Source organism: Elizabethkingia miricola, from assembly GCF_001675285.1.
Classification (GTDB): domain Bacteria; phylum Bacteroidota; class Bacteroidia; order Flavobacteriales; family Weeksellaceae; genus Elizabethkingia; species Elizabethkingia miricola.
Genome location: NZ_LSGQ01000007.1, coordinates 1 through 57,671 on the forward strand (window position 1 = coordinate 1; position 57,671 = coordinate 57,671).

55 protein-coding genes and 1 other RNA gene (1 of these 56 running past the window's edge) are annotated in these 57,671 nt (G+C 36.0%); 34 read left to right on the plus strand and 22 right to left on the minus strand.

The features are described 5' to 3' along the window. Positions 1-598 precede the first annotated feature (598 nt). The 3 genes from ATE49_RS08235 (at position 599) to ATE49_RS08245 (ending at position 6,121) form a co-directional block, all read left to right on the plus strand. Positions 599-3,514 (plus strand): SusC/RagA family TonB-linked outer membrane protein, encoded by a 2,916-nt coding sequence (locus ATE49_RS08235; RefSeq protein ID WP_065081789.1) that lies wholly within the window; start codon positions 599-601, stop codon positions 3,512-3,514. Between the two features lie 12 nt (positions 3,515-3,526). Further along, positions 3,527-5,434, plus strand: a complete 1,908-nt coding sequence (locus tag ATE49_RS08240; RefSeq protein WP_065081790.1) for a SusD/RagB family nutrient-binding outer membrane lipoprotein — start codon at positions 3,527-3,529, stop codon at positions 5,432-5,434. A gap of 120 nt (positions 5,435-5,554) precedes the next feature. Further along, on the plus strand, positions 5,555-6,121 hold the full coding sequence (locus ATE49_RS08245; RefSeq protein ID WP_059156639.1) for a hypothetical protein: 567 nt from the start codon (positions 5,555-5,557) through the stop codon (positions 6,119-6,121). Positions 6,122-6,186: 65 nt separating this feature from the next. On the opposite strand, the gene dcp is transcribed toward ATE49_RS08245, so the two are convergent. Next, the gene (gene dcp / locus ATE49_RS08250; protein WP_065081791.1) at positions 6,187-8,346 is read right to left on the minus strand and encodes a peptidyl-dipeptidase Dcp; all 2,160 of its coding nucleotides are present in this window, start codon (positions 8,344-8,346) and stop codon (positions 6,187-6,189) included. Positions 8,347-8,415: 69 nt separating this feature from the next. Between dcp and ATE49_RS08255 the strand changes: the two genes are divergently transcribed. Then, entirely contained in the window at positions 8,416-9,216 is an 801-nt protein-coding gene (locus tag ATE49_RS08255) for a head GIN domain-containing protein (protein WP_065081792.1), read from the plus strand. Here the strand turns inward: ATE49_RS08255 and ATE49_RS08260 are convergent. The 5 genes from ATE49_RS08260 to ATE49_RS08280 form a co-directional block, all read right to left on the minus strand. Next, positions 9,213-11,048 (minus strand): monovalent cation:proton antiporter-2 (CPA2) family protein, encoded by a 1,836-nt coding sequence (locus ATE49_RS08260; protein ID WP_065081793.1) that lies wholly within the window; start codon positions 11,046-11,048, stop codon positions 9,213-9,215. The two genes, ATE49_RS08255 and ATE49_RS08260, sit on opposite strands and share 4 nt — an antisense overlap. Further along, on the minus strand, positions 11,045-11,569 hold the full coding sequence (locus tag ATE49_RS08265) for an NAD(P)H-dependent oxidoreductase (RefSeq protein WP_065081794.1): 525 nt from the start codon (positions 11,567-11,569) through the stop codon (positions 11,045-11,047). The genes ATE49_RS08260 and ATE49_RS08265 overlap by 4 nt, the downstream gene beginning before the upstream one ends. A gap of 76 nt (positions 11,570-11,645) precedes the next feature. Further along, complete coding sequence (locus tag ATE49_RS08270; RefSeq protein ID WP_034866643.1) at positions 11,646-12,449, minus strand: TPM domain-containing protein; 804 nt, start codon at positions 12,447-12,449, stop codon at positions 11,646-11,648. Further along, the gene (locus ATE49_RS08275; RefSeq protein ID WP_034866641.1) at positions 12,430-12,861 is read right to left on the minus strand and encodes a TPM domain-containing protein; all 432 of its coding nucleotides are present in this window, start codon (positions 12,859-12,861) and stop codon (positions 12,430-12,432) included. Before ATE49_RS08275 ends, ATE49_RS08270 begins: the two co-directional genes overlap by 20 nt. A 5-nt stretch (positions 12,862-12,866) precedes the next feature. Next, positions 12,867-13,478, minus strand: coding sequence for a LemA family protein (locus ATE49_RS08280; protein WP_059156632.1), 612 nt, complete (start codon positions 13,476-13,478; stop codon positions 12,867-12,869). Between the two features lie 80 nt (positions 13,479-13,558). Here ATE49_RS08280 and ATE49_RS08285 point away from each other — a divergent pair, with 80 nt between their 5' ends. Together ATE49_RS08285 and ATE49_RS08290 are read left to right on the plus strand one after the other, a co-directional pair. Beyond that, on the plus strand, positions 13,559-14,083 hold the full coding sequence (locus tag ATE49_RS08285; protein ID WP_065081795.1) for a dihydrofolate reductase: 525 nt from the start codon (positions 13,559-13,561) through the stop codon (positions 14,081-14,083). 44 nt (positions 14,084-14,127) lie between these two features. Beyond that, a complete protein-coding gene (locus ATE49_RS08290; protein ID WP_034866636.1) occupies positions 14,128-14,694 on the plus strand; it encodes a hypothetical protein in 567 nt (188 codons plus the stop codon). Between the two features lie 44 nt (positions 14,695-14,738). On the opposite strand, the gene ATE49_RS08295 is transcribed toward ATE49_RS08290, so the two are convergent. The 3 genes from ATE49_RS08295 to ATE49_RS08305 are packed head-to-tail and all read right to left on the minus strand — an operon-like array spanning position 14,739 to position 16,845. After that, entirely contained in the window at positions 14,739-15,371 is a 633-nt protein-coding gene (locus ATE49_RS08295; RefSeq protein ID WP_024568725.1) for a trimeric intracellular cation channel family protein, read from the minus strand. Positions 15,372-15,398: 27 nt separating this feature from the next. Next, positions 15,399-15,857 carry a pantetheine-phosphate adenylyltransferase gene (gene coaD / locus ATE49_RS08300; protein WP_009086358.1) on the minus strand — a complete coding sequence of 153 codons (459 nt, stop codon included), beginning with the start codon at positions 15,855-15,857 and terminating at the stop codon, positions 15,399-15,401. A 4-nt stretch (positions 15,858-15,861) separates the two neighbouring features. Continuing rightward, the gene (locus ATE49_RS08305) at positions 15,862-16,845 is read right to left on the minus strand and encodes a D-alanine--D-alanine ligase (protein ID WP_065081796.1); all 984 of its coding nucleotides are present in this window, start codon (positions 16,843-16,845) and stop codon (positions 15,862-15,864) included. A gap of 110 nt (positions 16,846-16,955) precedes the next feature. Between ATE49_RS08305 and ATE49_RS08310 the strand changes: the two genes are divergently transcribed. The 7 genes from ATE49_RS08310 (at position 16,956) to ATE49_RS08340 (ending at position 24,215) form a co-directional block, all read left to right on the plus strand. Further along, a complete protein-coding gene (locus tag ATE49_RS08310; protein ID WP_065081797.1) occupies positions 16,956-18,002 on the plus strand; it encodes a PASTA domain-containing protein in 1,047 nt (348 codons plus the stop codon). Continuing rightward, positions 18,002-19,063, plus strand: a complete 1,062-nt coding sequence (locus ATE49_RS08315) for an RluA family pseudouridine synthase (protein ID WP_034866629.1) — start codon at positions 18,002-18,004, stop codon at positions 19,061-19,063. The genes ATE49_RS08310 and ATE49_RS08315 overlap by 1 nt, the downstream gene beginning before the upstream one ends. A 15-nt stretch (positions 19,064-19,078) precedes the next feature. Then, positions 19,079-20,197, plus strand: a complete 1,119-nt coding sequence (gene hemW / locus ATE49_RS08320; protein WP_081278441.1) for a radical SAM family heme chaperone HemW — start codon at positions 19,079-19,081, stop codon at positions 20,195-20,197. Between the two features lie 100 nt (positions 20,198-20,297). After that, positions 20,298-22,175: an alpha-L-fucosidase gene (locus tag ATE49_RS08325; RefSeq protein WP_065081798.1), complete on the plus strand. Its 1,878-nt coding sequence runs from the start codon at positions 20,298-20,300 to the stop codon at positions 22,173-22,175. A gap of 58 nt (positions 22,176-22,233) precedes the next feature. Then, positions 22,234-23,067 carry a glutamate racemase gene (gene murI / locus ATE49_RS08330; protein WP_065081799.1) on the plus strand — a complete coding sequence of 278 codons (834 nt, stop codon included), beginning with the start codon at positions 22,234-22,236 and terminating at the stop codon, positions 23,065-23,067. Between the two features lie 193 nt (positions 23,068-23,260). Continuing rightward, positions 23,261-23,881 (plus strand): NAD(P)H-dependent oxidoreductase, encoded by a 621-nt coding sequence (locus ATE49_RS08335; RefSeq protein WP_065081800.1) that lies wholly within the window; start codon positions 23,261-23,263, stop codon positions 23,879-23,881. A gap of 43 nt (positions 23,882-23,924) precedes the next feature. Then, on the plus strand, positions 23,925-24,215 hold the full coding sequence (locus tag ATE49_RS08340; RefSeq protein ID WP_065082004.1) for a putative quinol monooxygenase: 291 nt from the start codon (positions 23,925-23,927) through the stop codon (positions 24,213-24,215). 75 nt (positions 24,216-24,290) lie between these two features. Here the strand turns inward: ATE49_RS08340 and ATE49_RS08345 are convergent, their stop codons facing one another. From ATE49_RS08345 to ATE49_RS20565, 4 genes are all read right to left on the minus strand, one after another. Next, positions 24,291-26,654: a patatin-like phospholipase family protein gene (locus ATE49_RS08345; protein WP_065081801.1), complete on the minus strand. Its 2,364-nt coding sequence runs from the start codon at positions 26,652-26,654 to the stop codon at positions 24,291-24,293. Positions 26,655-26,732: 78 nt separating this feature from the next. After that, the gene (locus ATE49_RS08350) at positions 26,733-27,293 is read right to left on the minus strand and encodes an RsmD family RNA methyltransferase (RefSeq protein ID WP_065081802.1); all 561 of its coding nucleotides are present in this window, start codon (positions 27,291-27,293) and stop codon (positions 26,733-26,735) included. A 1-nt stretch (position 27,294) separates the two neighbouring features. Then, on the minus strand, positions 27,295-28,014 hold the full coding sequence (locus ATE49_RS08355) for a DUF3822 family protein (protein ID WP_065081803.1): 720 nt from the start codon (positions 28,012-28,014) through the stop codon (positions 27,295-27,297). Between the two features lie 134 nt (positions 28,015-28,148). Next, on the minus strand, positions 28,149-28,268 hold the full coding sequence (locus tag ATE49_RS20565) for a hypothetical protein (RefSeq protein WP_307835676.1): 120 nt from the start codon (positions 28,266-28,268) through the stop codon (positions 28,149-28,151). Positions 28,269-28,321: 53 nt separating this feature from the next. On the opposite strand from ATE49_RS20565, the gene ATE49_RS20570 reads away from it, so the two are divergent. Continuing rightward, positions 28,322-28,450 carry a hypothetical protein gene (locus tag ATE49_RS20570; RefSeq protein WP_260256018.1) on the plus strand — a complete coding sequence of 43 codons (129 nt, stop codon included), beginning with the start codon at positions 28,322-28,324 and terminating at the stop codon, positions 28,448-28,450. A 45-nt stretch (positions 28,451-28,495) separates the two neighbouring features. On the opposite strand, the gene ATE49_RS08360 is transcribed toward ATE49_RS20570, so the two are convergent. Next, positions 28,496-28,990, minus strand: coding sequence for a Smr/MutS family protein (locus ATE49_RS08360; protein ID WP_065081804.1), 495 nt, complete (start codon positions 28,988-28,990; stop codon positions 28,496-28,498). A 6-nt stretch (positions 28,991-28,996) separates the two neighbouring features. Next, complete coding sequence (locus tag ATE49_RS08365) at positions 28,997-29,491, minus strand: metallophosphoesterase family protein (RefSeq protein WP_065081805.1); 495 nt, start codon at positions 29,489-29,491, stop codon at positions 28,997-28,999. A gap of 35 nt (positions 29,492-29,526) precedes the next feature. On the opposite strand from ATE49_RS08365, the gene truA reads away from it, so the two are divergent. The 4 genes from truA to ATE49_RS08385 are packed head-to-tail and all read left to right on the plus strand — an operon-like array spanning position 29,527 to position 32,957. Further along, complete coding sequence (truA, locus tag ATE49_RS08370; RefSeq protein WP_065081806.1) at positions 29,527-30,300, plus strand: tRNA pseudouridine(38-40) synthase TruA; 774 nt, start codon at positions 29,527-29,529, stop codon at positions 30,298-30,300. Between the two features lie 12 nt (positions 30,301-30,312). Then, the gene (locus ATE49_RS08375; protein WP_059156616.1) at positions 30,313-30,660 is read left to right on the plus strand and encodes a hypothetical protein; all 348 of its coding nucleotides are present in this window, start codon (positions 30,313-30,315) and stop codon (positions 30,658-30,660) included. 25 nt (positions 30,661-30,685) lie between these two features. After that, a complete protein-coding gene (locus tag ATE49_RS08380) occupies positions 30,686-32,458 on the plus strand; it encodes an ABC transporter ATP-binding protein (protein ID WP_065081807.1) in 1,773 nt (590 codons plus the stop codon). Between the two features lie 49 nt (positions 32,459-32,507). Then, positions 32,508-32,957, plus strand: coding sequence for a GreA/GreB family elongation factor (locus tag ATE49_RS08385; protein ID WP_065081808.1), 450 nt, complete (start codon positions 32,508-32,510; stop codon positions 32,955-32,957). Between the two features lie 63 nt (positions 32,958-33,020). Here ATE49_RS08385 and ATE49_RS08390 read toward each other — a convergent pair whose 3' ends face one another. Further along, complete coding sequence (locus ATE49_RS08390; RefSeq protein ID WP_081278442.1) at positions 33,021-34,445, minus strand: S41 family peptidase; 1,425 nt, start codon at positions 34,443-34,445, stop codon at positions 33,021-33,023. Positions 34,446-34,841: 396 nt separating this feature from the next. On the opposite strand from ATE49_RS08390, the gene ATE49_RS08395 reads away from it, so the two are divergent. Together ATE49_RS08395 and rimM are read left to right on the plus strand one after the other, a co-directional pair. Continuing rightward, complete coding sequence (locus ATE49_RS08395; RefSeq protein WP_059156613.1) at positions 34,842-35,414, plus strand: 30S ribosomal protein S16; 573 nt, start codon at positions 34,842-34,844, stop codon at positions 35,412-35,414. Between the two features lie 15 nt (positions 35,415-35,429). After that, entirely contained in the window at positions 35,430-35,972 is a 543-nt protein-coding gene (gene rimM / locus ATE49_RS08400) for a ribosome maturation factor RimM (RefSeq protein WP_059156612.1), read from the plus strand. A gap of 196 nt (positions 35,973-36,168) precedes the next feature. Here the strand turns inward: rimM and ATE49_RS08405 are convergent, their stop codons facing one another. Beyond that, the gene (locus tag ATE49_RS08405) at positions 36,169-37,104 is read right to left on the minus strand and encodes a helix-turn-helix domain-containing protein (RefSeq protein WP_065081810.1); all 936 of its coding nucleotides are present in this window, start codon (positions 37,102-37,104) and stop codon (positions 36,169-36,171) included. Positions 37,105-37,208: 104 nt separating this feature from the next. Here ATE49_RS08405 and ATE49_RS08410 point away from each other — a divergent pair, with 104 nt between their 5' ends. From ATE49_RS08410 to rpoN, 4 genes are all read left to right on the plus strand, one after another. Continuing rightward, a complete protein-coding gene (locus ATE49_RS08410) occupies positions 37,209-37,907 on the plus strand; it encodes an LA_2272 family surface repeat-containing protein (RefSeq protein WP_065081811.1) in 699 nt (232 codons plus the stop codon). Then, complete coding sequence (locus tag ATE49_RS08415; protein WP_065081812.1) at positions 37,904-38,506, plus strand: CDP-alcohol phosphatidyltransferase family protein; 603 nt, start codon at positions 37,904-37,906, stop codon at positions 38,504-38,506. The genes ATE49_RS08410 and ATE49_RS08415 overlap by 4 nt, the downstream gene beginning before the upstream one ends. Before the next feature lie 53 nt (positions 38,507-38,559). After that, positions 38,560-40,008, plus strand: coding sequence for an asparagine--tRNA ligase (gene asnS / locus ATE49_RS08420; RefSeq protein WP_059325225.1), 1,449 nt, complete (start codon positions 38,560-38,562; stop codon positions 40,006-40,008). A 153-nt stretch (positions 40,009-40,161) separates the two neighbouring features. Further along, the gene (gene rpoN / locus ATE49_RS08425) at positions 40,162-41,625 is read left to right on the plus strand and encodes an RNA polymerase factor sigma-54 (protein WP_065081813.1); all 1,464 of its coding nucleotides are present in this window, start codon (positions 40,162-40,164) and stop codon (positions 41,623-41,625) included. A gap of 30 nt (positions 41,626-41,655) precedes the next feature. Here rpoN and ATE49_RS08430 read toward each other — a convergent pair whose 3' ends face one another. Continuing rightward, positions 41,656-42,330 (minus strand): hypothetical protein, encoded by a 675-nt coding sequence (locus ATE49_RS08430; protein ID WP_065081814.1) that lies wholly within the window; start codon positions 42,328-42,330, stop codon positions 41,656-41,658. Further along, on the minus strand, positions 42,320-42,814 hold the full coding sequence (locus ATE49_RS08435) for an RNA polymerase sigma factor (RefSeq protein ID WP_034866588.1): 495 nt from the start codon (positions 42,812-42,814) through the stop codon (positions 42,320-42,322). The genes ATE49_RS08430 and ATE49_RS08435 overlap by 11 nt, the downstream gene beginning before the upstream one ends. 188 nt (positions 42,815-43,002) lie before the next feature. Here ATE49_RS08435 and rnpB point away from each other — a divergent pair. Next, positions 43,003-43,310: RNase P RNA component class A (gene rnpB, locus ATE49_RS08440), an RNA gene on the plus strand. Here the strand turns inward: rnpB and ATE49_RS08445 are convergent. From ATE49_RS08445 to ATE49_RS08455, 3 genes are all read right to left on the minus strand, one after another. Next, entirely contained in the window at positions 43,309-44,178 is an 870-nt protein-coding gene (locus tag ATE49_RS08445) for a polyphosphate kinase 2 family protein (RefSeq protein ID WP_065081815.1), read from the minus strand. The genes rnpB and ATE49_RS08445 overlap by 2 nt on opposite strands. Positions 44,179-44,327: 149 nt before the next feature. After that, entirely contained in the window at positions 44,328-45,530 is a 1,203-nt protein-coding gene (locus tag ATE49_RS08450; RefSeq protein WP_065081816.1) for a winged helix-turn-helix domain-containing protein, read from the minus strand. 152 nt (positions 45,531-45,682) lie between these two features. Then, positions 45,683-46,054 carry a DUF1573 domain-containing protein gene (locus tag ATE49_RS08455; RefSeq protein WP_034866583.1) on the minus strand — a complete coding sequence of 124 codons (372 nt, stop codon included), beginning with the start codon at positions 46,052-46,054 and terminating at the stop codon, positions 45,683-45,685. A gap of 129 nt (positions 46,055-46,183) precedes the next feature. Between ATE49_RS08455 and ATE49_RS08460 the strand changes: the two genes are divergently transcribed. The 9 genes from ATE49_RS08460 to ATE49_RS08500 all read left to right on the plus strand — a co-directional run. Then, positions 46,184-48,799, plus strand: a complete 2,616-nt coding sequence (locus ATE49_RS08460) for a valine--tRNA ligase (RefSeq protein WP_065081817.1) — start codon at positions 46,184-46,186, stop codon at positions 48,797-48,799. 127 nt (positions 48,800-48,926) lie between these two features. After that, complete coding sequence (locus ATE49_RS08465) at positions 48,927-49,310, plus strand: GIY-YIG nuclease family protein (RefSeq protein ID WP_065081818.1); 384 nt, start codon at positions 48,927-48,929, stop codon at positions 49,308-49,310. A 53-nt stretch (positions 49,311-49,363) separates the two neighbouring features. Continuing rightward, positions 49,364-50,005, plus strand: a complete 642-nt coding sequence (locus ATE49_RS08470) for a DUF4241 domain-containing protein (protein WP_035590851.1) — start codon at positions 49,364-49,366, stop codon at positions 50,003-50,005. Positions 50,006-50,033: 28 nt separating this feature from the next. Then, complete coding sequence (locus ATE49_RS08475) at positions 50,034-50,924, plus strand: ribokinase (RefSeq protein ID WP_065081819.1); 891 nt, start codon at positions 50,034-50,036, stop codon at positions 50,922-50,924. A 91-nt stretch (positions 50,925-51,015) separates the two neighbouring features. Continuing rightward, on the plus strand, positions 51,016-51,855 hold the full coding sequence (locus tag ATE49_RS08480) for an alpha/beta hydrolase family protein (protein WP_065081820.1): 840 nt from the start codon (positions 51,016-51,018) through the stop codon (positions 51,853-51,855). A gap of 181 nt (positions 51,856-52,036) precedes the next feature. Continuing rightward, entirely contained in the window at positions 52,037-52,684 is a 648-nt protein-coding gene (locus tag ATE49_RS08485; protein ID WP_065081821.1) for an HD domain-containing protein, read from the plus strand. Between the two features lie 37 nt (positions 52,685-52,721). Then, positions 52,722-53,330 (plus strand): hypothetical protein, encoded by a 609-nt coding sequence (locus tag ATE49_RS08490; protein WP_233174353.1) that lies wholly within the window; start codon positions 52,722-52,724, stop codon positions 53,328-53,330. Between the two features lie 165 nt (positions 53,331-53,495). Next, positions 53,496-56,318: a SusC/RagA family TonB-linked outer membrane protein gene (locus ATE49_RS08495; RefSeq protein ID WP_065081822.1), complete on the plus strand. Its 2,823-nt coding sequence runs from the start codon at positions 53,496-53,498 to the stop codon at positions 56,316-56,318. 9 nt (positions 56,319-56,327) lie between these two features. After that, positions 56,328-57,671 carry the 5' portion of a RagB/SusD family nutrient uptake outer membrane protein gene (locus ATE49_RS08500; RefSeq protein ID WP_065081823.1) on the plus strand. 78 nt of this gene lie beyond the right edge of the window, so the window shows 1,344 of its 1,422 coding nt (coding positions 1-1,344); it begins with the start codon at positions 56,328-56,330; the stop codon falls past the right edge of the window.

Sequence of the window (57,671 nt, forward strand, 5' to 3'; positions counted from 1 at the left end):
TATACCTAACTACTAACCAATGAGAAAGGTTATAATGGTTATGTAAGTTATGCAGGTTATAAGAGTTACGGATGTGATAAAGTTATAATGGCTACAGAGGTTATAAGGCTTAGAGAGGAAAGTCCGTAAAGCTCTTAAGTCTATAACCTTGTGAACTTAATTATTCATTATTTTACCGAAGACACAATGACTACTTAAGCTATTTACCGAAAAGCTATAAAATTTATAAGAGCTTATAAATTAAATCCATCCTTTAAAGGATGGATTTTTTGTTTTATCACTATGTGTGTAATATTTTGGTAATTAAGCATTTATGGATTGTTTTATAAGAATTAAAAGCCTTGTAAATAACTGATAACTGGTGAATAATTTTTATAGGACTTACTTTGTTCATCTTAATAAATATTACTTTTATTTTATTTATTGTTATAGATAAAAAATCTGATAAAGCTATAAATACTTGTATATATAGTTAGTCTAAGTTCATTTTACTATTATAATACCATAACTTTTCCTTTTTTTAACTAAAAATTAATAAATGTTAATATTTTATTAATTTTTTTTTATATGTTTGCCTGAATTAAAATGACTATATGATATGAAAAAGGTTGTAATTAAACTTGGGCTATTACAAATGCCTTTGCTTCTGGCATCGGTAATGAGTTATGCACAAAAGAAAGATTCTCTTAAAACTTCAAGTATTGACGAAGTTGTAGTTACTGCTTATGGTATTAAAAAAGAGAAAAAGGCTTTAGGGTATGTTTACCAGGACATCAAAGGTAGCGATATTGTTGAAGCCAGAGAAGTAAATGTTACAGATGCGATGGTAGGTAAAGTAAGTGGTCTTCAGTTAGTGAAGTCTTCTACAGGACCTTCTGGTTCATCTAAAATCATTTTGAGAGGGTTTAACTCTCTTACAAATGATAACCAACCACTTATTGTAGTGGATGGTGTGCCAATGTCCAATTTTGCAGGTTCAAAGAACAATGACTTTTGGAATGCAGAACCAGATATGGGAAATGGATTGAGTGACCTAAACTCTGAGGATATTGAGAATATTACGGTACTAAAAGGTGGTGCAGCTTCAGCATTGTATGGTTCTCGTGCAGGTAATGGGGTCATTATGATTACAACCAAAAAAGGTAAGAGAAATAAAGGTGCGGGAATAACTTATTCTAATACATTAAGTATTGAAACGATGTTTGTCTATCCTAAAGTTCAACGTGATTTTTCGCAAGGAAATGATGGTAAATATGTAGCTGATTCAGGATTGAGTTGGGGTGAGAAGATTACAGGACAAACGATTGTAAATTGGGAAGGTAAACAAGAAACGTTGAAGTCCTATGATAATCTGAATGCATTCTTCAAACCCGGGATGACCGAAACTAACTCTATAACCTTTCAACAAGCGGTTGGAGATAATACAAGTATTTATTCTTCTCTTAGCTATCTTAATAGCTCGGCGATGATACCAAATTCCAAATACAATCGTTTGAATTTTATGTCAAGGGTCTCTACAAAATTTGGAGAAAATAAAAAATGGTCAAGTGATATCAAAATTCAGTATATGAATACTGTAGGAGAGAACAGACCAACTGGAGGACATGATAGTGGATATTATGGTGGCGTTTTAAGTCTTCCAACAACAATTGACCTTGGCAGTTTTAAAGAAGGTATGGATGTATTGGGCGCTAAAGCGAGATGGTATGTACCTAATACAGGTGCTAATCCGTATTGGTCGGTTTATAACCAACTAAATAAAGATGCCAGAAATAGATTCATGATTAATGCCAGTTTGAAATATGAATTTACAGACTGGATGAATGCAGAGGTAAAAGTAGGTTCTGATTTCTATAATACCAAGACTGAAGGAAAGACATATAGTGGTGGTCCAAGAGATAACTTCTATTCAACCGGACAGGATAAGTTTATGGAAAATAACTATATCGCCAGTCTTAATTTTAAAAAAGATAATCTATTTGGAAAATGGAGTGGTGCATTCTCAGTCTTCGGACAGATTATGACCAGCAGTTTCAATAGTAACCGTATGTCTGGAAAATTAGATGTTCCTGACTATTTTTCTGTAAAAAACTTCCTTGCCTATAATGCAGATCGTGTTAATGAAGATATTTCAAAAAAACAGATTAATTCAGTATTTGCAACAATGGATATAGATTATGATGGTTTCTGGTTTATCAATGCAACGGCTAGAAATGACTGGTCTTCTACGATGATTAGAGCCAATAGATCTTATTTTTATCCTTCTGTAAGTACCTCTTTGGTCATTACCGATATGTTTAAAAAACTTTGGGATAATTCAACACCTTTTGGTAAAGTAATTACTTTTGCCAAGATTAGAGGATCTTATGCAATCACAGGTAATTCATTGGATTCTAGACAGCTGTATAATGCTTATCGAATTGGCCATGATCCGTTAGGAAATCTAAATGCATCTCCTATTAGTAAAACATTATATAATCCATATGTAGTAAGTGAATTGCTAAAAACTTATGAATTTGGTGCTAACTTTAGATTCTTTAACCGCGTAGATTTGGATATTAACTATTACAATACTCATGCTACCAGACAGTTAATTGATCTGCCATTGAATGCATTATCTGGATATAAAGATAGAAAGATTAATGCGGGAGATATCCAGAATAAAGGAATAGAAGTAACGCTAGGTGCTGATATTCTTAGAAAACAGGATTTCAAGTGGAATATGAATGTCAATTTCTCTAAAAACAACAATAAAATTATTGATATAGCTGAAGGTGTTACGGCTTATCCTCTGATCGGTTTTGATAATTTAGCAGTTACAGCTAATCCGGGACAAAGATATGGAGTTTTGTATGGAACAAGATACAAAAGAGTACAAGATGTAAATAGTCCATTCTATGGAAAGAAGATCTTAGATGCAAATGGACTTCCTTTAGCGGATGACGGTCAATATGTTTTGGGAGATCAGACGCCGAGAGCACTTTTAGGATTTACCAACAGATTTAGTTATAAAAACCTGAGCTTATCATTCCAAATAGACGGAAGATTTGGAGGTCAGTTCTATTCAGGAACGATGAATACTTTAAAGGCAAATGGACTTGCTCAGGAAACCGTAGTGAACGGTGCTAGAGACAAATTTATAGTGGATGGTGTGGTTGCTGATGGTACCGGATACAAACAGAATACAACAGCAGTAACACCTCAAAACTATTGGTATGGTATTTCTACTAAAGGAAATTTAGGTATTAATGAAGAAAATATTTATGATGCAACTAACGTAAGATTAAGAAATGTACAGTTGACATATAGTCTTCCAAAATCATTATTTAAAGATTTGCCTTTACAGAGTGCAAAAGTTTCATTCTCTGTAAATAATGTTTGGATGATTTACAGCAAGGTGAAAGGAGTTGATCCTGAGGCATCTTATGCAATAAGTTCAAATGCTACAGGATTCGAATATCTTTCTTTTCCGAGTACAAGAAGTTATGTGTTTAATTTAACTCTAGGTTTCTAAAAAATTAAAAAAATGAAAAAGAATACAATTAAAATACTTTTATGTTCTGTTGCAATAGGCTTTTTTGTGTCGAGTTGTAACGATTTTGAAGACATCAATAAAGATCCTAATGCTGCAACCTCTGAACAGGTAATGCCGGAATATTTTCTGAATAATGCACTGGTTAATGCTCAAATGAATCCAGATACGGCCGAAAGAGCTTTTGTACTTTACTGGAAAACAGCAGGGAGACAACAATACACAACGGGTATTGCAGGAGGAACCTACAGTGATGACTGGACTACGAATTACTGGAATGATCTTTCAAGCTGGTTGCAAAGTGCTACATTGGCAATCACCGTAGGAGGAGAGAAAAAAGCGAATGGTACGGCTACTAATTATAATGATAATGTTATCCAGGTTTCAAGAATTTGGAGAGCTTATTTAATGAGCGAACTAACAGATAATTTTGGCTCAGCTCCTATAGATGCATTTAAGGGTGTCAATCCGGAATTCAATTCTCAAAAAGATGTCTATTATTTTATGCTGGCAGAGCTGAAAGATGCAGCAGCTAAAATAAATCCATCTATTACAGGAATGACGGATAAGACAAAGAATGTTGATATTGTTTACGGGATGGATTGGAATAAGTGGATAAAATATGCCAACTCCATGAGAATGAGATTAGCTATGCGTCTGTCAGAAGTAGATGCAGCTAAAGCAAAATCTGAATTTGAAGATGCTGCGAAAGACAGCAGATTTATTGCGACTTCTGCTGATAACCTTGCTGTAGCTGAAAAAGATGGTTGGGACGGACTAACGGGAGTAATGTCCAGATCTTGGAATGCTCAGATTATGTCTGAAACTTTGAACAACCTTATGTTAGGACTTGGGGGTGTGAAATCTCAGGATCAGTTACCTTCCTATTTACATGCATCTGTTAAAGCAGATAACTATATTGGATTGTCTTTCCCGGATTCTTTCCCTACAAAAACAAATGACCCATCTGTTGGATATTATTTAGATGGGTTACCAAATAAGATTGACCCGCGTGCTTATAAAAACTTCTATATTCCTGGAGATAAGCAAAGTGCAGAATTTGAACCTTGGTTTGAAACTTCAGATGATAATATGAAGAGAACTATGACTTATGCTGATGGTTCTACAGTTACATTAGATACTAAATATACATGGAGTACTTATCCTATTGGTGACTGGGGAGCTGCTTTATCCCGAAATGGAGCAAGAGGAAATGCTTCTTTTACGCCAGCTATAGCTAAACAGTATAGACATAGCACAAGTAAAAGAGTATTTTTTGGAAGCTGGGAAACTTATTTCCTGCTTGCAGAAGCTGCACTTAGAGGATGGTCTGTACCTATGGGTGACCAAGTAGCTTATGAAAGAGGTGTGAAAGAAAGTTTTGATTATAACAATGTTGGTCAGTTTTATGCTAGCTATATTAGCTCTACAGAATACAGCAGAGTTGGGACATCTGTAAGTTATTCACATACTACCGAGCCAGGAGCTACTCATACAATGGGGTATAAAGATGGAAAAACAGGAATTGCCGGTACAGCACAGATTAAGTATCCATCAAATACTATTTATAAAGGTGGTAGTGTAAATAATGATAAATTGACTAAGATTATTACTCAGAAATTCATTGCAAATACACCTTGGTTACCATTAGAAATATGGAATGATCAAAGAAGATTAGGTTTACCATTCTTTGAAAACCCTGCAGTAGAAAATCCGTTACCAAACTTACCGAATCTTAATTCATCTAATTACATGACTAACTCTGTGAAGAATTTCCCGCAGAGACTACCTTATCCAAGTGGATTTAGAAATAGTGATCCTAAAGGTTATGGACAAGCTGTTAGTTTGTTAGGAGGAGCAGACGCCGTATTAACACCATTATGGTGGGCTAAAAAACAGTAATTTTAATATTACTAAAAAATATACAAGGCTGTTTATTATTAAGCAGCCTTTTGTTTTTTATACTGTTTTAATTATGGCACACTACTTGTTTATTCACATCCAATTCTAAACATATTAAATATGAAAACTTATATCTCGGCTCTACTTTTAGCAGGAGCAACTTTAACGGCTGTTTCTTGCGACAGGAATAATGATACGCAAGTTGTAAACGATCAGGATACAATTGCTTTGGTAACTGAGACAACTGTTTCTTTTTCTAAAGGAAATGGATATCAGGTATCTGTTCCATTTCAGAAAAATATCCCGACAGGGGATAATGTATTTATTTACAGACTGGAAAATGTTTCAAACGGACAAAATGTTTGGCAGTTAATCCCAAGAACATATTATGCATTCAGTGCAGATGGAACAACCAGCAGACAAATTGATTTTGATTTCAATTTCCGTGTAAGTGGAGTAACATTCTTTGCCGGAGGTACTTTTAATAAGGATAATCCTGAAAGTTATGTAGCTCCTGTTTTACAAAATCAGAGATTCAGAGCTGTTATTGTACCAGGTAATATGTCTGCATCCGCACAAGCAAGTACTAAAGGAAATATTGGGACTTCACCTGTGAATTATCAAGACTATAATGCAGTAGTTAAATACTATAATATTAAAGAATCAGATATTCAGATCTTGAAATAGAAATCTGTGATATAGGATAAAGAAAAGAAATAAAAAGGCTCCCAATTTGGGAGCCTTTTCTTATTTTATTTTAATCCTCTGCCTTCTAGTAGAGGATCTATAGTTGGAGCTTTTTCATTAAACTCCTTGAAAGTTTTATTAAGATCAACACTGTTACCTACGGAAAGAATATATTTTCGGAAACGGTCTCCATTTTCACGGGTTAATCCACCATGTTTTTCAATCCAGTCATATGCATTGAAGTCTAACATTTCCGACCACATATACGCATAGTAACCTGATGCATATCCATTACTCCAAATGTGTAAAAAGTATGGAGAGTGATATCTCGTAGGAACCTCATTTACTAACAAACCATATTTTTTTAATGCCTCAGTTTCAAAATCATTTGCAGGCTTCAACTGGCTTTCAGATGTAATGCTATGCCAAGCCATATCTAATGTTGCAGCTGCTAATAATTCAGTTACAGCATAACCTTCGTTAAAGGTTTTAGATTTCTTTAGTTTGTCTACTAATTCCTGTGGGATAGGCTGTTTAGTCTGATAATGAACTGCATAATTTTTTAATACCGATGGTTCTAAAGCCCAGTGTTCGTTAATCTGAGAAGGAAATTCTACAAAGTCACGAGGTACATTGGTCCCGGATAGTGTTGTATATTTTTGATCAGCAAACATACCATGAATACTGTGCCCAAATTCGTGGAACATAGTTGTTACATCGTCATAGCTGATAAGTGAAGATTTTCCTGGAGCAGGTTTTTGGTAATTGAATACATTAACAATAACCGGTTTTTGTCCCAGTACATGAGACTGTTCCACAAAATTGCTCATCCATGCTCCTCCGTTTTTGTTATCACGCGTATAGAAATCCAAATAATAGATTGCAATAGATTTTCCGTCTCTGTCAAAGACTTCATAAGCTACAACATCCGGATGGTATACAGGAAGATCTTTTCTTTCTTTAAATTTTAATCCGTAAAGTTTTTCTGCTGCATAGAAAACTCCTTTTTCTAATACAGTAGTTACCTCAAAATACGGTTTGATCTGATTTTCATCCAAGTCGTATTTTGCTTTTCTTACCTGCTCAGCATAGAAATTCCAGTCCCAAGGTTCTAATTTGAACCCTCCGTTTTGTTTATCAATCAGTTGTTGTATCTCAGAAGCTTCTTCTTTTGCTTTTTTTACAGCAGGAGCTGCTAATTTTGCTAACAGATCCATTGCAGCTTCCGGCGTTTTAGCCATCTGATCCTGTAATGCCCACTCTGAGAAGCTTTTTTTGCCTAATAATTGTGCTTTTTTAAGTCTTAAGGCTGCAATTTTTTCTAAGGTAGCTCTTGTATCATTTTCATCACCTTTTTCTGCTCTTGTCCAGGCAGCTTTAAACAATTTTTCTCTTGTAGCTCTGTTTTTCAGATTTTGTAATAAAGGTTGCTGAGTAGTGTTTTGTAATGCTAAAAGATATTTTCTGTCCTGACCTGCATTTTTAGCATCCTGAGCTGCTGCTGCAATTTCATCCTGGGAAAGACCATCCAGTTCTTTAACATCGGATACAATAAGAGCACCTGCTTTTCTTGCTGCTAAAAGCTTATTGTTAAAAGCAGAAGAAAGTGTTGCTAGTTGTCCGTTGATTTGTTTTAGTTCTTGCTTTTTGGCATCAGAAAGATTAGCCCCGGCAATTTCAAATTTTTGTTCATATACTTCTACCAAACGTAGGCTTTCAGGATCCAGATTCAGACTGTTACGCTGATCATATACTTTTTTTACTCTGTTATAAAGCTTGGTGTTCAAGTAAATTTTATCGGCGTGTGCTGCAAATATCGGAGCGTACTCTTCATCTAATTTTTGTAGAGTAGGGTTAGTGTTGGCACTATTAAGATTAGAGAATACCAATATAGCTCTTGCGTAATCACGTCCACTGGTTTCTAAAGCCAGTATTGTATTTTTAAAAGTTGGAGCTTCACTGTTATTAGCAATGGCATCAATTTCTTTTAATTGTTCCTTAATACCATAATCGAATGCCGGCTTGAAATTTTCGTCTTTAATTTTATCAAATTCAGGCGCCTGATATTGTAAAGTACTCTTATGAAGCAAAGGATTCTGAGACGAAACAGAATTGTTAGTAACTTTGGATGTATTATGGCTTTGGTTCATTATTTTTTGTTGTTTAGATTGTCCTGTAGCAAATAATCCCAAAGAAATTAATGCTAAAGATGTAACTTTTCTCATAGTTCGGTTGTCTAATTATATATGTAGCGAAAGTTACGTATTTTTTAAGTTAACCTAAATCTGTATGATATGAAAAAATTAAGTATTCTGGCAATTGCCTTAGTTGTGTTCCAATCCTGTATTAAAGTGAAATCAGGGGAGGGTGCTGTAATAAGTTTTACTGATGTAAAAGGAACAGGTCCTGTTACAGATAAAACCTATTCCGGGGATTTTAATTCTATAGAAGTAAGCTCCGGACTGGATGCTGAGGTTATAAAATCAGGAACAGAAAAAGTAGTTATTTCTGCACCGTCAGACCTTCAGGATTTGATATTGGTAGAAAATAACGGTGGAGATTTACACATACATTATAAAAGTGGTTTCAGGATTAATTTGTCTACCAAAAATGTGAAAGTTAAGATTTTCGCTAAAGATTTTAGCAGTATCAAAGCCAATTCTTCTGCAGATGTTATTGTCAAAGATAAATTTACTCAGGATAAGATGACTATTTCTACAACCAGTAGCGGTAGTCTGGAAGGAGATTTTGAAGCAAATAGTATGGATATTAAATCCAACAGCAGTGGTTCTTATAAAGGAACTATCTGGGCTGTAAATGCAACACTTGGAGCATCTTCTTCCGGTGATATTATTGTAAAAGGGAAAGTAAAAGATTTTAGTGCAAGTGCATCTTCATCTGCAACAATTAATGCAAAAGATGTTCAGGCAGAGAAAGCTCGTGTAGAAGCATCCAGCTCAGGTGACGTTTTGGTTTCAGTGACTAAAGAAGCTAATGCCAGTGCCTCTTCCAGTGGAGATGTAGTTATCTATAGAAATGGGAACCCATCTATTAGCAAAAATGAGAGCAGCAGCGGAAGTGTAACAATCCGCTAACTTTCTATATCTACCCAGTGCTGGTCATCGAAAGATATATTATCATCTTTCAGTAATTCTGCTTCACGTTCCAGGGCTTCCTTGATGGTGAAGGTTGGGGATTCTTTTAATCTTTCTTTGGCCAGACGGCGTGTAGATAGTTTGTCAATAATTTCGAAACGGTGTCCTATCCTACGAGCTGCATATCGGCGCATGCCTGCAGCCTGAAGGATATCTACACCCATATTTACAGCTGTTCCTAATGTTTCGGGGTAAATATTCTCAACACCCTTGTTTAAAAAGTCGTAATTGTCAAGTCTATTTCTCGCGCGGACAAATATTTTAAGGTGTGGAAATTGTTTCCTTGCAATCTGGATAATTGTATAATTGTCTTCAGGGCTGTCAAGACATAAAACTAATATTTTAGCTTTTTCAGCACCAGCAACTCTTAGCAGTTCTGTTCGGGTAGCATCACCGTAAAAAACCTTCAATCCGTTATCTCTTAACATTCTTACTCTGTCCGAGTCATGATCCAGAATGGTAGCCTGAAAGCCATTGACTTTTAAAAGACGGCCTACAGTACTTCCAAAGTGGCCATATCCTACGATGATAATATTATTTTCACCAAACATTCCGTCATTTTTATGAGGATCATCACTCACTTTTACATTGAAATAAGGATCTATAAGTTTTTCATTAATTAATAGTAGTATCGGCGTAATACACATAGTGATGGCTACTACAGCCATCAACTGGGAATTAAGCTCCTCATTAATCAAATAAAGTTTGGTAGCAAAACTGAGGAGTACAAGTGCGAATTCTCCTACCTGAGACAGACCAAGAGACATTAACAGATTCTGCTCTATGCTCATTTTAAAGACCTTTCCGATACAAAAGAGCACTGCAAACTTTACAACTAATATGATAGCAACAACAGAAAATATAAACAAAGGATCATCCTTAATAACGTTAAAGTTAATGGTAGATCCTACGCTAACAAAGAATACAGCGAGTAAAAGGCCCCGAAATGGATTTATATTGCTTTCCAGTTCGTGTCTGAACTCGGAATTAGCAAGCATAACACCTGCTAAGAATGCTCCTAATGCAGGAGAAAGCCCGATTAATGTCATTAAATGTGAGACACCAACGACTAAAAATAAAGAAGTAGCAGTGAGAAGCTCATTCATTCCTGAAGAAGAAACGTAACGAAGAAAAGGCACAAAAATATAACGACCCAATATAATAAGGATCCCCACACCAATGAGTACAGAAAAGGGTTTCATCCAGTTGGGAAGCATGTTGATAAGTAATGCGGAATGATTCACCTGATCCATATCCGGATTAGCAATCCAGGGAAGAAAGGCTAAGATTGGAATAACTGCGATGTCCTGTAATAAAAGAATTGAGAAAGAAGCTTCACCTGCGGCAGTATTAAATAAATTTTTCTCCTTTAGTGTTTGTAGAACGATAGCAGTGGAAGATAAGGCGAAACACAATGCCATTGTAATAGCTATCTTATAATACCATCCGGTCCAGAAGAATATGAGAAATAAAAATGCTGTTGTCGCCAGCATCTGCATGCCTCCCAATCCAAGTATGGTCCGGCGCATCGACCAGAATTTTTTAGGCTCAAGTTCCAGACCTACAATAAACAGAAGCATAACGACACCAAATTCGGTGGCATGCATTACATCGTCTGCATTCCCTGTAAGCTTAAGCACAAAGGGGCCGATAATAATACCTCCTAATATATAGCCAATGACCGAGCTAAATCCCAATTTTCTTACAAGAGGAACCATGATGATAGCTGCTCCTAAAAATATAAGTGTATTGGTGAATATTTGTTCGCTCACGTGTTTAATGCTAATTTTCTGATGTTTTTACACTGATGATCCAATTCATGATCTGAAAGCTGATCCGAATTATAAATTATAATAATCTCCTCTACAGAGACAAGATTAATCTTTAGACTTTGGGTGAGTGTTTTAATATAATCTTCGGCCGGATTTCCATATATCCCGTCAGGTGTATAGGCATTCTGAGAACCTCCCGTAGTCAATACAATATAAGCTTTTTTTCCTTTTACAGGACTTGTGTCCGGACCGGACAGCCACTTCATATCAAAGACTTCATCTATCCATAACTTCAGTAAAGGAGGCATGCCGAACCAGATCATCGGAAAATGGAAAATAATGGTATCATATACCATCAATCTTTTTCTCTCTTTAAATGCTGCGATATTGAAATCGGGATACTCCTCATAAAGATCCCGGAAAGTAACATTCTCAATGTTCTGATATGCTTCAATAAGCCTGATGTTGGCTTTAGAATATTCAAAATAAGGATGAGCAAATATTACCAGCGTTTTGTCCAATGTTGTACATTTCTGGTAAATTTACTGAAAATCAGCTAGAAAAGCAATGGAGATTCAGCGGGAATTATAGTATTTATTACCAGCCACCACTGGCTCCGCCACCACCAAAAGAACCGCCGCCACCAAATCCACCGAATCCGCCACCACCGGAAGAACCACCACCAAAGGAGCCTCCGCCACCGCCGAATCCGCCAGGAAAGAATATACCACCAGGGAATATACTGCGACCTCTGCGGGAAAGTGTAACATCGTCATCGTCGTATCTTCCGCCACCACCTTTACCGCCTTGGTTCATGACGATAATAACAATGATAATGATGAAAATAAGAATAAGGAAAGAAGAAGAATTACCTCTTTTTTCTTCCGGAGCTTTTTTCTGGGGTTTAAATTTCCCCTGAACAGCTTCCATAATAGCGGAAGTACCCCTGTCTATACCATTATACCATTGCCCTTGCTTGAAAGAAGGTGTAACAAGATAATCCAGTATCTGTTTGGCTGTAGATGCTGTAATATATTGCTCTACGGCACGTCCTTGCTGTATGGACATCGTACGGTCCTCCGTAGCAATAAGAAAGACAACACCATTATTAACTCCTTTTTGTCCAATTTTCCAATTTTCGCCATAACGCGCAGCCAGATAGTTTACATCTTCGCCACTGGTATTTGGCAGAATAATGACTTCTATTTCTGTGGAAGTAGAATCAGCAAATTTTATAAGTTTATTGTTCAGCGCATCTTTTTCCTGCTGGGTAAGCAGGCCCACTTTATCATATACAGGATAAAGAATGTCCGGCTTTGGCAGAATGTTCTGAGCCGAAAGCAAGCTGTAGAAACCTATGAAAATATAGGTGAAAAATAACTTAAGAGAAGCTGATCTCATTAGGGAGTTCGTTTTTGTTTTCCTGATCTGCAGGAAAATGTTTTTTCAATTCTGTTCCAGTTTTTAAGAGAGCGTCTCTTAGTCCCTGGAAGTAGAGTTTTTGTGCAAATTTTTTGGTGATTTCATCATGAAGCTGATCCCAGAAGTGCTGCTGCACTTTTTCATGAATGCCTTTATCCCCAATAATTGTCAGATATTTTTGTTCAAAACTAATATAGAAAAGTACGGCATTGCGATGTTGCGTTTTTTGCATCTCCAGTTTATGAAATGCATCAATAGCTTCTTTTGCCAAATCCTTTTCGGAATGGGTATCAATATGGACACGTATTTCTCCGGAAGAATATTCTTCCGCTTTTTGAATGGCTTCCACAAGGGAAGCCATTTCTGTATTAGTTAAGAAGTCAGTCGTCATAATAATTATTCTCCTTTAAAAACATCCGGAGCTTTGCTAGCGCCAGCATCAGCCTTAAAGTATGGTTTTTCTTTAAAGTTGGTAAAATTAGCTACTACATTTGTAGGGAACTGATTTCTGTATGTATTGTATTCTTTAGCAGCATCGTTATAGTTAACAGTTTCCATTCTGATACTATTTTCTATAGCTGTGTATTCTGCTTGGAAGTTAATGTACTGCTGATCTGCTTTCAGGTTAGGATAAGATTCTACAACAGCCATTAAACGACTTAATGCTCCACTTAATTCTCCCTGAGCAGCTTGGAATTTTGCAATGTCAGCTTCTGTCATGTTAGTAGGATCTATTGTAACAGATGTTGCTTTAGAACGAGCCTCTACAACTTTTGTTAATGTTTCCTGTTCGAATTTGGAATAAGACTTTACTGTTCTTTCCAAATTAGGGATAAGGTTTGCTCGTTTTTGGTAAACAGTTTCGATATTGGACCATTTGCTCTGTACATTTTGGTCTTTGGTTACCAGTGAGTTGTATTTTCCTACACCCCAGAAACCGATAATCGCTACAATAACTATAAGTACAATGGCGATAACACCAGCACTCATACATCCTTTATTTTTCATAGTTTATCTTTTTAATGTTTAAAATTTGTTTCAATCAAAAATACAATTTTTGTGCTAAATTTGTAAAACAAACCTCAATAATGATAACAATAGTAGTTGCAGTAGGAAAAAATAACGAGATCGGAAAAGGAAATCAGCTGTTATGGCACCTTCCGAAAGATTTGAAACACTTCAAAGAAATTACAAACGGACATCCTGTCATCATGGGACGTAAAACCTATGACTCTATAGGAAAAGCTCTGCCTAACCGTACCAATATTGTTGTTACGAGAAAAACTGACTGGTTTGAAGAAGGTATTCTTATCGTAAATACATTGAAAGAAGCATTGAAACATGCTAAAAAGATTGACGAAAAAGTTTTCGTAATTGGCGGTGGTGATATTTATAAGCAATGTATGAAAGTTGCTGACAGTATCGAGCTAACGCGAGTGGACGGAACATTTGATGCAGATGTGTTCTTTCCGGAAATTAATGAAAAACAATGGCGGATTGTTCAGGAAGAATGTATTGAAAAAGATGATAAAAACGCATTTGATTTCTGTTTTCAGACTTTCGAAAGAATAAAAATAGAAGAGAAAGGAACACAGGTAAACGCATCTGAATAAATTTCCTGTTTAAAATTCTTATCTTTGCACTTCAAAATTTAAAGATGAATAAGTATATAAAATTTCTTATTGCTGGTTTATTAATCGCAGCCGGAATTTATCTGATGTTTAATAGGAACATAGGATGGGGAGTAGTTGTTGTTATTTTATCTGCAATACCAATTCTATTATTTTTTAAAAATGAATACATTCTGTTGGCTTTCTGGCAATTAAGAAAGCAGAACTTTGCCAAAGCAGCACAATGGCTTTCAAATATTAAAAACTATCAGTCTCAGCTTCATAAAAGTCAGTATGGTTACTTCCACTATTTAACCGGACTAACTACAGCGCAGGATAATCCGGCAAAATTAGAGCCTTACATGAAAAAAGCATTGGAATATGGCTTGAATATGAAACATGACCGGGCACTGGCAACTCTTAATCTTGCAGCAGCTGCAATGCAAAAAGGCAGGAAGCAGGAAGCCAAAATCCTTATGGATGAGGCAAAAAGATTAGATACATCAGATATGATGGGAGATCAGATCAAGATGATGAGAGAGCAATTGAAGATGCCAAATATGCAGAAACACATGCATAACCCGCATATGCGCCAAAGAGGAAAATACTTCTAAAAATATAAAGCCACTTTTCAGTGGCTTTTTTTATTGATTTAATTTTACATTTCAGAATTTTCTTTTCCGACATAAAACTTAGGCATTTCCCAATGATATTTTACTGCCAGAGTTCGTATGGCTACAATTAACAAAATGGTCAAAACCTGTACAAACGAATAGGTAAGGGTTGTGAATTTTGCTAGCAATAGGAATACTGAGCCTCCTATAATACATGCTGTTGCATAGATTTCTTTACGGAAGATTAATGGAATTTTATTCAGAAGAATATCCCGGATAATACCACCGAAGCATCCTGTAATTGTACCTAAAACAATGCATATCATGGGATGAAGGTTCGCATTGAGTCCTTTCTGAAGTCCTATAATAGTGAAAAGGCCAAGTCCAAAGGAGTCGAAAATGAAGAGTGTCACCTGAAAATTCTTTTCAATAGATTTAAAAATCATTGAAAAAATAGCGGTAATGAATATTACAGAACACATAGTAAGATCGTGCATCCAAAAAACAGGAACGTCTAATAATAGATCCCGAACTGTACCACCTCCTACAGATGTAATAAATGCAATAATAACGACGCCAAAAGGATCGAACCTCCTTTGCATTGCAGCAAAAGATCCTGACATGGCAAAGGAAATTGTCCCGAGAATTTCGATAACGAAATTGAGTTGTTCATGCATATATTACCTATTACTCATTTTTTATTTCTAAACTCTTACAGCATTAGGAACTAATAGCTCATATTCTCCGCCGTGGGTAATAATTTCGCGGACAATACTGCTGCTAATGAATGATTTTCCAGAAGAAGTCAGCAGAAATACTGTTTCCAGTTTTTTATGAGCTAATGTTCTGTTGGTATGGGCAATTGCTTTTTCAAACTCAAAATCAGCAGGATTTCTTAATCCGCGAATAATATACTGAGCATTTTTCTCAAAACAATAATCAACAGTTAGCCCTTCGAAGAAATCAACTTCTACATTAGGGAATTCAGCAACTGAATTCTGAATAAATTCCATCCTTTTTTCAGGAGAGAACATATACTTCTTCTGTGAATTCTGGCCAATGGCAATAATCAGTTTGTCGAAAAGAGGCGCTGCTCTTTCAATAATATCGTAATGACCTAATGTTATCGGATCAAAAGATCCCGGAAATACGGCTATTTTCATGATTTTATTTTTTTTCGAAGGCTTTTTCTACTTCATTTCCACATAAATCTTTAATGGAAATACCATATATTTTTGCCTGTTGAGGTAAGATACTGGCTGGTGAAAACCCTGGATTTGTATTCATTTCCAACATGTATGGTGTACCATCCATAATAATAAATTCACTTCTAGAGAAACCACTCATTCCCAATGAATCATAAGCTCTCTTGGAAATTTCTTCTACTTTTAATCTGGTAGCATCATCTAGTCTTGCGGGAGTAATTTCTTCTGAGGCACCGTTGTACTTTGCTTCGTAATCGAAAAATTCATTTTTCGGGACAATCTCGGTAATTCCCAGAACAATTGTTTCTCCTTTATAATCTAATACACCAACCGAAACTTCTGTTCCGTTAAGGAAACTCTCTATTAAGATCTCATCATCTTCTTTAAATGCGATTTCAATAGCATTCTGAAGTTCTGAGGCCTCTTTTACTTTTGAAATTCCCAATGATGATCCTGATTGGTTAGGTTTTACAAAAAGAGGTAAGCCCAGTGTACTGATGATCTCATCATGATTAATATTTTCTCCCCTTCGGATGTAAATACTTTTTGCAGAAGGGATTCCGTATTTTGACAATACAGCAAGTGTATCTTTTTTGTTAAAGGTTAGTGCACTTTGGTAAAAGTTGCATCCTGTATACTTTTGTCCAACCGCATCCCAGTATGCCTGTAATATTCCATTTTCTCCCGGAGTACCGTGGATAATATTGAAGCATACATCAAATTTTAGTTGTTCTCCATTTAGATCAACAGAAAAGTCGCCTTTATTGATTGGAAATTTTTCGTTGTTATCAGTAATTAGAAACCATCCGTCTTTCAGGATGTGAACTTTATAGACATTGTACAGGTCTCTGTCTAGTTCATCAAAAATAAGCTGTCCGCTTTTCAGGGATACTACATATTCGTCGGAATAGCCGCCCATTACTACGGCCACATTTTTTTTTGCCATTCGATTAAATAAAAAGGTATGTATTAGGGCAAATTTAGCTAAAAAAATATTGCGATAAAGTTTAGCTGAATAATTTATATATTTGCGTTACTATTTTTAAGAATTGCCTTATGCTAAAATCACTTTTCAATTGGAAAGTATTACTTAATATCCTTTTAGCCATCGTTGTTTTCGTTGGTTTAGTCTGGTTAACTTTTCGCTGGTTAGATTTCCATACCAATCACGGAAAAGAAATTGAAGTACCTAATGTTATCAACATGTCAGCACAAAAGGCCATCGAAGTATTGGATAATGCAGGGGTGGCTTATCAGTTAGACAGCCTTAAATTCGATCCTAAATTTAAACCATCTCAGGTATTAAAAGTAGATCCGCTACCTGGCTCACGTGTAAAAGACGGAAGACCAATTAAAGTATATATAAATCCTAAAACCTGGGCTAAAGTTGTTATTCCTGAGGTTATAGATACGTATAAATACAGAGCTTTTGACAAACTTACACTTGTAGGACTAAAAGTTGGAGACACTTTGTATGAACCAAGTATTGCTAAAGATGCTGTAATCCGTTTAATGTACAATGGAGCACAGGTAAAACCAGGTGATTTTGTACCTCGTTTTTCTGTTATCGATGTAGTAGTTGGTCAGGGACCTAAAAGAAATGTACCTGTACCTAATATTGTAGGAAGAACATTACAGGAAGCTAAAGAAATTATTAAGCAGAATTATTTTGAGAGTGGTTTGTTCTATGATGAATATGACCAGTCTGTGTCCGATCCTTCAATGATTGTATTCTATCAGAACCCTGCTGCCGGAAGTATTTCCGATCAGGGAGTACAGGTAGACTTGTGGGCGAGTAAGAAAACACCGGCAGAAATGCATGCTAAGATTAGTGAGCTGGATAATATTTATCGTCATAATCTTATTCCACAAGTAGATCCGGGAGAAACTAATTTCGATGATTTTGATACTCCACCGCCACCACGTCCGGTAAAACCAAAACCTGTTGAAAAACCAAAAACAGATGCGCCTAAGACAGTAGTGCCTGAGAAAAAAGAAGCAACGGATAAAAAAGCTGTTACAAAAACAGAGCAGAAACCTAAGACTGAAGAACATAAACCTGCTGATAAACCAAAAGAAAAGAAAAAGGTAATTATTGAATAATGACAGAAGAAGAAAATGAAGACCTTTTTGATGATGTTAATGATATAGAGATATCAGATGAAACCGGAGGTCTTTACGAACATCTTAATTTAGTTGTCGATAAAAAGCAGGAACCCCTGCGTATAGATAAATATCTGCTGTTATTCAGACAGAATTCTACAAGAAATAAAATTTCACAAACCTGTCGTGCCGGCAATGTAGTGGTTAACGGTAAACCTGTTAAACAAAACTACAGAGTAAAACCAGGTGATGAAATAAGTGTTCTACTGGCACATCCGCCAAGAGAGAATGTTATTATTCCAGAAAATATTCCGGTTAATATTATTTATGAGGACGATGATCTTGTTGTAGTAGACAAGGAACCAGGAATGGTAGTGCACCCGGGGTTTGGAAACTGGAGTGGAACTCTTGTCAATGCATTGGCATATCATTTTGAACAAAACGGTGATAAATCGGATCTGGACCGTGTAGGTCTTGTCCACCGTATAGATAAAGATACTTCCGGGTTATTGGTAATTGCTAAGAATGAATATGCATTAAGCTTTCTTGCAAAACAATTTTTTGACAGAACGACAAAACGTTTGTATTGGGCTTTTGTATGGGGTAATGTAGATGAAGATGAAGGGACTATCAGAGGACATATCGGAAGACATCTTAAAAACCGTATGCAAATGGCCGTGTATGAAGATGGCAGCCATGGAAAACATGCTGTAACGCATTATAAGGTCTTGGAACGTTTCCGTTATATGACCTGGGTACAATGTAAGCTGGAAACCGGAAGAACGCATCAGATCAGAGCGCATTTTAAGCATATAGGACATACTTTGTTTAATGACGAACGTTATGAAGGACATACTATACTGAGAGGAATAAATCTTCCAAAATATAAACAGTTTGTTCAGAATATTTTTGATGTTTTACCACGTCATGCTTTACATGCTCATACCTTAGGCTTTATACATCCGACGACTAAAAAAGAAATGTTCTTTGAAAGTCCTATGCCGGAAGATATGAGTACAGCGGTTGAAAAGTGGCGAAATTATCTGTCCAACAACGGATAATTATATATACAGGCTATGCTTTATTTCCATATACCTTTCTGCAAACAAAAATGCAGTTATTGTAACTTTCATTTCTCAACTTCGCTAAACCTGAAGGATGACATGATGAGGGCTATACATAAGGAAATAGATTCCAGACATCATGAACTTTCAGATAAGCATATTAAAACACTTTATCTTGGTGGAGGTACCCCTTCACTGCTTTCAGTTGATGAAATAAAAGCTTTACTAGATAAGAGTGCACAATATTATGATTTCGATTCTGAAATAGAAATTACATTAGAGGCTAATCCCGATGATCTGAATGCTTCGTTTCTGAAGGAGCTTTCCAAAAGTGGCGTTAACAGATTAAGTATTGGAACGCAATCTTTTTTTGAAGATGATCTGAAGCTTATGAACCGCGCACATACTGCCGGGGAAGCAGAAGACTCTATAAAAAGAGCGCAGGATTTTGGGCTTGAAAATATAAGCATTGACCTTATTTATGGCTCGTCGTCTATGCCGATATGGAAAGAAAATTTACAGAAGGCAATAGCATTGCAGATACCTCATATTTCTTCCTATGCACTGACTGTTGAGCCTAAGACCGCTCTTGCAAAATGGATAAAAGATAAAGTAGTGAAAGCCCCGAATGAAGAAGTTCAGAATGAAGAGTTTTATTACATGTCGGAGTTTCTAAAAGAACAGGGATTTATTCATTACGAAATATCCAATTTTGCAAAAGAAGGTTTTTATTCCAAACATAATTCTGCGTATTGGAAAGGACAGCCTTATTTAGGGTTTGGACCTTCTGCTCATTCTTATAACGGTGGGAATATACGTTCGTGGAATATCGCTAATAATGTATTGTACATAAAAGGTCTTGCTGAAAATACAAGAAACTTCGAAGAAGAGCTGCTTTCCCCGAAAGACCAACTGAACGAATTGGTTATGATTGGGCTTCGTACAGTATGGGGCGTAGACATGGTCAAAATACAATCGATTTTTGAAAAGGACATTCAGGAAGAATTCTTTTATCTTCTAAATTCAAAAAAAGAAGAAGGATTGATTGTTGAAGATTCCGGATATCTTAAAATTCCTGAGAAACATTGGTTTTTAGCTGATGGTATAGCTTCTGATTTATTCTTGGTATAATTCAGGTTTCTGAATGTATTATTCTGACATTCAAAAATGTTCCTTATTTTTGGGAGACTAACCTTTGCTGCCAAAGGCCGCAAGAACTAAAAACTTTACCATGAAAAAAATAGTACATGTGGCTCTTTTGATGAGTGCACCTTTTTTCCTTGCTCAGGAGCTGAAGCCTTACGGAGCTATTCCTGCGGAAAGACAGCTGAGATGGCATGAAATGGAAACTTATGCATTAATACATTTTACGCCTACAACTTTTCAGAATAAAGAATGGGGATTCGGAGATGCCTCACCGGAAATTTTTAATCCCACTTCATTTGATGCGGATCAGATTGCAAAAGCTGCTGCATCTGCCGGATTAAAAGGACTGATCGCAGTTGCAAAACACCATGATGGTTTTTGTCTCTGGCCTACCAAAACAACATCTTATAGTATAACTTCGTCACCCTGGAAAGGAGGAAAAGGAGATATGGTAAAAGACTTTATGCAGGCTTCAAAAAATGCGCATCTGAAATTTGGTGTTTATTTATCGGCATGGGACCGAAATGATGTGAGATATGGAACTCCGGCTTATGCAGATGCTTACAGGGCACAACTAACAGAACTTATGACTAATTACGGTCCATTGTTTACTTCATGGCATGATGGTGCTAATGGGGGAGACGGCTACTATGGAGGGCGTAATGAAAAGAGAACTATAGACCGTACAACCTATTATCAATGGACAGAGAAAACATGGCCTATAGTAAGAAAGCTGCAGCCGGGTGCTGTAATATTTTCGGATATAGGACCCGATATGAGATGGGTAGGGAATGAACATGGATATGCAGCAGAAACATCATGGGCTACATTTACACCCATAGGATTAGACGGAAAGAAACCTGTCCCAGGAGCGGCTGTTTATACCAATTCAGGAACTGGAGACCGTAATGGTAAATATTGGATTCCCGCAGAGTGCGATGTGCCTTTGCGACCAGGATGGTTTTATCATAAAGATCAGGATGCTAAAGTAAAAACTCCGGACCAGTTGTTTGATATTTATATGAAGTCTGTTGGAAGAGGAGCTGATATGAATTTAGGGCTTTCGCCTATGCCTTCAGGAATTCTTCATGATAATGATGTAAAATCTCTAAAGGCTTTTGGGGTAAAAATAGCAGAAACTTTTAAAACTAATTTTGCTGAACGGGCAAGTATTAAAGCATCTGATGTAAGAGGTCAAAATCTGAAAAAATTTGGAACACAGTTTATTCTGGATAAAGACCGCTATAGCTATTGGGCAACAAATGACGGGGTAATACAGGCACAACTGGATATTAAATTGGCAAAACAGTCAACATTTGATATTATTCGCTTAAGAGAAAATATTAAACTGGGACAGCGCATAGACAGTGTGAAAATAGAAGGCTTAGTTAACGGAAAATGGGAAGTACTGGGTAAGGCAAACAGTATTGGTGCAAACCGCCTGATTAAATTAGATAAACCAGTTAGTCTTACGGATCTCAGAGTCCATATTTATGCGCCTGTAGCAATTACACTAAGTGATTTCGGACTGTATAAGGAATATAAAGAAGCGTTTGCATTCGATCATACAACAGAAGCTAAAAAGATAAAGATTCCTACCGGAATGGCCAGAATAGATCAGGTTATTCTAAATGAAAACGCCAATACATTTGTATCTGTTCCAAAGAGTGAATCTTTGATTTTTAATATTGAAGGTCGGAATATTACAGGTTTAGGATATTTGCCTAGACAGGATGGGAAAACCGATGGTATGATTACAAAATATGCTGTTTATACAAGTGATGGCAATTCACGTTGGAAGCTGCTAAAAGAGGGAGAATTTTCAAATATAAAAGCCAACCCTGTATGGACGAGAATAAACTTTGATAAACCGGTTACAGCCAAATTGATAAAACTCGTTCCAAAAGAACTTTTGGAGGGGCAGCAGTTCACTGTTGCCGGAGTTGAATTTTATGAAGAATAATCGGAACGAAAACTTAATTAAACCTTGTAAATTTTGTAACTTGCATGCCCAATTTTAGATGAAAACTTTGAATAAAGTAAATATACAGGGACTTTCTCCAAACCAGCCGATAGGTGTCTTCGACTCCGGTGTTGGTGGGCTTACTGTGGCTAAAGAAATTAAAAGGCTGCTTCCGAATGAAGATTTAATCTATTTCGGAGATACTAAACACCTTCCTTATGGTGAAAAATCAAAGGAGGCTATCGTAGAATACTCTACTAAAATTACCAACTTTTTGCTGGAGCAAAATTGTAAAGCTATTGTTATAGCCTGTAATACTGCAACAGCCAATGCACTGAAAGAAGTATTAGAACTGGTAGCAGGCAAAGTTCCGGTAATTGATGTGATTAATCCTGTAGCAGAAAAAGTGGCGTATGAAATACATACCAATGTAGGTGTTATTGCTACAAAAGCAACAGTCAACTCAGGGCTTTACCGAAAGAGTATCAGAAAGCACAATAAATTTATCAAAGTAGACGAACTGGCAACCCCGTTACTGGTTCCTGCAATAGAAGAAGGTTTCAAAAATCATCCTATTACTCATGCTATTATTTATAATTATCTGAGTAATAATAAGCTGAAAAATATAGAGACACTTATACTGGGATGTACCCACTATCCTTTGCTGTTGGATGAGATCAAACAATACTATGGAAACAGAGTAAGGGTTATCGATTCTCCGAATATTGTGGCTAATCAGTTGAAAATAATTCTGGATAAGTATCATTTGCTTAATGAACAGAATCATACGTCTTCTTATCATTTTTATTTATCAGATATTACTAAGAATTTCGAGAAAATTTCGAGAAAATTTTTTGGAAACAAGATAAGCCTGGAGCTAAAAGTGTTATAACAAGAGCTCTTTAAAAATTAATAAAAAGCCGGAAGAATTATCTTTCGGCTTTTTCATTTTTAAAAATATAGTGTTCTGTTCTGAGAACGTTTTATTTTAAATGTATTATAATTATGATATAAAGTTATAAATTAAATTATTTTTATAATTGATTTTTCTGTCGGAAATTTGTACCATCAAAAAACAATTAGAAATGGAAAATATATTTATCATCAACGGAGGACAGACTTTTGCACATTCAGGCGGAGCTTTTAATAAATCAATTACAGGATGGACAAAAGAAGTTTTAGAAAAAGAAGGCTTTAAAGTAAGAGTAAGTAATGTTAACGATGAATTTGATCCTATGGAGGAGGCTGAAAACTTTAAATGGGCAGATGTAATCGTTTATCATTTTCCGGTTTGGTGGTTCCAGGTACCTAACAGACTGAAGTTTTATATAGATGAGGTATTTACTGCCGGACATAAAAATGGTATCTATGAAAGTGACGGTCGCTCCCGTACAAATCCGCAGATCAATTATGGGACTGGTGGACTAATGCATGGGAAAAAATATTTTGTGACTTCCAGCTGGAATGCTCCGGATAAAGCATTTACAATGGAAGGGGAGTTCTTCCAACAGAAATCTGTAGATGAAGGCGTTTTATTTGGTTTCCACAGAATGAATGCTTTTGCCGGATTGGCTCATATCGGAAGTTTTCATTTCCACGATATGGAAAAGAATGCAACTGTAGAAAGAGTAAACAAGTACGAAACCGAGTATAAAGAATACGTACAGAATGTTTTCGCAAAAGAAAAATGCATTCTTCAGAACTAAGAACAGAAATGAAAATACAATTATAAATAACACATATAATTATATGAAAATCTATTTAACTGCTATACTAAAAGCTAAAAGAGAGAAAAAAGAAGAACTGTTGGTACTTCTCCAGAACATGGTAGAAAATACAAGAAAAGAAGCAGATTGTATTAAATATGATCTGCAGCAAGGAACAGAGGATGAAAACTTATTTATTTTCCATGAAATATGGGAAAGTACAGAAGGTCTGGAGCAACATAATCAACAGGAGTATATCAAAGCTTTTGTATCCAAGGCTGATGAGTTGTTGGAAGAACCAGCACAAATATATCTGGCAAATTTAATTTCGTAACCTAATTATAAACAGATTTCTGATAAAAAAAGAGGTTTCCGTTATAATGGAAACCTCTTTTTTTATTAAGTAGTATCAGAACTTAAATCCTATACTGAAATATACTCTCCAGAGATTTAGAAAATCATTTTTAGAAACATTGACATTGATAGGACCTAAAATTGATTCGTATCCCAGATTTAGTCCATACCCTATTATATTAATATTATCATTGAACGGAGAAAGCCGGTCACTAAATGCACCATAGTTAAAAGAAGGTGTAAGGTATAACTTTTTCATAATCCTGTATTGTAATGACAATCCTGCTTTTGCTACAGAAGTCAGAGGTAATTCTTTCTGACGAAATCCGTTGAACTCAGGAGTCATCATATCATAATTATATTCGCTGCCACCAAGGTTATATTTCTGGTTTAGAAACAGGTATGGAAACAAATCTTTTTCTTTGCCAAAACTTGCCCCCAAGAAAACGTTCACTTTAGCTGTAAGTCTTTTGGTAATTGGCTGTGCATAATTTTCATTTAAAGTAAATGAAATCAAATTTTGAGGTTTATAATAGAATGGTGTTTTAGGATCTAGTATCAAATTTAACTCAGGCTGGACTTTTGCCAGGTCATACAAATCATACTGATCTCCGTAATAAAATCTTGTACTTACCTGCAGGTGATTCCCTCTGGTGGAATAATATCTTTTATTCAGATTGTTCTGTTCAAACTTTAGGAATGTATTAAAGTTACTATGGCTGTATAGCTTTTTGCTATAGTTATTTACTTTTGATTGATCTATCTTATCCAAAAAGCGGTTCATCCGCTCCGCACTAAATTCGGTTCCGAAAGAGATAAAAGCATTTGGGTGGATATTATAGTTTATTGCAATCTTCCCGGTAATGTTTCTGTACATGTAGTTCGGAAACCTTATATTTTCGTCGTCACTGTCTATGTCAAGAAGTCTGAATGTTAGATCGTTACTTCGAAGGTATACCATCTTTCCTTCCAGATTCAGCCACCAGCGGTGCCCATTGTCTAAAAATTTCTGATAATCTATTCTCGCTTTAAAACGTTCCGCAGCATCTACAGTTACTAACAATCTGGATTTACTGAAAACAAAATTCCGGTAAGTATAGTTAACGATAATTCCTACAGACTGCTCGTTGTCATAATGCAAGGCCAGTTTAAATGCTCCTTTTTTTGCTCTTTTTACAAAAATATTCATTGTAAGAGCATCGCCTGTATTAGTGTAAGTATAATAGACTTTTTCATACTGTCGCATTCCGAATACACGGTCTATTGCTTCATTTACCGTTTTAGCATCATAATAGTTACCCTCTTTCAGTTCCATCTGTTTGCGAATGGTTTCTATTTCATTTGTATCTGTAATCGGAGTTCCGTCTTCTTCACTATAGGTAAACTTTGTGGTAGGCATTTTAACTTCCTCAATCATTTTGTGATCATATTTGATACCAAGCCTTCGCTGGGCTTCTGCTAATGCCACAAATTCTGATAAATGCTTTTTAGCTTCTTTTTCTCCGATTTTTATAATTTCGTCATACTTTGCAAAATCCTTAGTCGTTATATCTCCCAGTGGCTGTACAAAGTCAACCATAATATTGGATAATGCCTGCTGATGTTTGAAGTCTTCTACCGAACGGATAGCATGCGTCTGATAGATCATCTTCATAGGATTTTCAATTTCTTTTTTTGTGAAAAGCCTAAACCCGGTATAGCCGCCAACAACAAAATCAGCTCCCATTTCCCGTACTTCATTTGCCGGGAAATTTCTGTCCAGCCCACCATCTACCAAAAGTTTTCCATCGATATAAACAGGAGCAAATGCTGCTGGGATAGCTAATGTAGAGCGAATTGCTAAAGGTAAAGATCCTTTTTTCTGCATCACCAATCCACCGTTTTCAATATCAGAAGAGGTAAGTTCAACGGGAATTCTTAGCTTGCTGAAGTCATTGATATGTTTGGCGTTGAAGGTAAGGGTATTGAGAACTTCGCCCATATATTGTCCTTCGATGTAAGAGCTGGGAAGGGTAGGGAATCCTTTTACAACCGGAAATTCCAGAATATATTTATCATATTCGTCCTTTTCGCTGATATTGATTTTGTTGTACGGGATTTTATTGCTCAGGATTCTGTTCCAGTGTACTTTGTAAACAGTTTCTTTCAGCTGATCAGCATTATAGCCCATAGCATACAGACCTCCAAGGATCCCACCCATACTGGTGCCGGTTATATAATCTATTTTAATACCTAATGAATCTATCATCTTCAGAATTCCCAGGTGTGCAAAGCCTTTTGCTCCACCACCACTAAGGGCTAGGCCAAATTTGGTGTCTTTGGTAATGTTTTGCAGTGTTGTATTGAGGGAATCTGTCTTTTGCTGCGCCTGTACAGCGTAAGATATAACTATTATAAAGAGTAATAGCAGTTTTTTCATATAGTGGTTTGTTTGTGTTCCACAAATTTATAAAAAAGCTCCATCCGGATTTTCGGATGGAGCGAAATATGATAATTATTAATCTGTTTTTTTTGCGAAAAAGCTGAAACTCACATTTCCGTATTTTCGGGTTTCCTGCAGATTCGGATGTTCAAATTTCTGCCTGGACTGATGTTCCAAAATAAAAACTCCGTTTTCCGCAAGTATATTTTTATTCAGTACAAGATCTATTAACTCATCGTACTTAGCTTTATCCATATCAAATGGTGGATCTGCGAAAACCAGATTGTATAACTTACCGTGGTTTCTTTCTTTTTTTACCCAGTCGAATACATCACCTCGGCTAATATTAACCTGTGCGTCAAAACCTAATTCTTTTGCTGTGGAATTAATAAATCCACAATGCTTAGGGTTAAGGTCTACAGATGTAATGTCTTTTGTGTCACGGGAAGCAAACTCTAATGAAATAGAACCAATTCCGGCAAAAAGATCCAATACGGATAAATATTCGATGTCGAAGCGGTGTTCAATAATACTGAATAGCGCTTCTTTTGCAAAATCTGTTGTTGGGCGAACTTCAAAGTTCTTCGGAGCGGCAATTTTTTTACCCTTCCACTTCCCCGATATAATTCTGTACATTCTATTGAAGGATAAAGTTGTGTTTGTTTTTAATGCTTTTCTCTACAATTTTTACCTGATGGGCAAACTTCTGTAATTCGCTAAGGAAGGTTTCATTTTCGTCTATCTCTCCATAAACAAGGAACTGAAGGTTCTTCAGGTCAAAGTTTAGTTTAGAAACAGCAAACATGATAAAGTAAAGAAAGTCTACCTCGGAATTAGCATCCAGATTGTTGTAAAGCAAGATCTTTCCGTCTTTCATAGCAAAAAACTCTGCCTGATTATGGTAAAGATTAATGTGTATTTGCTCGCCACTGGTTTTGGTAAGAGTCTGGCTCAGGAATTTCTCTCCGGAAAAATTAAAAACCGCAGGAATATTAGAAGACTTTATTTTCTGATAAAACTCCTTCGGCATAGTATAATAAAACTGGACGTGAAATTTTTTGTTAATCGCCAGCATTAATTCTTCATTAGCTTCATCTACCGGAGCATTATAAGAAATAAGTTGGTAGCCCAACTGGTGCTGGTCGAAACCAAAAGGTAACATACTGAAATGATTAAGTGCAGAGACTACCTCAATTTTTTTGAGATTTCCCTGTTTTAATACTTCTGTAAGCTTATCGGAAATATAACCTTCAGGCGTTTCTTCATCTTTGAAAAAAGCCCTCTCAGCATAAGAAGAGCCTTTGCCTATGGTCCATTGTAAACCGTCTTTTGTGAAAAGTAGAGATAATTTCTGCATGTTTTTCAACCTAATGTGCAAATTTAAGTATTTTAGTTGGCAGTTGAAAATTATCACCTTAGGTGAAGATAATAATCTCTGATAAATCCTAATAAATCTGGTGAAGATAAATGATGAAACAGAATATAAAGAGGTTATATATCATCGACAAATTCGCCTTTCTTATCGACGATCTGATTTCCCCAACCTGTTATAGCATCTAGTACCGGGATAAAGGTACTTCCAAAATCGGTTGGTTTATAAATAACTTTTATTGGAAGCTTTTTGCCATAAACCTTTCTTGAGCAAACCGCTTATTTATACACAGATGAATTATATCGAGCCGTTTTATTTTCAAGGAACTGTACTAAATGCAGGTTATAAAGAAGAGGAGTTAAAGAGTAAAGCAAAAAACCAGGCCAGAAAATTAGTTGGACTGCTGAAAACTTTAGAATAAAACCTTATCAGGATTTAGTTCTTTATGATAATTGTAATGGATAACTTATTTCAGGATTACGGTAATTGTACCGGACTGGTGTTTGAAGAAAGTTCCATCCTCATACTCCAGGCCTGTTTCTCCACGAAGAACATCTAAAACCATTGACTGTAATACACCGTCACCAATACCATGGATTACATCTAACCTTTTGATATGATTTTTTCTACAGAAATTAATAGTTTCCTGAAGACGCTGTTTCTGAATAAAAAGGCGTTCCCATGAATCGTAATCAGACGGATTGTTGACCAGTTGATCAAAATGAAGATCCAAAACCAAAGCCGGAATTTTATTCTTTTTGGAAATGTTTTTTTTGGGTTCCGGTTTTACTGTAACAGGTTGCAAATTGTATAAATCTGCTTCTGACGGAACAATTTCAGATGATGGATAAGTATGTTCAAAACCATATTCATCTTCTATGGTGATGAGGTTTTTGTGAATTTTGATAATCTTGCCTTTCAAATTATCGTTTAGTACCGAAACTTTATCTCCTGCCTTCATTGTTATTTATTTTGCCCCCAATTCAATCACTTCCAGATCCTTTATTTCGCTTCCGTCAATTACAAAACGAAGCATCGTACGTACTTTATGCCAGCCAACTTTACCACAAGCCCCAGGATTAAGATGAAGAATATTTCTTTCCTTATCCATCATAACTTTTAAAATATGGGAATGCCCTGATATAAATATTTTAGGAGCTTGTTTGTTAATTTCGTCTTTTGCTAAAGGTGAATAACGTCCAGGGTATCCACCAATATGGATCATTAACACTTCTACTTCCTCACACTGAAAACGTAAAACCTCCGGAAACTCCTTTCTTATTTCAGTTCCGTCAATATTTCCGTATACTCCTTTTAAAGGTTTTATTTTTTGTAAAGCCTCTATTACATACGTATTTCCGAAGTCGCCTGCATGCCATATTTCGTCGGCCTGTTCAGCATAAGAAAGGATACGGTCGTCCATATAAGAATGAGTGTCGGAAAGTAATAATATTTTTTTCATAAAGAGAACTTTCAGTTGCGATAGAGTTCGTATTTTTGCATATCGAAAATCTAGACAAAAATACAAACAAATTACGCTATTTCATCGCTTTTTCCTATAACGGCGCATCCTTCTTCGGGTTTCAGATACAACCCAACGAAATCAGTGTTCAGGAAACTTTGGAAAAAGCATTGAGTACGTTGCTGCGTGAAGACATTAAAATAACAGGTGCCGGAAGAACGGATACCGGAGTTCATGCTAAAAAAATGTATGCACATTTTGAAACCAGTAATGTGCCGGGAGATCAGTTGGTACATAAGCTAAATAGCTTTTTACCACCAAGTATTGCGGTTCAGGAGGTATTCCAGGTTTCTAAAGATCTGCATGCAAGATTCAGCGCCTTATACAGAACTTATGAATATTATATTTCGCTGAAAAAGAATCCGTTTACAGAAAACTCTGCATGGCAGCTTTGGCGGAAAAATTTGGATATAGATGCGATGAATAAAGCCTGTGAAATTTTGTTTCAGTATAAAGATTTCACAAGTTTTGCAAAACTGCATACCGATAACAAAACTAATTTCTGCGAAATTAAGAAAGCGGTATGGGAACAACATGGAGAAGAGCTGGTTCTGACCATTTCAGCCGATCGTTTTTTACGAAATATGGTTCGTGCAATAGTAGGAACTATGGTAGAAGTGGGCACCGGAAAAATAAAGCCGGAAGATATCCATGATATCATTGAAAAGAAAAACCGGAATGCCGCCGGAACATCGGCCCCTGCCCATGGATTGTATCTGGTGGATGTAGGTTATAACTTTGATAATTAAGCAGAGGAATATATGCTGGGAATTTTATTTTTGATCTTTATTTACCGGTATTATGCGAACTTAGCAAAACGATATGCTAAGGTTAAATGGCATTATGGGTTACTGGGAAGTATTATTTTTATGGCAGTACAAATGACCGTTGGTGGTTTGTATGGTTTTTATCTGGCTATTGCAGAACCTGGTGAGCTGGAGGATGAAAGTACTGTTGTAGGAATTACACCACTTAACCTGATTGGCTGGTCAATTGCCGGAGGAACAGTGTGGGGAGTTCATAAAATACTTGAACATAAACTGATCAGTGAAAGACAAACCCAGCCTTCTATAGATATAGATCTTATAGGAAAGAAAGAAACCGAATAATATAGCCTTTGTTGAGGTAGAAAATATGAAAAAATTAAGCACTGGAAATATAATCGCCAGACTCTTTAAGATCGGAATGAACTTCCGGGGTTGGTTTATTTCCGCATTTATTATATCTGTTGTTCTGGCTGTAGTAGGAACATACCGGCCTATACTAACCAAAGATGTTGTGGATAATGACATTATTAAGGAGAAGAATTTCGACTTACTAATGCATGACGTTTACCTCCTGATAGGCTTGGTTGCAGCAGAAACAATCCTGAACTTCGGTTTGGTATATTTGTCCAATTACATTTCGCAAAATGTAATCCGTGATATCCGGGAGCGTTTGTACCGTAAACTTATTTATTTCAAAACTTCATTCTTTGATAAAACAGCTATTGGTAATTTGGTAACCCGTGCTGTAGGGGATGTAGAAACAATTGCTACTGTATATACAGACGGATTCCTGATGGTTTTTGGAGATGTATTGCGTGTGGTACTGGTACTGGTAGCTATGTTTAATGTAAATGTTCAACTCAGCTTTATCGCGTTGGCCATTTTACCCATTATGTTATTGGTTACAAGATTTTTCCAGAAAAGATTGAAGAAAGCTTTTGGAGATGAGAGAACCTGGACTGCTACTCAGAATAGTTTTGTACAGGAAAGACTTGCCGGTATGTCATTAATACAGGTATTCAACCGTCAGAAAGCTGAATTTGAGAAATTCGATGATATTAATCAACAATTGAAGGGAGCGCTTTTGCGAACCGTTTTCTTTTTCTCTTTATTTTTCCCGGTAGTAGAGCTTATTTCTTCTGTATCTATAGGACTTATTCTATTCTATGCAGGTTATAATGCATTAACAAGTAGTGATGCCAGCCCGGGAGATGTTATTGCATTTATTCAGTTTATCAGTATGCTGATTCGTCCGTTGCGTCAGATCGCAGACAGATTCAATAATATTCAGAGAGGTTTGGTTGGTGCAGAACGTGTACTCGGAATTATGGACGAGGACAATGCAATGCCTAACAACGGAACTATAGTGAAAGAGAAGGTTGAAGGAAAAATCGAATTCCAGAAAGTACATTTCTCTTATGATGAAAAACAGGAAGTATTAAAGGGGATAAGTCTGAAAGTAGAACCAGGGCAATCTGTTGCTATTGTAGGGGCTACGGGAGCCGGAAAATCTACCATTATTACGCTTATTACAAGGTTCTATGATATTAATTCCGGGAAAATATTACTGGATGATATAGATCTTAGGGATTATGAACTTCATCATCTGCGCAGCCATATTGGTGTTGTACTTCAGGATGTATTTTTGTTCCACGGTTCTATTTACGAGAACCTTACATTAGGTGAAGATATTCCTCTGGAAAGAATAAAACAGGCTGCACAGGAAATTGAGGTAGACGAATTTATTGAAAGGTTGCCAGGTGGATACGATTATGTTGTAAGCGAGAGAGGTTCTTCTATTTCATTAGGACAGCGTCAGTTATTATCATTCCTAAGAGCTTATTTAACAAATCCAAGCATTCTGATTCTGGATGAGGCTACGTCCTCTATAGACCATGAATCCGAAAAGCTGATTCAGAAGGCTACGGAAAAAATTACAAAAAACAGAACTTCTATTATTATAGCACACAGACTTTCTACCATTGTAAATGCAGATAAGATTATTGTAATGGACCAGGGGAAAATCGTAGAAGAAGGCAAACATGAAGAATTGTTGCAAAGAGATGGTTATTATGCTACGCTTTACAAGGCACAATTGCACAGAGATGCAGATGATGAGGATGTAAAATTAGAGGCATAATATAGACATCATTTTAGGAAATTGTTATCTTTAAGAAAGAATTGGACCTATGAAGAAGACGATTTACGATAAAAAGGATATCCGGAATTATGTAAAAAGCGTTATCGCTGATAAAATTCAAACGCTGGAGAAATTTGTGCATTTTACAAAAGAAGCCAGCAAAGACATCAAAAAAACTCCTAAATACGATAGTGTAAGGGAAGAGGCGCATGAGGAAATCTACCAGATGCAGAGACAGCTGGCAGAACTTCATAAGTTGCAAAATGGAATGTCACGTGTCCTGAATTCTGAGATGTCCGTTATTCAGTTAGGCTCATTGGTGATTACCAATAAAGCCCGTTTTTATATTTCTGTTTCGCTGGGTGAATTTTTCTTTGAAGGAGACAGAATGTATGCAATATCCGAAGAAAGTCCTATGGCGAAAATGATGATTGGAAAGAAGGTTGGTGACGAGTTCGTTCTCAACAGTATTCATCAAAAGATTGAAGAGATTTACTAAGCCTGATATCAGAGCTGTTAAATATAAAAATGCGTTGTCCATATGATTGACAACGCATTTTTCTTAGTTCCAGTTTTTCATTGTATTGCTTGTGAAATCTACCCACTGATCTTCAGGAATCGTCTTGTCGATATAGAAGTCCGGATGAATTCCTAAGTCGTCCACAGGGAGTTCCGGAATACGGAGGGATCTGGAGATACAGTATTCAAAGACAAAATCACCAGAAGGAGGGGTTGCTTCAACCATATTAGAAACATCGAGGGCTCCACCCGTTTTCCTGCCAAAGAATTTTACTTTTCTGCTTTGCTTTGCCAGCAGAATAAACTGTTCTGTAGTACTGAAATTATTCTCATGAATAATAACAGCTACATTTTTTGGATAAGGAAGAACTTTGTCTTGTGTATTAATAGTAACATCTTTTCCAAAAACATTAACAAATTGTCCAAGTTTATTATTAAGAGTTGTTTGAATTTTTTTGTATGTTTCTTTATCCTCCGCGTCGGTATCAGAACTGTTAATCAGTGTATCCCAAATTTTGTTGTTTTGTGGAGTGGAGTATATTTCTGCCATTACAGTACGGATTGGATTCGTATAGAGATACTTGATTAGCCCCTGATAATTGGAATCTTGCCCACCCTGACAGTCACGTAGGTCAATGATGAGGTTTGGAGTAGAAGTTATCAGTTTATCCAGACTAGCCAGTGTACTGTCTATTGCTTTTTTGTTTTGGTGGAAGGCAGGAATTCGGAGGTAAACAGTATTGTCATCTTTCTTGTAACCAAATGTCTTACCGCTGGTTTTTATCTGGTTGTATTCTTTTGTATTGTCCTGATATGTAAAGCTAGGGTAAGATCGCTGGAAAACCGCATCATCAATCTGAAGTAAATTTTTTCCAAGGTATAAAACTTTTTTTACAGGTACTGGTTTGAAGTTTCTCTGATAATAAGTTCCGGATTTAAGGTCCTGATTTAATGAAAACAGAATGTCATCTTTGTTCCAGTCTTTGTTTTGTGTGTTTATAATACTACCAACAAAAGTGCTTCCTTCTTTTTTTACAGCAATAAGATTACTTCCTCTTGACCATATTCCTTCAATATTGTCTTCCTTATTTGCGGCAAGGGTTTTCTTGAATTGTTCAATATTGAAAGCCTTTTGTTTTACCGGCTGAAAGTGCTCGGAGTTTAACTGATTTTTTACAGCTTTATCTGTTAATGTAAATCTGAAATGATCGGTGCGGAAAAATTTAACCCATTCTTCCAAAGCAGCTTTGCACTGGTAATAATCTGTAATATTAGCAACTTTTTCATTTGTAACTTTATTATGAAGATCGTAGGCATTTTGCCCTTTTGTATCTAGTATATGACGATAGCCCGCATCATTTTCTTCAAAAGTCTTTTTCGTCCATTCGTAGTTTTCTTTACAGTTGCAATTCTGTGCCTGAATACTCATAGTGCCCATAAGTAATAAAAAAGGAAAGAATAATTTCATAAATTTTATATTAGTTTTTCATTAAGTCTATTTGCGATAATATTTCAGAAAATGTATATTCTATATGTTTATAGTTCAGTTGGTATTTATTATTGACAGTTGGTTAGTTTTTGGGAACAATCTGCAAATATTCGAAAAAAAAGAGATACCTGAATCAATTAAATCTGTGAATTTCAATAATTGGTGATTTAATAGAATTTATTGATTTGATAATGAGTAGATTCAGTGACTGGTATATTGAATATGTTTCATAACAGAGTATATACATTTAATACAAAAAGGATAGGTGAATGGAGAGTTGAAAAACTTTAAACGTGCAACTTTGGAATTGAAAGTTTTTTCATATCTTTGCAGCTTAAAATTAACCGGGACGAGTTCCCTCAAAATTAATTATTTATGTCAGTAAAAATTAGATTACAAAGACACGGTAAAAAAGGGAAGCCTTTTTTCCACATTGTTGTAGCAGATTCAAGAGCTAGAAGAGATGGTAGATTCATCGAGAGATTAGGATCTTACAACCCAATCACTAACCCTGCAACTATCGACTTAAATGTTGATGCTGCTGTAAAGTGGTTAAACAACGGTGCTCAGCCAACTGACACTGCAAGAGCTATTCTTTCTTACAAAGGAGCTCTTTACAAAAAACACCTTCAAGGTGGTGTAGCTAAAGGAGCATTTGACGAAGCTGAAGCTGAAAAAAGATTCAACGCTTGGTTAGAAGCTAAAGAAACTAAAGTACAAGGTAAAGTAGATGGTTTATCTCAAGCTAAGGCTGACGCTAAGAAAGCTGCTTTAGAAGCTGAAACTAAAGTAAACGAAGCTAGAGTAGCTGCTGTTGCTCAAGCTGAGGCTGATGCTAAAGCTGCTGAGGAAGCTGCTAACGCACCTGTTGCTGAAGAAGTAGTTGCTGAAGAGACAACTGAAGAAACTCCAGCTGCTGATGCTTCTGAAGAAAACGCTGAAGCTTAATACAAAATTTGCCTGATGCGTAAAGAAGAATGTTATTTTCTTGGTAGAATTACCCGCAGACATGGCCTTTCGGGCAACGTAATCCTGAAAATGGATACCGATCAACCCGAATTTTACAGTAAAATGGAATCAATGTTCATTGAAATCAATGGACTATTGGTTCCGTTTTTTGTTGATAAACTGTCATGGAGTAAAGGTGATTCTTTAAATATCCTGTTTAAAAACTCTAACGAAGCTTTGGTAGATCAGGTGATCGGAAAGGAGGTATACCAACCTCTTTCTTCCCTGCCAAAACTATCCGGAAAACAATTCTATTACCACGAAATTGTTGGTTATGAGATTAAAGATACCGAAGGGAAATCTTATGGTCTTATCCGCTCTGTGAATGATCAGACGGCACAGCATTATTTCATTTTGGTGCTTAATGATAAAGAAGTTGTAGTTCCTATAATTAAAGACTGGATTATTGCTCTGGACCGAGAAGAAAAAGTTATGACAATGCAGTTGCCGGAAGGGCTTCTGGATGTTTTTACAACCTCTTCAAAGAAAGATGAGTAATTATAAGATAATGATCGGAAGAAATTTCGGTCATTTTTTTTTGCTGTATCCTCAACTGTAAATGCGGCAAAAGAATAAGAGCAAACTGATAAACTTTGTTCAGGTTAGTACTAGATTCAATAATAACCCTGACAAGGTTTTCTATTCTTCTAAAATTGATATTCCTGCTAAAAGCTTTTTTGATAAGAATTTAGATCTATTTCAACTTAATCAATTCTTTTAGTTTTTCTATTTTTTCCAGCATCAGATTAAAGAATGCTTTTCTGTCTCTGTTGCCGGAAGTATTTAGTGATTTTGAATTTTTAATCTGATGTTCAAAATAGCTTAGTGTCTCTGCACAAACTGCAGGATCATTCATCATAATGTAACCAAACATATTGAACGGAAGAAAGTATGAACTTTGCTTTCCATTTTTAAAAAGAATACTGTTATTCAGAATAACGAGATCATTTACATAGATCTGAAAGTTGGGGTTCTGCAATGTTTTCTGTTCCAGATTTGTAATCAGCTCCTGTAGTTCTTCCAGAATTTGTAATACAGTTGTGGTATTCAGCATTCTGATTTCATGATAAAAAGAGACTTGCTGAAGGATACTGTTAATTGTTGTTTCATTCCATATCTCAGTAACATTTTGCTGTTCATAAAACTCTTTCAAAGCATCATTTCTGCCAGAATGGTGTTGTAGACTGAATTCACTGAAAGGGCTTAGGAATTTGTCCTGATTCAGAAGATTCATCCAGACATAAAACTTGAATTTTGATAGAATAGAATCTGAGATTGTATAAAAAAACGGGATGTCTTTTGCGGAATAGTATACCTGTGAGTTATCGTTTTCCTGAAAGACATGAAGTATCTTGAGCGAGTTCTCAAAATAACTTAATAAATCGTTGGTTGTTTTTATTGGTTGAGTACGTTTTACTACCATCTGATTTTCTGCGCCCAGAAACTGATCCAGAGAAATCTGATAATGTTTTGCCAGCTCAAGTGCTTCTTCAAAGCTAAATTTTGCCTTTGATGAAGATCTTCTGTGTGCAGCATCATAGCTAATGTTGAGAATATTGGCAATTTCATCATTCAGTGATTTTTCACCAATCTTTTTACGGATTTCTCTCAGTAAATATTCCTGATACATAATTTGCGTTTTTCACAAATGTATAATTTTTATTAATGCTTTTCCACATTTAGTATCGTGGTTTTCACATTTAGCTTTGGAGTATAATTTAAAATTTTACTGAAATGAAAACAAATGTTATATTCTTGATTGTATTAGCTTTTAGTCAGTTATTTCAAGCTCAAGACAGTATTAGAATTGAAAATTCAAAATTCAAAATCTTTGCATTTACCCCAGTGAAAAACAATATATCAAAAGTAAATGGTATGACAGCAGGATTAGGATTGAGTAATAGAGCTATTTTTAAAGATGCCGAAAACAATCAGGCAATTGTAAATGGGTTGAATCTAGATTTAAATCCATTAGGGTTTATTATATTTTGTTTTTATGATCCTGATAGAGACTTTACAACTAAAGAGTCTGTGCTTCTGAATGGCTTAAATCTTTCAATTGCTGGACATTTAAGAGATGTCAGTCAAAATGGTCTTAATATTTCCGCATATAATTATGCTTATCAAATGAACGGTGTTTCGTTTTCTCTTATAGGAAATTCCAATCATACATTCAAGGGTGTTTCTGTTGCTTTTATGGGGAATTCAGCAAATAAAGGCGAAGGACTTGCAATTGCTTCTTTTAATGGATTTGATAATTTTAAGGGTGTGCAAATCGGTATTGTAAATAGATCTGATAATATGAAAGGACTTCAAATTGGATTGTTCAACAAAAATGAAACTGGTAAAAATTTCCAAATAGGGCTTTGGAATAAAAATGAAAAAAGAAGTTTTCCTATAATTAATTGGAACTTTAAAAAACTAAAGTCATGAAAAACATACCATACATTCTGATTGCAACTCGGTTTATCCTTGCTCCGCTTATTTTGGCTCTCGCTTATGTAAAAGGTGATGAATCGCGAATATTGCTTCTTGTACTAATGTATTTGGGTCTGTTTACTGACATTTTCGATGGTATTATCGCCCGGAAAACGGGAGTGTCCTCGGAAAAACTTCGGCGATTGGATAGTCAGACAGATTTAATTTTCTGGTTGTGTATTGGTTTTGCAGCTTATCTGCTGAATCCGGAATTGATAAAACAACACTGGGGAGGTATTGCGTTAATTTTTATAATGGAAGCTTTGTGTTATATAATAAGCCTTGCCAAATTTGGAAAAGAAACCTGTACGCATGCTTTCCTGTCCAAGCTGTGGGGATTGAGTTTATTGTTCGCATTTACTGGTTTAATAGGCTTTCAGCAGGCAGGGTTCTTTTTTTATCTGGCTGTTATTTTAGGGTTTGTATCACATATAGACGTTATTCTTATTGTTTTATTTCTTCCGAAATGGCAGCATGATGTACCAAGTTCTTATCATGCTTGGCGTATCCGAAAAGGAAAAGATATTAAAAAGAACATTTATCTGAACAGCTAAAGCCCAAAGAACTATATAATTTTCTTAACTTTGCGAACGTTAATTTTTACATCATGCATAAGCAGACAATTAAAGAAGTTTTAGAAAATTACAAAAAATTCTTGCATCACGATATCACCGTGTATGGGTGGGTACGTGCGTTTCGTTCAAACAGGTTTATTGCCTTAAACGATGGTTCAACAATCAATAATTTGCAAATCGTAGTTGATTTCGAAAATATTGATGAGAATCTTATCAAGAATATAAATACAGCTTCTTCACTGAAAATTGTTGGCGAAGTGGTGGAAAGTCAGGGTGCCGGACAAACAGTTGAAATTATCGCTAAGAAAATTATAGTACTTGGGGATAACTTTACAGAAGAATTGCAGAATACTATACTTCAGCCAAAGAAGCATAGCCTGGAAAAGCTTCGTGAACAGGCTCACCTAAGATTCAGAACCAACTTATTTGGTGCTGTTTTCAGAGTACGTCATGCTGTTAGCTTTGCGATTCACTCTTTCTTCAACGACAGACAGTTTTTCTATCTGAATACACCTGTAATTACAGGGGCAGATGCTGAAGGTGCGGGAGAAATGTTCGGTGTTACCAACTTTGATCTGGATAATATTCCAAGAACAGAAGAAGGTGCTATAGACTATGCACAGGATTTCTTCGGAAGAAAAACCAACCTTACTGTTTCAGGACAGTTGGAAGGAGAAACTGCAGCAATGGGATTAGGAAGAATTTATACATTCGGACCTACTTTCCGTGCGGAAAACTCTAATACAACACGTCACCTTGCAGAATTCTGGATGGTGGAGCCTGAAGTAGCTTTTAATAACCTGGAAGATAACATTGACCTTGCTGAAGATTTCTTAAAATATGTAATTCAGTATGTTTTAGACAAGTGCAAGGACGATTTGGAATTCCTGGATAAGCGTTTTGCTGAAGAGCAAAAACAAAAGCCAGAAAAGGAAAGAGCAAAAGAAGGCCTTATCGAGAAGTTGGAAAATGTAGTTGCAAAGAGATTTAAGCGTGTAAGCTATACTGAAGCAATCGACATTCTTCTGAACTCTAAAGAAAATAAAAAAGGAAAATTCGTATATCCTGTTGAAAAATGGGGTGCAGATCTTCAGTCTGAACATGAAAGATATCTTGTTGAAAAGCATTTTGAATGTCCAGTAGTGTTATTTGATTACCCTGCAGAGATTAAAGCATTCTACATGCGTCTGAATGAAGATGACAAAACTGTAGCTGCTATGGATGTTCTTTTCCCTGGTATTGGCGAGATTATCGGAGGTTCTCAGAGAGAAGAGAGACTAGATGTTCTGAAGAAGAAAATGGAGGATATGCATGTAGATCAGGAAGAACTTTGGTGGTATTTAGATACCCGTAAGTTTGGTTCTGTTCCGCATTCAGGATTTGGTTTAGGACTGGAAAGATTAGTTCTTTTTGTTACAGGAATGACCAACATCCGTGATGTGATTCCTTTCCCTAGAACGCCTAAGAGCGCAGAATTCTAAAAAATAATAAATAAAAAGCCCTTAGAGATTTCTCTAAGGGCTTTTTTATGAAAACGAATTTCAATAGCAAAAATCGTGCAATTTTATTTTTTTTAAAATAAAAATGTTTAATTTCGTAGAGTTAATCTACAATGTAGTTAAGTAGAAATACCTATGCTGAAACAAAATTTACAGATAAAACTTGGCCAGAAAATGGCACCGCAACAAATTCAGTTGATGAAGCTTATTCAGCTCCATACTCTTGAATTTGAAGAAGAATTACAACGGGAGCTGGAAGAAAATCCGGCGTTGGAAAAAGCTGTGGACGATGCCAAGGAAGATGATTATTCGGATATTGATAGTAGTTACGATGATGAAGGAACTGAGTCTATAGAAACTGATTTCGATGTAAATGAATACCTGTTTGATGATGAACCTTCTTATAAAACTGCAGCGAGTAACTACTCGCCGGATGATGAAGAATTCGATAATCAGTCGTTGCTTACAGAAGGACAGTCCTTGTACGATTACCTTATAGAGCAAATCCGATTGACGAAGATCGGCGAAGAGGATCTGAAAATAGCAGAATATATTATAGGTAACCTGGACAATGACGGTTATCTGAGAAGAGATATAAAGTCTCTGGTTAATGATATGGCTTTTTCATTAGGAGTATATACAACACCTGAAAATGTAGAAGATGTATTAACCAATTATGTACAAAAACTGGATCCACCAGGAGTAGCAGCAAGAGATTTGAAAGAATGCCTTCTGTTACAGATTGAGAAAAAAGTAAGCGGAAATCCGGCAGTGTCATTAGCACATAATATTTTGCTTCACCAGTTTGATGCTTTAAGTAACAAGCATTATAACAAAATCATGCATAAGTATGATGTAGAGGAGGACGATCTGAAAGATGCGCTGGATGAAATCTCTAAGTTATCTCCTAAAGTAGGGGGCAATTTCGATACACAAACCATTACAATCAATCAGGAAATCATTCCGGATTTTGTCATCAATGTAAAAGACGGAAAAGTCACAGCAGCACTAAACAGTAAGAATGCTCCGCAGCTGCGTGTTTCAGATGAGTATAAAGAGATTTTAACAACTTACTCACATGATAAAACATCCCAGGAGCATAAGCAGGCAGCTCTGTTTATCAAACAAAAGCTGGATGCTGCAAAATGGTATATAGATGCTATTAATCAGCGTCAGAATACATTGATGCAGACCATTAATGCTATTATAAGGTTACAGAAAGATTACTTTATTACCGGAGATGACAAAAGTATAAAGCCTATGATTCTGAAAGATGTAGCAGATATTACAGGTTTTGATATTTCTACAATTTCCCGTGTGGTAAAAAGTAAATATGCTGATACACCTAACGGTATCGTTTATCTGAAGAATCTTTTCTCGGATAGTCTTACAAATGATGACGGCGAAGAGGTTTCAACCAAAGAGATTAAGAATCACCTGCAGGATATTATAGACAAGGAAAATAAAAGAAAACCCTATACCGATGATGCGTTAGTAGGAATGCTGAAAGATAAAGGATACAATATTGCCCGACGTACTATTGCTAAATACAGAGAGCAGCTGAATATTCCGGTAGCAAGATTAAGAAAAGAGTTATAAAAATAAAAAGCGCTGAATTCAGCGCTTTTTTTATTGTTCGTTTTCGATGTTTTTCAGTTGTTGAAGATTTCTGGAAAGCTTCTTCATTAATATGCCGTATATAAGCTTGTAATATAATAGTATTAGAAGTACGCATACAATACAGGAAATAATAATTCCTACAATAAAGCCGGCATATTTACTATCACTAATCTGTATATGCTGCTGCTGTATATAGATTACCGGGAATAAAGTGATGAGCAGTAAGAAGCATAGTAAAAACAGGATATTAACCAGTATAAAACGGTTAACAGACTTCTTGAAAGAAATAATCTGCAGGATAAAACTTTTCAGATTGCTTTCTACATCTATCTTTTTATATTTCCGGAAAAAAACCCATACGTAGAAAAGAATAATAAAAAGACTAATCATTTTAAATACAAAGTAAATGTTGTGGAAAGTCGCTTTTACACTTTCGTTAATTTGTATTCCCAGCTGAGAAAGCTGAGTGAAATAAGCATCTCCGTTCTCATGACGCAACCACGCAGAAATATTAAGGATAAGGAAAAGTGCAAATTCAGCAACGCTGACCCAGAAAATAAATTTCACATAGTTACGCGACTTCTTATTCAGGATTTCCAATATTTCCGAATCCTGATATTTAGGGACTGTTTCCTGTTTTTGCCAGGCATTTTTCAGTTGGTCTATGTCAAAATCATTCTGCATGTTGGGTCATTAAGTCTTTTAGAGTTTTTTTCAATCGATTCATCTTTACACGGGCATTCACTTCTGTAATCCCAATATTTTCAGCAATATCTTTATATGGTACATCGTCCAGATACATCATTACAATAGCTCTGTCAATATCCCCCAGCATTTTAATAACTTTATAAAGCAGGCTTATTTGTTGCTGGTTATCATCATTATCATCATCTATTGGCTGATGAAAATCCGCCAGTTCATCTGTTTTAACAGTTCTGGTTGTCTTTCTGAATAATGTAATGGCTGTATTAAGTGCTACACGATACATCCAGGTTGATATTTTAGAGTTTCCTTTGAATGTGTCGTAAGAACGCCACAATTGTAACACGATTTCCTGAAAAAGATCTTGCTGATCATCGGGCGTGTTGGTATACATCCTCGCCACTTTAATGATCAGGCCTTGGTTTTCTTTAACCAGTTTAGAGAAATCTTTTTCCTTCTGTGACATTTATTTTTTTCAGAAAGTGATGAATAGTGAAATTTTTTCACGAAGATAGAAAAAAAGACAGAATTACTTGCCAGTTTATGATTGATACTTTATAGTTTTTGTGAAATAGCTAATATAGCTGCAATCTTTAGATTTCGTAATTCGTTGTTCTGACTCTGTAATTGGGATGAAAACTCTATCTTTGCAGCCGACAAGCGCGGCCTGTTGATCCGTAAGGGTAGGAAAGTCCGGACACCATAGGGCAGCATAGCGGTTAATGGCCGTCATCCGTGAGGGTAGGACAAGTGCAACAGAAAGCAAGTACAGTTCGGCTGTAGTGAAACCAGGTAAACTCTATGCGGTGCAATGCTATGTATACCGGCAATTAAGGGCGGCTCGTCCATGTCGGGGGGTAAGCAGCTACATCGTATCGGCAACGGTACGGGCAGATAAATAACAGGCATCCCGCTCCTATGGGAGCGGGATACAGAATCCGGCTTATAGCGCTTGTCTTTTTATTTTTCGTTTTCCAGACTGGCTTTAGAAGCTTCCAATTCGCTGGCTTCTTCATCACTAAGAACAGGAAACTTTAAATCCATTTTTTCCAGAGTCTGTGTTATAATCTGGCAGGCTGTAAGTCTTGTAAACCATTTCTGATCGGCGGGCAATATATGCCAAGGTGCATATTCTGTAGATGTTTCATTAATGGCTTCTTCATATGCTTTTTGATATTTATCCCAAAGTGCTCTTTCTTTAAGGTCACCTGAGGAAAATTTCCAATTTTTTTCTGGCTCATTAATACGGTCTAAGAGACGCTTTTTCTGCTCATCTTTAGAAACATGAAGGAAGAACTTTATGACCTTTGTCCCGTTTTCAGACAGGTGCTTTTCAAAATTACGGATACTTTCGTAGCGGTTGTTCCAGAATTTATCATCGAAGTCTTTAACATCTTTCCATACTTTCTCACTCAGATTGTATTCCGGATGTACCTTACAAATAAGAACGCTTTCATAGTGAGAACGGTTGAAAATTCCGATTTTCCCCTTTTCAGGTAGTGCAAGATAGTGCCTCCATAGAAAATCGTGTGTATATTCTTTTGAGCTTGGTGTTTTAAAGCTGGTAACCTGACAACCTTGTGGATTAATACCACTCATAACATGTTCTATAAGGCTGTCTTTTCCTGCAGCATCCATAGCCTGGATAATAATCAGAAGAGACTTACTTCCGTCTGCATATAACTTTTCCTGAAGCTTATGAAGTTTCTTTTTTTCTTCATCCAGTAAAGTTATTCCTTCGTCTTTGGTCATTTTACCCTCGTATCGGGTTGATGTTTTTTTTATAGAAAACTTGTTTTCAGCAATAAAGTCGTTAAAATCTTTACTCATATATTTTTGTATTTATATAAAGATAAAAATATTTTTTAAGAAAAACTTTGAAATTAAGGGATCGGAGGTGATCCTGGATATTTTTTTATTAGTGAATAGAGTATCTGTGATGAAAACAATTTTTTTTGAAAGGTAGTGACATTTCGATTTTATAAACACTTATATAGTGTCTGCTTTATCAGCTTTGTATACTTTGAAGGGTTGACTTTTGTTAATATTATAGAATCACATCCATTAAAATGGGCAAAGCGTTCTATAGCTTCAGCAAAAACTCCTATCCATGATTCAATATCGATGTTGGTATTTTCAATATGCATGTTTATAAGTTCAAACTTTTTAATGCTTCTATGTGCTTTGCAGTCTACCCTGCCAATAAATATATTTCCATACAAAATAGGTAAACAGAAATAGCCATATTGCCTTTTTTCCTTAGGTAAATAACATTCAAGGCGAAAATCAAAATTAAAAAGTTGCTTAAAACGATCACGATGGATAAGAGAGTTATCAAAAGGAGATAAAAGTTTAATTTCTGAGGCAGAAGAGTCTGTTTCTTTTTCGATTAAATCCTTTCGGATATACATCGGAGAAATTCCGTCAATTTCTATTTTTTGTATCACTTTATCCTCAACCATCGACTGTAAGACTTGTTCTACATTTTTTCTTAAAGAATGGTCTGATCTAAGATGGGTTATTTGCTTTAAGGTCGTAAGTCCATAGGCGCGAAGATGTGTTTTGACAAGGTATTCGGCAAGTTCAATGGGTGTTGGTATTGTTAAGTCGGTCGTTTCGGGTAATACTCTTTCACTAATATCATATATTTTCTGCATACCATCCCGGCCGCTAATCATTAGATCACCTTGCATAAAAAGTCTTTCCAGGGCAAGTTTTGCAGGCTTCCAGTTCCACCAGCTTCCCGCAGCCTTTCCTTCATTCTCAAAGTCTTTAGCCTTTTTAGGGCCCTCAGTGTGTATTTTATCTATTACATATTGCATGACTTTAGGATCAGCATTATAATATTGAGACTGATTCTGCTTGAAACTCAACATCTGAGGTAAAGCATACCGATAGTCTTTCATGGGGAGATACGACGCAGCATGAAACCAATATTCGAATATTTTGTGTTCTTTTAGCAAGTCATCCAGATAATGTGTTTTATAACCATCTATTCTTGACCATAAGGTATGATGATGAGCACGCTCAACAACTGATAAAGTGTCTATCTGTACATATCCGAGATGTTCCAAAGCATTGAGTACAGCCTTCTTTCCAGTTCCGAATATAGGGGCTTTAGCCAATCCCTGGCTTTCTAATGTTATCTGTTGGAGGTACTGTCGTGTCAGTATTTTTTTCATATTTTCTTTTGTCTGTTGTTTAGCAAAGCTAAAATACCATTGTGACAACAATGTGTCAGCAGAAAAAATACATATTAGAATATCAATGTCATATTACTCAAAATAAAAAAGCACCTTAAAAAAGGTGCTTTAATATATCTTTTCTGATTTTTTTATTTTTTACCGGTTACATTCCCTGCGATCCAAATTACGCTTCTCTGGCTTTCCGGGTCATTAGAATAAACTTCAATTAACTTTTTAAAAGTTCCTGTAAATTTTGTGTCATAGCCAACTTTTAGCTTTGCACTTTTCCCCGGAAGGATAGGATCCTTGCTCCACTGTGGAGTTGTACACCCGCAAGAAGCTTTTACGTTTGTAAGAATAAGAGGCTTGTCTCCTGTATTGGTAATGGTGAAGAATCTTTCTCCGTTAGAGTTCTGTGCGATATCACCGTATTCTAATGTCGTTTTATCAAAGGCTATAGACTGAGCAGAAACTGCTGCGAATGCACCAGTTAAAAACAATCCTAAAAATAATTTTTTCATTTCGAATGAATTTTTATAAGGTTAGTTTAAATAACAAAATTAGTCAATTATTTGGTACTGAGTTTTTATTTTCATCTCCTTTCCCGTATTTTTGCAACTTATCTCATAAAAACATTAATTATCAAACTAATGGAAATTTCCGACAAGTACAATCCGCAACAAGCAGAACAAAAGTGGTACCAATATTGGCAGGAAAATAAATTTTTTCATTCCGAGCCAGATGAAAGAGAGCCATATACTGTCGTCATACCACCTCCAAATGTGACAGGAATTTTGCACATGGGGCATATGCTTAATAATACATTGCAGGATGTACTAGTTCGCCGTGCACGTATGCGTGGTTATAACGCATGCTGGGTTCCCGGGACCGATCATGCCTCTATTGCTACAGAAGCTAAAGTAGTAGCTAAATTGAAAGCTGAAGGAATTTCTAAACAGGATATCGGGCGCGAAAAGTTTTTAGAGCATGCCTGGGATTGGACGCACCAATATGGTGGAACAATTCTGGAGCAGTTAAAAAAATTAGGATGCTCTTGTGACTGGGACAGAACCCGCTTCACGATGGAAGATGATCTGTCTAAAGCAGTTATCAAAGTATTCGTGGACCTTTATAATAAAGGACTTGTTTACCGTGGTTATAAAATGGTAAACTGGGATCCGGAGGCAAAGACAAATATCTCTGACGAGGAGGTAATCTATAAAGAGCAAAACGGAAAATTATATTTCCTTAAATATCAGATCGTAGGTTCAGATGAGTTCCTGACAGTTGCTACAACACGTCCGGAAACAATATTCGGTGATACAGCTGTATGTATCAATCCTAATGACGAACGTTATACACACCTGAAAGGTAAAAAAGTAATCGTGCCAATTGTAGGACGTGAAGTTCCTATTATTGAAGACGATTATGTTGATATAGAATTTGGTACTGGAGCATTGAAGATTACTCCTGCTCATGATATCAATGACTACGAAATTGGTCAGCGTCACCAGTTAGAGATTATAGACTCTATGGACGATAATGCTGTTCTTAATGAAAACGGAAAGCACTATCAAGGCAAAGACAGATTTACAGTAAGAAAAGAAATTGCTAAAGAACTTGAAGAGAAAGGTCTTTTGTTAAAATCTGAAGACTATCTGAATAAAGTAGGTACATCCGAAAGAACAGGAGCTGTAATTGAGCCGAAAATCTCTGTACAGTGGTTTCTGAAGATGAGTGAAATGGCAAAGCCTGCATTGGATGTTGTAATGGATGATGAAGTTAAATTCTATCCGGAAAAATTCAAGAATACATACAGACACTGGATGGAGAATGTACACGACTGGAATATATCCCGCCAGTTATGGTGGGGGCACAGAATTCCGGCCTATTACTATGCATCTGGCGAGAACGATTTTGTAGTAGCTGAAACGATTGAATCAGCATTAGAACTTGCAAAACAAAAAACGGGTAATGCAGAACTAACAACTGATAATCTAAGACAGGATGAAGATGCATTAGATACATGGTTCTCTGCATGGCTATGGCCAATGTCAGTATTCAATGGTATTACTGCACCAGATAATAAAGATATCAATTACTATTATCCAACTTCGGATTTGGTAACTGGACCAGATATTATCTTCTTCTGGGTAGCCCGCATGATTATGGCTGGATTAGAGTTTAAAAACCAGGTTCCGTTTAAAAATGTATACTTTACCGGAATTGTAAGAGATAAGCAGCGTCGTAAGATGTCTAAATCTTTAGGAAACTCTCCGGACCCGATTGAATTAATGGACAAATATGGTTCTGACGGAGTAAGAGTAGGGATTTTGTTAAGCTCAGCGGCAGGTAATGACCTTATGTTCGATGAAGATTTAATGCTTCAGGGACGTAATTTTGCAACCAAAATATGGAATGCATTCAAGCTGACACAAAGTTGGAAGAAAGAGGATAAAGAGATTTCTGAAGAAAACGCACAAGCTATTGAATGGTTTGAAGCAGAATTCAATAAGACTGTGGCTGCAATTAATGACCAGTTTGAAAAGTTCAGAATTTCTGATGCATTACATTTATTGTATAAATTAGTTTGGGACGATTTCTGTTCATGGTATCTGGAAATTGTAAAACCGAACTATGGCGAGGCTATCAGTCAGCAGGTATATGACAAAACAATAGAATTCTTCGGAAATCTAATGAAGTTCTTACACCCTTTCATGCCATTCCTGACAGAAGAAATTTGGCAGGCGATTGCTGAGAGACAAGCTTCCGAAGCGTTAATTATTACCCAACAAAATAAAGAAACGGCTTTTGATGCTGGTGTTCTTAAAAACTTTGAGCAAACGAAGGAAATCGTTTCAGGAGTAAGAAACTACCGCCAGAGCAAGGGTATTTCTCCAAGAGAAGAAGTTGAGATTTATACTAATGTTTCTCAGTTTGAAAATGAAGCTGTTATTAAAAAACTGGCTAATGTTTCGGAGATTCATTATGCACAAAAAACGGATAAGCCAAGCTTTACATTCCTTGTAGGTGCAGTGGAATGCTCTATTCCGTTGAGTGAGAATCTTGATCTGGGTGAGGAGAAAACCAAGACAGAAGAAGAACTGAAGTATCTTAAAGGTTTCCTTATCTCCGTTGAAAAAAAGCTTAGTAATGAAAAATTCATGGCTGGAGCTCCACAACAAGTTGTAGATAATGAGCTGAAAAAACAAAAAGATGCTCAGGATAAAATAACATTATTGGAAGAGAAACTGAAAACTCTTTAAAAATTATAAAAACGTTTCGACTTAGTAAAGTGTAGACTTTGTGTCACGCTGAGCGAAGTCGAAGCGTTTTTTTTTACTATAAAATATTTTGTAAATTTCTTTCATATTCCTGATTAATAGTCGGATATTGAAAGAGTATTATGTTTATATTATTAAGTGTGCAGATAACTCCTATTATACAGGAGTTACAAGAGATTTGTTACAACGTTTGCAGCAACATGAATCAGGATATAATTCCAAAAGTTATACACATAATCGTAGACCCATTAGATTAGTCTATTATTGTGTGTTTTCAGATATAAATGATGCAATTTTATTTGAAAAGCAAATTAAAGGTTGGAGTAGAAAAAAGAAAGAAGCATTGATAGATGGAAATTTTAATAAGCTTAAAGAATTATCCATTTGTACAAACGATACACACTTTAGCAACTATCAAAAAGACAAAGAAGGCTTCATGGACGAAGTCCGCAAGTTTGCAACTTGTGCTCAGCCTGACAATTTTGCTGAATAATTTTGGCGGGATAGTTGTAAATAAACATTATCTTTAATTATTATTGAATCGTAATGAATCATATAGAAAACATACAGAAGCTTTTTTCTAAGAATTTTGTAGAATCACCTTTGCTGGAAAGTTTTGATGCAGGAAAACTGGTAATTACTACAGGAGAAATTGTAGCCAGTGATCCGTTGATTACACCAGATAAGGAAGCTTTTGATCAACAGTTTCCAACAGGGGAATTTGCTGTAAATATCCATAAAGAAAGAGAAAGTAATTGTGTTGCTTATGCTGAAGTTGTATTTCAGGAGGCTAAGATTACAGATTGGAAACTGGCAACAACAAAAGGGCAGAATGTAAAAGATTTAGCCGAAGGAGAAGTATTCGGATATCCTGTAGAAAGCGGAATGGGCTGTTTTATGGATTATGAAACCCAGAAGCTACTCAATGCTTTAGAGCAGGAAATGTTTCAGAAAAAAGCAGATGATTTTGAAGGAATTTATGCAGAGTTTTTCCATGAACATTTTTATGAGCAGGATGGTGCAGTACATCAATATACACTGCTAAAGCCTTACCTGGATAAAGCTAATAACATCTTTGCCTTTGAAACTGGATTCGGAGAAGGCTTTTATGCGAGTTATATAGCCTATGATGTAAATGGTATTCCTGTAAAATTAATTACCGAATTTATCGAAATAGTAGTAGATTAGTCCTTGAAATTTTTTTGATAGTATTATAATGAAATTTTCAAATCATATACCCAAAATTGTAGTAGTAGGAAGTTCATCAATAGATTTGGTGCTTACAACTGAGCATCACCCACGTATCAATGAAACAGTATTGGCTACCCAAACCGAAAATTTCTTTGGTGGTAAGGGAGCAAATCAGGCTGTAGGAGCCAGCAGGTTGGGAGCTAAGGTACATTTTGTAGGGTGTGTTGGTAAAGATACTAACGGCATGCATGTACTGGAAAATCTTGTAAATGAAGGGGTAAACGTCAATTTTGTAGAGGAGAATTCAAATTATCCTACAGGTACGGCTTACGTTACTTCTGCACATGGTAAAATCAGTATTATAGTAGCGCCGGCTGCTAATAATTTTATAACCACAGCTGATATAGACAAGGCAGAAGCAGAAATTGCTGAGGCAGATATAGTATTAACGCAATTGGAAATTCCGGTTGAGGTAGTAGAATATCTTTTTGAAATTTGCAGAAAGCATAATACCAGAATTGGGCTGTATGCTTCACCTGCAAAGTTTATAGGAGAGGATATTGCAGAGAAAGCAGACTTTATTGTTATTAAAAGCAATGATTTGTCTGTTGTATTTGGAGAAGAAGGACGAGATAAAGTCCTGAAAAAACTGCCGAATAAATTATTTATTCGCGATGATACTAACTCTACCGTTTATTTTAATGGTGAGGAAATGAAGTACTACCGTAATGCTCCGGATACTATTGCATATAAAATGGGAATGGGAGATGCATTTACTTCAGGTTTTGCAATTGCTCTTTGCCATGGAAATGAAATTGACGAATGTGTAAGATTTGGTAATGAAGTATCTCTGAAAGCATCTGCTAATAAAGGTTCTCAAAAAGGATTGCCATATCTGAAAGATTTCAGTTTTTAAGCTATTTACTGCATACTGAAAGTCTGAATAAAATATAATATATTGAGAATAAAAATCCACCTTTAAGTGGATTTTTTCTTTTACCAACGATATGAAGGAAGTAATTCTGAAAACCAGAGATGGCGTAAATATTATTGCTCATCTTTTTCAACCCGATAAAAGTAATGGGAAATTAGTATTGATTAATTCTGCAACAGGAGTGAAGCAGCAGGTTTATTTTGCTATTGCCCAATATTTTGCCGAGAATTCCTTTACTGTCATTACTTATGATTATCGGGGAATAGGGCTCTCTAAACCTTCAGATATGCGCAACTTCAATTCAGACGCTGTTTTATGGGGTAAAGAAGACTTCGGAATTATTACAGCTTATATCAAAGAAAACTTTTCTGATTATCAGAAATACTGTTTGGGACATTCTGTAGGCGCTCTGATACTGGGAATGAATGCTGATTCGGAAATATTTGAGAAATTTATTTTTGTCGGAACCCAGAATGCATATGTTGGAAATCTTAAATGGAAAACCAGAATTGAGGCTTATCTGGGATTTGGAGTTGTACAACCTTTAATTACAAGATTATTCGGCTATTTTCCGGCGCAATGGTTTGGTTTGGGAGAAAGTCTGCCAAAAGGAAATGCTTTCGACTGGAGAAAATTAATTCTGAATAAAAAGTCTACGAATAAACTCCTGGAGCGTACAGAAAGTTTTGCCGAAAGTCTTAACCATAAAGTTTTTGTAATTCGTGCAGAGGATGATGTATGGCTAACAGAAAAAGGTGTTAAGAGTCTGCTGAATGATACATATCCGAATATGAAGCCTACCTACAGACTGATAAAGGTATCAGAATCTGAAAAAGGAGAAATAGGGCATATCAATTTTTTCCGCAGTTATAACCGGAAATTATGGAAAATTATCCTGAACGAGATACAGTAAATCAGATAATTTTTCTAGCATTAATATTCTGTTTTTATAATGCTAGAATGTATATTTGTTGTGGTCGGAAAATGAATTTTAATTCTTCTGATTTTAAAAGCTGGTCTTTGGCTTTTAATCTGTTTTTAACAACAAAATTTCTATTTCCGGTAATTGATAATCAAACAATAAAATTTAATTCATGAGTGATTTAATTTCTAAAACAATTGAATTTGTAAAGAAAAAACTTGAAGGGGCAGAAGCAGGGCATGACTGGTTTCATATTGAAAGAGTATGGAGACTTTCTAAAAAGCTTGCTGAGACAGAAAAATGTAATACAGAAGTTGTTGAGTTAGGAGCATTATTACATGATATTGCCGATCCTAAATTTCATAATGGTGATGAAAATATAGGGCCAGATACGGCAAGAAGCTTTTTAGAAAATCAGAATGTAGATGAAGATATTATTCAGCAGGTAATATTTATTATCAGAAATATATCTTTTAAGAACAGAAATGAAGCACCTAAAGAAAAGCCAATAGAATTACAGGTGGTTCAGGATGCAGATCGTCTGGATGCTATCGGGGCAATAGGAATTGCAAGAGTTTTCAATTTCGGCGGTTTTAAAAATAATCCTATCCATATTCCGGGGGAAGAACCAAGGCTTAATTTGTCAAAAGAAGAATACAAAAAATCTTCTGGCACTACAATTAACCATTTTTATGAAAAACTTCTATTGTTGGAAGGGATGATGAATACTAATACCGGAAAAGAAATGGCAGCTGTAAGACACCAGTATATGGAAAACTTTCTACAGCAATTTTATGACGAATGGAATGCAGTAGTGTAGAGCTATTCCACAGAAAATCTTATTTTTGTTGAAAATTATGATGTACGCTATTGCCATAATACTCTTTATATTTCTGTGTCTTTCGTTATTGTTATCCACAATACGAACGGGACGACTGGCACTTTCTATAAAAATACTTCGCTGGGTTATTACTGTCGGAGGTATTGCTTTCTTTAGCTGGTGGTTTTTCAAAAAGAGCTTTCCAAGACTTACGGATAACTCTTTATCCGTTCAGATTATCAATAATTTACAGCAACCTATAGATTTCTATACGGTAAGAATTAATAAAGGTCCGGATGCTGAGGATGTTATTAACCATTTGGGTATAATCAGATCCGGATATTACAGAATAGAATATTTTAATGTAAAGAATTCTGATGAATACTGGCTAATGGGCTTCATTGGAAAGAAAAAATTGGTTTATTTTTCACAGCATACCGTTGTAAATAAAAATGAAGACCAATTGGTAGAGGTACGAAATTATATCAATCAAAGTCAGCGTTTGTCCGATCTGGGTGTCAAAAAAGTCAATGCTTATGTTAATGATACTGTTACAGAAGCTATATGGATTACTTTAGATTTTCTCCTTATATTCCTTAATCTGGTATTGCTTCTTCGCAAAAGAACACTCAGAGTGGAACATTAATTATTTGGCTTACAGAACAATATAAAACCCCTTTTTAAGGGGTTTTTATTTTTTTATAATAAAATGTTAAAAAAAGTTGTTGTAATGTTAAGAGAAATTAATATATATTTGATATAGTCTTTTTTGGAGACAATTGAATGTAAGTTAAAGTAAAGAAGTATTAGTATGAACAAAAAAGTGTTACAGGTTTCGTGCCTTGTAGCGGCATTTTATTTTGGTGCCGACGTACATGCTCAAACCAAAAAAAATGACACAGTAACCAAGGAAAAGGCTATCGAAGAGGTAGTTATGATTGGTTATGGTAGTCAGAAGAAGGAAAATGTTACCGGAAGTATTGGTGTAATTAGTGCCAAAGATCTTGCGGATAAGCCTAACCCCAATCCAATTAGTTCTATTCAGGGAAAAGTTGCCGGGGTTCAGATTCAGAACTCTGGAGCTCCCGGAGGATCTCCTAGAGTAGATATTCGGGGAATTAGTTCCCTTTCCGGAAAGACAGTATTTATTGTTGACGGAATGATTACTGATGATATCTCTTTCCTTAATCCACAGGATGTAGAATCAATGAGTATTCTGAAAGATCCATCCAGTTTAGCGATTTTTGGTGCCAGAGCTAGTAATGGTGCAGTTATTATCAAAACAAAATCAGGAAAAAATAAAACGGTATTCAATTTTAGCTCTTATATAGGTGTTAAAACGGTAACGAATATTCCTAAAATGGCTAATTCTGATCAGTATGTAGAGCTTTATAATGAAAAGCTAAGAAATGAAGGAGTTACTGATCCTACCAAATTTATTTCAAGAGCAAATTATCCTGCCAACACAGATTGGTTTAATGAGGTATTGAAAACCGGGTTTATTACTTCGAATGATTTCTCGGCATCCGGAACTTTGGCTAAAAAACTGAATTACTTTGCGAGTATTGGCTATCTGGATGATGGTGGAACACTTGCCGCAGGCAGAGGAGTTAATTCTGGAAATAACTTCCAAAGACTAAATACAAGAGCTAATCTTACCTATAAAATTAATAATAATATTTCCGTTGGAAATAACTTTACATGGTCGCATATAAATACCAATATTGCGAGTAATCCTTTGTTAGCCGCATATGGAGCGCCACCTGTTTACTATCCTGTCAATCCGGCTACAGGTAATTATGATCCTTTTTCTTTAATTTCATTGGCTAACCCTAGGGCAACCTTAGATTTGCTCAGATCAAAAGAGAAGCAGGACCGTATTTTGAATAATATTTGGGCAGAAGTTAAATTCTTAAAAGACTTTAGTTTTAAAGTAAGTTATACTATAGATCATACGAATTCATATAAGTATGAGTATAATGCAATTAATAACTACAACCCAAATCAAACTCCGACAAGATCTAACCTGATTACAAGAGATACAAGAACGGAGGGGTATGTATGGGATAATATTTTGTCATGGAAAAAGAACTTTAACCAACATCATTTAGAAGTTTTGGGAGGATTCTCACGTACCCAAAATTATTATCATGGTGTTTACAGTAAGGTATTTGATATACCTTATACTGGTCATGACAGAGATTTGGTTCTTTCTAACGGTGTAGACTTAGTAACCTTTACATCCAACAAAGATGTAGATATGGTTCCGTATAAAAATCGTATTGAGTCTTTATTCGGCAGATTAAACTACGATTATGCAGGTAAATATTTAGTAAATGCTTCTGTCCGTAGAGATGGAGCTACAGGTTTTTCCTCTAATAACAGATTTAAAACTTTCCCTGCAGTGAGTGTAGGATGGGTGATTAGCAAAGAAGGCTTTATGAGCAATCAGAACCTATTCAATCTTTTGAAATTAAGAGCCAGTTGGGGGAAATTGGGGAATCCGGATATAACGAGAGGGTATGATAAACTGACAACCATCATTAATTCGGGAGCTTACTTTGGTGGTATAGGAAACCCTGCTGAAACAGTAACTAAAATCGTTAATACTGACATAGACTGGGAAACAACGACAGGTCGTGATATTGGGGTAGAAATGGCATTGCTGAATAATAAATTAAAAATTGAAGCAACGTATTTTGATAAGGATTCCAAAAATGTTGTATATGGAATTAATCAGCCTTCAATCTCTGGAGCAAGTAACTGGGCAGAATTCATAACCAATGCTTACTCATTCAACAACAGAGGTTTTGAAGCATCTGTAAATTACGATACTAAAATCAGTGAGAATATCAGATTGGGTGTTTATGCCAATATTACAACGATTAAAAACAAGATAACAAGTGTTTATCTGGATTCTTATAATGAACCAGGCGCACACTTATTTGGTAGTACTATTATAAGATTACAAACAGGGCAGCCGGTAGGATCTTATTATGGTTATCAGGTTGCAGGAGTTTTCCAGAACCAGTCTGATATCAATGCAGCACCACAGCAGACAAATGCAGCAGTCGGAGGATTCAAATTTGCAGATTTAGATGGTAATGGCGTTATTGATGCCAGAGATAAAACGTTCTTAGGAAGCCCTATTCCAAAATATACTTATGGTTTTGGATTTAATCTTAGCGTATATGATTTCGATTTTGCTATGGATTTCCAGGGAGTCCAAGGTAATAAGATCTATAATTATAACAGAGAACAGCGTTACGGAAACGAAAACTGGGATTTGGATTTCTACAAAAACAGATGGCAGGGGGCAGGAACTTCCAATTCTTATCCAATGACAACAAATAATCAGGCAATTATATTGCCAAGTAGTTTCTTTGTTGAAGACGGAAGTTTCTTCAGAATCAGAAATATTCAGTTAGGGTATACACTGCCTAAAGAGTTTACAAAGCAGTTAGCTGTTCAGAAACTAAGATTGTATTTCAGTGCACAAAACCCGTGGACAAGCTTCAAATACAATGGATTCTCTCCAGAGATTATGAACAGTGACAGAGTGCAGATGGGTATTGATAATAATATCTATCCAATTTCGGCGATTTATACTTTTGGTATGAACCTAACCTTTTAATTAAAGATCATGAAAAAAATATTTTTGTCAATAGCGGTTGTTTCGTTTCTCGCAGGATGTAAGAACGACAGCTTTTTAGATATACCAGTTGAAGGACAGACTGAAGAATCTGCCTTCTTCAAAACACAGGATGACGCATTGAAGGCAACTAATGCTATCTATAGCTTTTTAAGAGGTTGGGAAAACTCAGCCTTCCCTTACCAGTTCATATTTGGAGTGCCAGCAGATGATGTGATCAAAGGATCTAACCCTGGAGATGCTTCATTTATTAATGCATACGACCAATTTACTTATACAGCCAGTGATGGTGGTGTAGAAGGATACTGGACAGGTCAGTGGCAGGCCGTTTCACGTTCTAATCAGGTTATTACAAGAGTTCCTGAAATTAATATGGATGCTACGATGAAAAGTAGAATAATTGCTGAGGCTAAATTCCTTAGAGCTTATTTCTACTTTAACTTGGTAAGAATTTATGGTGGAGTTCCTATTTTCGATGGTCTTCAGGAGAATTATAATAAACCAAGAAATTCTCAGGATGAGGTTTATAATTTCATTATATCAGATCTTTTAAGTGCTTCACAGGCACTTCCTGATAAGTATGGTGCTTCTGATTTAGGAAGAGCTACAAAAGGAGCAGCTTTAGGCTTATTATCAAAAGTTTATTTGTATAAAAAAGACTGGCAGAAAGCTTATGATACCTCAAATCAGGTAATGGCAATGGGATATTCTCTGGATCCGGATTTTAATCACTTATTCCGTGTGAAAGGGGAATTTGGACCGGAATCAGTATTTGAAGTTGACTGTTCATGTAGTGCACAATATGGAGGAAGTCAGTATGCAGAAGTACAAGGTGTAAGAAATCAGTTCGGCTGGGGATTCTTTACTCCGTCACAAGCTTTAGAAGATGCTTTTGAGCCAGGAGATATCAGAAAACAATTTACCATACTGAGAGAAGGGCAGACAACGCCGGAAGGAGATCTGATCAAAAAAGGAGATCCACTTTCTGTAGATACATACAGCTATAAAGCTTATGTTCCTAAAGCAGATCAAGATGCAACTTGTGGCCAGGGATCTGTGCAAAATATCAGAGTATTAAGATTTGCTGAGATTCTTTTGATCAATGCTGAAGCTGCAAATGAATTAGGGAATACAGGTGCTGCCCAGGCTTCTCTGAATAAAGTAAGAAACAGAGCAAAATTAGGAGATACAACGGCTTCATCTCAGGCAGGATTAAGAACTGCAATTTGGCATGAACGCAGAGTTGAGCTGGCGATGGAAGGAGACCGTTTTGTAGATCTTGTGAGAACAGGTCAGGCGGCAACTGTTTTAGCTTCTTATGGATTTAAAGCAGGA

What these genes read in the sequence shown, in the direction of transcription:
- ATE49_RS08435 (WP_034866588.1), bottom strand. Translation starts at nt 42,814, where the DNA reads ATGTCACAGAAGGAAAAAGATTTCTCTAAACTGGTTAAAGAAAACCAA.
- ATE49_RS08310 (WP_065081797.1), top strand. Translation starts at nt 16,956, where the DNA reads ATGCTAAAATCACTTTTCAATTGGAAAGTATTACTTAATATCCTTTTA.
- ATE49_RS08275 (WP_034866641.1), bottom strand. Translation starts at nt 12,861, where the DNA reads ATGACGACTGACTTCTTAACTAATACAGAAATGGCTTCCCTTGTGGAA.
- ATE49_RS08255 (WP_065081792.1), top strand. Translation starts at nt 8,416, where the DNA reads ATGAAAAAATTAAGTATTCTGGCAATTGCCTTAGTTGTGTTCCAATCC.
- ATE49_RS08295 (WP_024568725.1), bottom strand. Translation starts at nt 15,371, where the DNA reads ATGCATGAACAACTCAATTTCGTTATCGAAATTCTCGGGACAATTTCC.
- rpoN (WP_065081813.1), top strand. Translation starts at nt 40,162, where the DNA reads ATGCTGAAACAAAATTTACAGATAAAACTTGGCCAGAAAATGGCACCG.
- ATE49_RS08285 (WP_065081795.1), top strand. Translation starts at nt 13,559, where the DNA reads ATGATAACAATAGTAGTTGCAGTAGGAAAAAATAACGAGATCGGAAAA.
- ATE49_RS08475 (WP_065081819.1), top strand. Translation starts at nt 50,034, where the DNA reads ATGAAATTTTCAAATCATATACCCAAAATTGTAGTAGTAGGAAGTTCA.
- coaD (WP_009086358.1), bottom strand. Translation starts at nt 15,857, where the DNA reads ATGAAAATAGCCGTATTTCCGGGATCTTTTGATCCGATAACATTAGGT.
- ATE49_RS08445 (WP_065081815.1), bottom strand. Translation starts at nt 44,178, where the DNA reads ATGAGTAAAGATTTTAACGACTTTATTGCTGAAAACAAGTTTTCTATA.
- ATE49_RS08380 (WP_065081807.1), top strand. Translation starts at nt 30,686, where the DNA reads ATGAAAAAATTAAGCACTGGAAATATAATCGCCAGACTCTTTAAGATC.
- ATE49_RS08410 (WP_065081811.1), top strand. Translation starts at nt 37,209, where the DNA reads ATGAAAACAAATGTTATATTCTTGATTGTATTAGCTTTTAGTCAGTTA.
- ATE49_RS08325 (WP_065081798.1), top strand. Translation starts at nt 20,298, where the DNA reads ATGAAAAAAATAGTACATGTGGCTCTTTTGATGAGTGCACCTTTTTTC.
- ATE49_RS08340 (WP_065082004.1), top strand. Translation starts at nt 23,925, where the DNA reads ATGAAAATCTATTTAACTGCTATACTAAAAGCTAAAAGAGAGAAAAAA.
- ATE49_RS08385 (WP_065081808.1), top strand. Translation starts at nt 32,508, where the DNA reads ATGAAGAAGACGATTTACGATAAAAAGGATATCCGGAATTATGTAAAA.
- ATE49_RS08245 (WP_059156639.1), top strand. Translation starts at nt 5,555, where the DNA reads ATGAAAACTTATATCTCGGCTCTACTTTTAGCAGGAGCAACTTTAACG.
- ATE49_RS08405 (WP_065081810.1), bottom strand. Translation starts at nt 37,104, where the DNA reads ATGTATCAGGAATATTTACTGAGAGAAATCCGTAAAAAGATTGGTGAA.
- hemW (WP_081278441.1), top strand. Translation starts at nt 19,079, where the DNA reads ATGCTTTATTTCCATATACCTTTCTGCAAACAAAAATGCAGTTATTGT.
- murI (WP_065081799.1), top strand. Translation starts at nt 22,234, where the DNA reads ATGAAAACTTTGAATAAAGTAAATATACAGGGACTTTCTCCAAACCAG.
- ATE49_RS08335 (WP_065081800.1), top strand. Translation starts at nt 23,261, where the DNA reads ATGGAAAATATATTTATCATCAACGGAGGACAGACTTTTGCACATTCA.
- ATE49_RS08430 (WP_065081814.1), bottom strand. Translation starts at nt 42,330, where the DNA reads ATGCAGAATGATTTTGACATAGACCAACTGAAAAATGCCTGGCAAAAA.
- rimM (WP_059156612.1), top strand. Translation starts at nt 35,430, where the DNA reads ATGCGTAAAGAAGAATGTTATTTTCTTGGTAGAATTACCCGCAGACAT.
- ATE49_RS08390 (WP_081278442.1), bottom strand. Translation starts at nt 34,445, where the DNA reads ATGAAATTATTCTTTCCTTTTTTATTACTTATGGGCACTATGAGTATT.
- ATE49_RS08480 (WP_065081820.1), top strand. Translation starts at nt 51,016, where the DNA reads ATGAAGGAAGTAATTCTGAAAACCAGAGATGGCGTAAATATTATTGCT.
- asnS (WP_059325225.1), top strand. Translation starts at nt 38,560, where the DNA reads ATGCATAAGCAGACAATTAAAGAAGTTTTAGAAAATTACAAAAAATTC.
- ATE49_RS08240 (WP_065081790.1), top strand. Translation starts at nt 3,527, where the DNA reads ATGAAAAAGAATACAATTAAAATACTTTTATGTTCTGTTGCAATAGGC.
- ATE49_RS08270 (WP_034866643.1), bottom strand. Translation starts at nt 12,449, where the DNA reads ATGAGATCAGCTTCTCTTAAGTTATTTTTCACCTATATTTTCATAGGT.
- ATE49_RS08360 (WP_065081804.1), bottom strand. Translation starts at nt 28,990, where the DNA reads ATGAAGGCAGGAGATAAAGTTTCGGTACTAAACGATAATTTGAAAGGC.
- ATE49_RS08455 (WP_034866583.1), bottom strand. Translation starts at nt 46,054, where the DNA reads ATGAAAAAATTATTTTTAGGATTGTTTTTAACTGGTGCATTCGCAGCA.
- ATE49_RS08450 (WP_065081816.1), bottom strand. Translation starts at nt 45,530, where the DNA reads ATGAAAAAAATACTGACACGACAGTACCTCCAACAGATAACATTAGAA.
- ATE49_RS08305 (WP_065081796.1), bottom strand. Translation starts at nt 16,845, where the DNA reads ATGGCAAAAAAAAATGTGGCCGTAGTAATGGGCGGCTATTCCGACGAA.
- ATE49_RS08355 (WP_065081803.1), bottom strand. Translation starts at nt 28,014, where the DNA reads ATGCAGAAATTATCTCTACTTTTCACAAAAGACGGTTTACAATGGACC.
- ATE49_RS08460 (WP_065081817.1), top strand. Translation starts at nt 46,184, where the DNA reads ATGGAAATTTCCGACAAGTACAATCCGCAACAAGCAGAACAAAAGTGG.
- ATE49_RS08495 (WP_065081822.1), top strand. Translation starts at nt 53,496, where the DNA reads ATGAACAAAAAAGTGTTACAGGTTTCGTGCCTTGTAGCGGCATTTTAT.
- ATE49_RS08290 (WP_034866636.1), top strand. Translation starts at nt 14,128, where the DNA reads ATGAATAAGTATATAAAATTTCTTATTGCTGGTTTATTAATCGCAGCC.
- ATE49_RS08490 (WP_233174353.1), top strand. Translation starts at nt 52,722, where the DNA reads ATGATGTACGCTATTGCCATAATACTCTTTATATTTCTGTGTCTTTCG.
- ATE49_RS08345 (WP_065081801.1), bottom strand. Translation starts at nt 26,654, where the DNA reads ATGAAAAAACTGCTATTACTCTTTATAATAGTTATATCTTACGCTGTA.
- ATE49_RS08395 (WP_059156613.1), top strand. Translation starts at nt 34,842, where the DNA reads ATGTCAGTAAAAATTAGATTACAAAGACACGGTAAAAAAGGGAAGCCT.
- ATE49_RS08280 (WP_059156632.1), bottom strand. Translation starts at nt 13,478, where the DNA reads ATGAAAAATAAAGGATGTATGAGTGCTGGTGTTATCGCCATTGTACTT.
- dcp (WP_065081791.1), bottom strand. Translation starts at nt 8,346, where the DNA reads ATGAGAAAAGTTACATCTTTAGCATTAATTTCTTTGGGATTATTTGCT.
- ATE49_RS08350 (WP_065081802.1), bottom strand. Translation starts at nt 27,293, where the DNA reads ATGTACAGAATTATATCGGGGAAGTGGAAGGGTAAAAAAATTGCCGCT.
- ATE49_RS08315 (WP_034866629.1), top strand. Translation starts at nt 18,002, where the DNA reads ATGACAGAAGAAGAAAATGAAGACCTTTTTGATGATGTTAATGATATA.
- ATE49_RS20570 (WP_260256018.1), top strand. Translation starts at nt 28,322, where the DNA reads ATGAATTATATCGAGCCGTTTTATTTTCAAGGAACTGTACTAAATGCA.
- ATE49_RS08375 (WP_059156616.1), top strand. Translation starts at nt 30,313, where the DNA reads ATGCTGGGAATTTTATTTTTGATCTTTATTTACCGGTATTATGCGAAC.
- ATE49_RS08470 (WP_035590851.1), top strand. Translation starts at nt 49,364, where the DNA reads ATGAATCATATAGAAAACATACAGAAGCTTTTTTCTAAGAATTTTGTA.
- ATE49_RS08485 (WP_065081821.1), top strand. Translation starts at nt 52,037, where the DNA reads ATGAGTGATTTAATTTCTAAAACAATTGAATTTGTAAAGAAAAAACTT.
- ATE49_RS08235 (WP_065081789.1), top strand. Translation starts at nt 599, where the DNA reads ATGAAAAAGGTTGTAATTAAACTTGGGCTATTACAAATGCCTTTGCTT.
- ATE49_RS08415 (WP_065081812.1), top strand. Translation starts at nt 37,904, where the DNA reads ATGAAAAACATACCATACATTCTGATTGCAACTCGGTTTATCCTTGCT.
- ATE49_RS08365 (WP_065081805.1), bottom strand. Translation starts at nt 29,491, where the DNA reads ATGAAAAAAATATTATTACTTTCCGACACTCATTCTTATATGGACGAC.